This window comes from Azospirillum endophyticum, from assembly GCF_016595245.1.
Classification (GTDB): Bacteria; Pseudomonadota; Alphaproteobacteria; order Azospirillales; family Azospirillaceae; genus Azospirillum; species Azospirillum endophyticum.
In genome coordinates, this window is record NZ_JAENHM010000025.1 from 113,157 (window position 1) to 170,827 (window position 57,671).

Genomic DNA, 57,671 nt, shown 5'->3' on the forward strand with positions numbered 1-57,671 from the left:
CGGTGTCGGCCAGGAAGGCGGACAGCGCCACCGCCAGCGTCGTCTTGCCCTCGCCGGCGACGGAGGAGGTCAGCATCACCACCTCGCCGCCCTTGGCGGTGGCCGGCTCCGCCCCGTTGCGGACCAGATGCAGCCGGGCGCAGAGCCGCCAGACCGCCTCGGCAAAATCGCCGCCGCCGGTGTTGGAATAGCGGTCGTCGTCCGCTCCGGCGGAGCGCCGGCCTCGGCCCAGCATCGGCACGATGCCGACCGCCGGCAGGCCCAGGACCGCCTCCACCTGATGGGAGCTGTAGACGCCGCGTTGCCCGCTGGTCCGCACCAGCGCGATGCCGGTCGCGATGGCGCCGCAGAGGATCGCGGCCAATCCGGCCAGCACCGTCTTGCCCGGTCCCACCGGTCCGACCGGAACGGCGGCGGCCGACACGATGCGCACGTCGGGCGTCATCTCCAGCGCCTGGAGCACCTGGGTTTCCTTGAGGCGGGTGACGGCGCGGCGGTAATTGTCGTCGGATGCGTCGGCCTGCCGCTGCAACTCGCGCAGCCGCACGTCGGCCTGCAGGTTGTCGAAGGATTCCGTGCGCAGGGTCTCCAAGCGGCGGGAGAGGTTCTGGATCTTGGCGACCTGCTGCTCCACCTCGCCCCGCAGGCTGCGGACCACGCGATCCACCTCGGTGGCGAGGGCGGCGTTGAGTTCGCGCAGTTCCGCGGTGGGCCGGGCCAATGCCGGGTGACGATCCCCATATTGCGCGCGCAATTCCGCGAGCTGGGCGCTCAGCGCCGTCTGGCGCTGACGCAGGCCGGTGATCAGCGGATCGCCGCCGATGTCGGTGCCGGTCAGCGATTCGGGATTGCCCGGCTGCACCGACTGCAGCTGGCGCAGCCGGGCCTGTGCGTTGGCGTGGGCGGTCCGTGCTTCCGCCAGCTGGGCGTTCAGCGCCGACATCTCCTCGTTCACCAGCGGGGCGTCGCGGCCCTTCACCATGCCGCTTTCGGACCGCATCGCCTCCACCGCCGCCCGTCCGGTGGTGGTCATGTCCTGGCGCAGTTCGTCCAGCCGGCTCTGCAGCCACTCGCTGGCGTTCTGGGTCGCCTTGCGCTTCGCCTCCACCTGGAGAGCGAGGTAGGCGTCCGCGACTGCGTTGGCGGCACGGGCGGCCAGCTGCGGATCCTTGGCCTCGACCGTGATGCGGATCGCGCGCGACTGCACGCCCGGGATGATGCGCAGGTTTTTCTGGAAGGCGGAGATCAGGCGGGCCGTTTCCATCTCCTCCGTATTCCCGGTCGGGGCGGCCGGGCGTGGCGGCGGGGTCAGCATGGCGGACAGCGGCTCCGGTAGTGCGGCGGTCGCGTCCATCAGCAAGGCGCGGCCTTCCTCCAGCACCGGGGTCAGGAGGCCGGGCTTGTCGACGACGGCCGCATATTCCGGTTCCTGCCCGAGATTCAGCGTCTCGACGACGCGGCGGGAGAGGTCGCGGGACCGCAGGATTTCGACCTCGGTGTTGACGGTGTCGAGGAAGACACCCATCGGTTCCGACACGGAGGGGATGTTGATGACCCGGTTCGAATGCGGGTCGATCACCACGACCGTGAAGGCGCTGTAGAGCGGGGTCATCGCGTTGATCAGGAGCACCGCCGGCAGCCACAGCACCAGGGTGAGCCCCAGGATCAGCCATTTCTGACGCCACAGCGTCTGGGCCAGCCGGCCGATGTTGACCTTGTCGGCGCCCGTTCCGACCGGCGGCGCCACGAAGCCGGCGGGGAAACCGGCCGAGCCCGGCGGCAATCGGTGTTCCGGTGCGTCCATGGGCTGAACTCCTTCCTCTCGACGAACAGTGCAGGGCGAACGGTGCTCGGATTAGCAATGCGGCCCTTGCGGTCCCGGGATCGCCCCGGCGGGCCGTCTGATGGCTCAGCCGACCTCGGCCGGATCACGGGTGTGGCGGCGGGGCGCACAGGACGTGTCCGGCGCGGACGTCCCGCGGATTTCGGGCGGCAGGCCCGGCGGTAGACCCTGGGATGGCGTTGGCGACAGGCCGGAGGGCAGGGACGCGCCTCGTTCCGCCTTCGCCTCCTCCAGGATGCGGGCATAGCGGGCGACGGTGTTCGGCGTGACGTTGACCAGCGTTCCGGTTCCGCCGCCGCCGGCGACGAGTTGGGCGACCTGGAACAGCGCCCGTCCCTTCTCCAGCACTTCCCCTGGCAGCATCCACAGGATGGAATCGATGTTGGACGCCAGCCACCCCGGCCGGCCGCCGCGCGTCAGGCGGCGTTCGGCCGCCCGGACCTGCGCGGTGTTGCGGATGGTGTAGAAGGGCGACCAGCCGTCCCAATCGCCGGCGGTGAAGGGGAGCGCCACGAAACCCGTGTCGGTCACCACCGCCTCGGCGGCGCCGAATCCCGCTTTGGTCCACATATAGTCGAAGCCGGCGGAGTGGACGGCGGCGGCGACCTCGGGCCGCAACGGACCTGGGCGGGCACGGTCGTAAGGCCGCCATGCCTCGTAGAAGCGGTCGAGCCGGTAGCGGCGCAGCGCGTTGCCGATCAGGCGCCGGGCGTCCATCGCCGGGCCGCTTGCCTGCGGCGGCGCCTTGCGGACCGTGCCCTCCGGTGCCGCCTCGACGCTGGCTGTCGGAGACTCCGACGGGCGCGGCCGGGGCGAGATGCGCAGGACCGGCCGCCCCTCGTCCCAATGCAGGCGCGGCGTCCGGCCCGGCACGAGGGGGGAGTCGACCAGCGGCCACCAGCCGCGCGGCATCAGCCCGGGCGGCAGCATCGTCGCCATTTCCGCACGGGCGCCGGCCAGCAGGCGGTGGAGTTCGCCGTCCGGCATCTCGCCTTCGGCGCAGACGCCGCGGCCGGTGCTGCCCAGCAGGAGTTCCACCCGGCCCAGGACGCCGCCGCGTTCCTCCGGCACCGACAGCAGCGCGAGGTCGGCGGGGCTGGACTGGGTCAGGCTGTCGACGGTGACCACCAGCCCGCAGCGCAGGCCGGTGGCGGCAACCAGATCGAGGATGCGGGGGATGCAGTGCAGTTCGCGGATCATGCCGGACCACAGAACCAGCGTGGTCAGCACCCGTCCCTCCGCCGCCCAGCGGCGCAGGGTGGCGTCGTCGGGCTCGTAGCCGGTGAAGGGGCGCGGCGGATCCGGGATGCGCAGCGGGATCGCCGCCGTGCTGGCGAAGGGCGGATCCGGGTCGACGATCTGCAGCCCGCGACCCAGGCGGCCCAGGGCGAAGAAGTCGTGGTCGTCGAACTGCCGCCCATAGACCGGGTCGGCCCCGGCCCGGATCAGATCGGCGGCGCGCTCGATCACATCGGTCTGCGGCCGGCCGTAGAGCGGCAGCAGGCGCTTTGCCGACGCCAGCGGCAGCTGTGCGGCGATCAGATCGGGATCACCCAGCAGGGTGCCGCGGCCCCAGCCGGCATGGCGGCGGGCGAGGCCGACGCTGAAGCTGGCGTAGCTTTCCCCTGCCACCTTGCCATCGACGGCGTCGAGCCCGCCGGGAAAGCCGCGGGCGCGCACCGGGTCGACGCAGTGGCCGGTGAAGTGCACGCAGCCCAGCGCCTCCAGCCGTTGCCGCAGCCCGGCATCCGCGCCGACATCGATGCCGAGGCACGGCTCCGCCATCAGCTGCGGGTAGAGGAACGGGGCCGCGACGATGCCGAGCGGGGTCTGCGGCGCCATGTCGAGCACCGCGACCCGGTCGGGGATCGGCTGGCCCAGCAGGCGGAAGGCGGCCTCGAAGATGGCGGCCGGGTCGGCGCTGCGCAGGGCGCAGTCGCCGCCGGCCTCCACCACCGGCCACAGCGGTGAGGCCGGGTCGCCCAGCGCCACCACGCGGTAACGGGTGGTCAGCCACAGCGCATGGTCCAGGTGCCGGCCGCCGGCCATCAGGCTGCCGGTGCCGGTCGCCTCGGTGCGGTTGCCGTCCTCCCAGCCGCCGAAATGCCGGCCGCTGCGCCGCCCGTCATAGTAGAGGTCGAAGGTCCAGCCGGCGCGTTCGGCAGCGGCGGCAAGAACCGGAGCGATGGCGACGCGGTGCGGGTCGCCGCCATGGGCGAGGAAGAGGAGCAGGGGCGGCTTGGTCACGATGCGTGTCCCTCCGAGCCCTTGCCGCCGCGCCGACACCACCACAGATGCCATTTCGCCACCCCCGGCGGCCCGAAATGATCGGTTTTCTGCAGGGTCAGGCCGGTGGCGGCGATGGCCTTGCGCATTTCCGGCGCCCAGTGATGACGGACCAGCGCCTTCCATTCCGGCAGGACGCCATGGCAGCGCATGGTCGCCAGCAGCCGGTCGGGCCGCCAGCGGTAGTAGCCGGGATAGGCGACCACCCACAGCGGGTTGGCGTTGGTGGTGTCGCAGACGATCCGGCCGCCGGGCTTGACCACCCGCTGCAGCTCGCGCACCCCGGCCTCCAGATCCGGCAGGTGGCAGAGCAGGTCCATGGCGATGACGAGGTCGAAGCTGTCGTCCGGGAAGGGCAGCTTTCGGGCGTCGGCCTGCCGGACGGTGAGGGCCGGGAAACGCTCCTTCGCCTCGGCCAGCATCTCGTGAGAGATGTCGACCAGCGTCACATCGTGTTGGCCGGCGAAGGGGCCGGTGATGCGGCCATACCCGCCGCCGACGTCGAGGATGCGCATCCGCGGCAGCCGTTCCAGCTCCGCCGCCACGGCGCGACGCTTCTCGTCATAGATGCGGTAGAAGGGCGTGGTCGGGTGGTCGGGGCGGAAATGGCGGCGGTAGCCGTTGTTGTAGATGCCGGATCCGGCGGCCTGCGAGCGCTCCGCCCTGGCATTCTCCAGCAGGGTCGCGACCCGGGCGGCGACGAGGTCGACGTCGAAGGTCTTCGCATGCTCCAGCCCGGCCGCGGCGGCGGCCTTCAGCCCGTCGCGGTCGGCCAGCCGGGCGATCAGCATGTCGCGCAGCGGCTCGGCCTCTCCCGGCGGGACCAGCCAGCCGGTGCGGCCATGCTCGATGATCTCCGGAAAGCCGCCGCAGTCGCTGGCGACCACCGGAACGCCGAGCGCCATCGCCTCCACCACCACGAAGCCGAAGCTTTCCCACAGGGATGGCACGACCGCCATCTCCGCCCTTGCCACCACGGCCAGCGCATCGTTGCGCGGCAGGGCGCCGGTGAAATGGACGCGGTCGGCCACCGGTGCCACGTCGCGCCGGAACTGGTCGATGATGGCGGCGCTCGCGGGATCCTCGCCGCCGATCATCAACAGGTGCAGGTCGGGGTTGGCCGCCAGGACGCCGGGAATGGCGCGGCCCAGGGTGGCGATGCCCTTGCGTCCCTCCAGCCGGCCGAAGAAGGCGATGAAGCGCCCCGGCAGCCCGATCGGCGGTTCCGCCGTCCGGTTCGCCGCGACCGCGGCGAGGTCGATGCTGTTGGGGATGACCTGGATCATCTCCGGCGGGATGCGCCAGTAATCGGCCACCCGCCGGGCGATGGCGCGGGTCGAGGCGTAGATCGCCGCGCTTCGCCTGGTCTGGTCGCGCTCCAGCGCGTTCAGCAGATGGGTGTGCGGCACCCAGGGCTGCATGTTGGTGTCCATCACCAGCCCGGTCGGGGTCGCCAGCCGCGTCACCACGGGAATGCTGCCGAAGTGGGTCAGCCACCAGGCATCGGCGTCGAACTCGGCCGCATGCACCACGTCGGGATGGAAGGAGCGCGCGGCATCGGCCAGCCGGCGGTTGGTCCGGAACCGGTCCAGCACGGCGTGCAGGCGCGGACCCGGATCGACGCGCTGCACCGTTACCCCGTCCTCGATGGTGATTCCGGCCGGTCGGCCGCCGGCTTTCCACGGGGTGACCACCTGCACGGCATGTCCCAGCCGCACCAGGGCGCGGGCCATCGTGTGGGTGTGCGTGGCGATACCGCCGAGCTTTTCGCCGGGTGGGTATTCGGGCGTCAAGAGCGACAGTCGCATTGCGGATCCCTCGATTGCTGTGGGGCAATACCCGTGGGTTCAGTCATTTGCCTGCGGGGTTGGCCGGAGCGGCGGCCACCGGAGACGGCTTGGTGAGCAGGCGCCGCGGCAAGGCCGCGAGCAGCGCCGGATCGGGCAGGAAGACGCGCCAGGGCAGGCCGGTCGCGTGGCGGTAGAGCGTTGCGGCGGCGGCGAACACCAGTGTGTAGGCGACCGTCGAGACGATGGCCGCAGCCAGGATCCCGCCGCTGTTCAGGAAAAGGATCAGGCCGCCCAGCGTGACCGCCATGCCCAGCAGGTTGGCCAGGGTGGCGGTGAAGGGCCGGTTTTCGGCATACAGCCCGTTCAGCAGGATGGCCGCGGCGGCGTAGAGCACGGCCCCCGGCAGCAGAAGCCGCAGCGGAAGCGCGCTGTCGGCGAAGGACGGGCCATAGACCAGCGAGATGGCGATGTCTGCGAAGACGAACAGCCCGCCGCCGAGCAGGCCGCCGATGGCGAAGGTCGCCTGCAGGCTGTTCAGCACCAGCTCTCGTCCCGACCGGCCCCGGCGGGTGGCGGCGGGCATCACCACGGTGGCGAGCGCGCTGGACAGGCTGACGATCAGCCAGGACAGGCTGGTCGCCAGGGCATAGAGCCCGACCTGCTTGGCCGAGAGGACGGCCGGAATGATCAGCAGGTCCAGCCGCTGGGTGATGACGCCGCCCACCACGTCGCCGTGCGTGCGCAAGGCGTACCACAGGCTCTTCCGGCCGAGCGCCGGGTCGGGTCGGGCGAGGCCGTGGCGGCGGATCAGCAGAGCCGTCGCCGCCGCCAGCACCAGCGTGCTCATCGCCGCCTGCACGATGACGGCGGCCTCCACCGTGAAACGTCCGGCGGCCCACAGGGCCACATAGACCACGGCGACGCCGGCCGGCTGCAGGAAGTTCAGCGCGTTGAAGCTGCGGAAGTCCTGGTCGCCCAGGATCAGTCCCAGCATCAATTCCGACAGCAGGGCCATGGCGATCATCGGAAGGTAGAGCCGCGCCAGTTCCAGCGTCTCGGGCGGCTGCGCGGCCAGCAGCAGCGGCAGCAGCAGATAGCCGGTGCCGATCGCCAGTCCCGCCAGCGGCAGCAGGATCAGCGTCCAGGTGCTCAGCAGCCGCCCGCCCGCGGAATGATCCCGCGACAGCGTGTAGGTGACCGCCTTGCCGCAGCCCATGGCGAACAGCCAGCCCAGCATCTGCACGGTGGTCAGGACCGAGGTCAGCGCCCCGCGCCCTTCCGGGCCGATGCTGCGGGCGACGAGGATTCCCGTCAGCAGCCCCAACGCCATCGTGGCGGCAGTGACGAGCACAGTCGCCACGCCATGGCGTGCGAAGCTGTTCGGCTTTGCGGCCGCCGCCTTCAGTCCGGCCAGACCTTTCAGCATCGTGCCTTCATCCCCGTTGATGCCCATGAAGTGTGCGCACCGCGTATCCTCCGGATTCCGCTTCCCGGTCCGATTGCAGGCTTGGATGCAATCCAGGGCGAACGGTGTCGCCTTACATTCTTCTCTGAACAATTGTTGAATTCATCAACATTATTCTGTCTCGCCTAAATCTACCGGAAAAATGAACAATCATCGGCATTCGCCGTTATTGGCTGTGACGAGCATTTTTGTTGTGCATTGCAAACTGAACGGTAGTGGGGTGTTGGACGACGGTCAACGCCGCTTTCGGAACTGTTCTTCCCGCACACCAGGGGAGTATTTTTCTTTGAACGTCCGTTGGTGAGAACTGGAAGCCCTAGCGTATCTTTCGGGCGTCGATTATCGGCGACGACCATTTCCCGGCATCGGGGGTAGTCCCTTGCCGGTGCGCCTGCGCACGGGAGGGGAGGTGGGGGCGCCGTTGCGCCCCGCTCCTGGGTGCGGCGGTTGCCGTGCTGCCCATTCGATGATGACGGCAACGCCTGACCGTTCGGCGCGGTTCGGGAAAGGCTGCGGCCGACACGGTCTTGAGTGATGGCTGGCGAGCATGGCCGGGCGGCCCGCCGTCGCGCGCCCCGAACCCGGTCGGATCGTCAGCCGGCTCCTTCGACCGGCCTTTTCAGCCGGCCTCTGCCATCCGCGCTGCGGTCGAGCCGCGCACGATGCAGGTGCCGCCCAGGACGAGGCGGCGGCTGGGGCGGTCCGGCGCCTCCAGCCGTTCGAACAGCAGCGTCATCGCCGACTGGCCGATGTCCTGCACCGGCTGCTCGATCACCGTCAGCCCGGGGCCGACCAGTTCCGTCCAGGGCTCGTTGTCGAATCCGGCGACCGCCAGCCCGTCGGGGATCGGCAGTTTCAGCCGCCGGGCGGCCTTCACCACACCCATCAGGAACAGGCTGTTGCTGACGATGAAGGCTTCCGGCCGGTCGCTCCCGGCCATCCAATCCACCACCGCCTCTTCCGCCGCGTCGGCATGGGGGGCGAGGAAGCGGGCGGCCGGGACGAGGCCGCGGGCCGTCATCGCGGCGCGGTAGCCCTCATGCCGCTCCTGGCCGGTGGTGCTGGTATTGCCGAACAGGCCGGCGATGCGGCGATAGCCCTGGGCATGGAGGTGCTCCACCAGCATCGCCGCGGCGCGCGGGTTGTCCAGGACCACGGCGTCGTGGCGGGTGGCCGGGGCGTTGCGGTCGATCAGCACGACGGGAAAGTCGAGATCCAGCCCGTCCAGCCGGTCCAGCGTCGCCCGGGTGGGGGCGAAGATCAGCCCGGTGATCCGCTCCTCCTGCATCAGGCGCAGGTACAGCTCTTCGCGTTCCGGATTCTCGTCGCTGTTGCACAGGATGACGCGCATGCCGGCGCGGTAGGCCGCATCCTCCACCGCGCGGCTGACGGCGGTGAAGAAGGGGTTGCGGATGTCCGACACCACCAGCCCGATGGTCTGCGAGTGCTGCGAGCGCAGCCGTCGCGCCGACAGGTTGGGGCGATAGCCGGTGGCGCGCACCGCGTCCTCCACCCGCTTGCGCAGCGCTTCGCTGACCGGTCCGTTGCCCAGCACGCGCGACACGGTGGCGACCGACACGCCGGCAGCCAGGGCCACGTCCTTGATGCCGGCGGCTTTTCCCGAAAGGCTCATGTCCAGACCGATCGTGTGGAGGATGCCCCGACTGGGGGAGGCGACCTTAGCGGTGCCGAACCCGGATGGCTAGGGCAGGGCGATAACTGAAAACGTTTTCAACGACTTTTCCGAACCATCGCCCATTTCCGATCGTCTGACAAGCCATTCATCCAGAAAATCCATTGTGTTGCAACGCAACAAGCGTTGACAGCCGAACTGTAATCGTTTTCACTTGGCTCAAGAGCGTAGACAAGAACATGCGGAGGAGACGGTCGCCATGGTCACCGACACGCACCCCTTGAGCCTTCCCCCCGATCTGATCCGCCTGGGCGCCGCCCCGGCCGGGAAGGACGCGGCGATCCGCGAGGCGGCGCAGCTGCTGATCGCCGCGGGCTGCATCGATCCCGCCTATGCCGACAGCATGATCCGGCGCGAGTCCGTGGCGAACACCTTCCTCGGTCACGGCGTGGCCATCCCGCACGGCATGGTGGACGACCGCAACCTCGTCCGCCGCAACGGCATCGCCATCCTGCAGGTGCCGGACGGCGTGGTCTGGAATGAGGGGCAGACTGCCCGCCTGGTGGTCGCCATCGCCGCCCAGTCCGATGCCCACATCGCCATCCTGCGCCGGCTGACCCGCCTGATGCAGGACGAGGCGCGGCTGAACGCCCTGTTCACCACCGGCGATCCCGCCGATCTTGTTGCCGCCTTGTCGGACGAGGCCGCCGCGCCGGCCACGCCTGCGTCCGACGCCGGCGATCTCGCGGAAAGCTTCGAGTGGGTGGTCGATTATCCGACCGGCCTGCATGCCCGTCCCGCCGCCGCCTGGGTCGAGACCGCCCGTGCGGCATCCGGCCGGGTCCGTGTCCGCCATGGCGGCGAGGCCGCCGACGGCAAGACGCTGGTGGCGCTGCTGCAGCTCGGCCTGCGCCCCGGTGACCGCATCACCGTGTCCGCCGACGGTCCCGACGCGCGCGCGGTGCTGAACCGGCTGAGGGCGACCATCACCGGCCTGAGCGCGCGGGAGAAGGCGGACGCCGCCGCCGCGGCACGCAAGGCGAAGGCCGTGGTGCAGGGCTGGATCCCGCCGGCCGCCGGCGATGCGGACAGGGGCCGCGAAATGCCGGTGCTGGCCGGCATCGGCGCCAGCCCGGGCCTTGCCATCGGCCCGGTCCATGTGATGCCGAAGGCCGATTTGACGGTTCCCGACCGCCCGGTCCCGCTGCTGGAAGGCGGCAATCGCCTGCACGAGGCGCTGAACCTGACCCGCCAACAACTGAAGGCTCTGGCCGACGACACCGCCCGCCGCCTCGGGCCGGCCGAGGCGGGAATCTTCAACGCGCAGGCGGAGCTTCTGAACGACACCGACGTCATCACGCTGGCCTGCCAGCTGATGGTGGAGGGGCATGGGCCCGGCTGGTCGTGGAACGAGGCGGTGGAGCGCAGCGCCGCCAAGCTGGCCGCCAACCCCAATCCGGTGCTGGCCGGGCGCGCCGCCGATTTGCGCGACGTCGGCCGCCGGGTGCTGACCCGCATCGATCCGGACCTGCGCGGCGGCTCGATCCGCGACCTGCCGGACACGCCCTGCATCCTGGTCGCCGACGACCTGTCGCCATCCGACACCGCGGCGCTCGACATGGGGCGGGTGATCGGTCTGGCGACGGCGCAGGGTGGCCCGACTTCCCACACCGCGATCCTGGCGCGCACGCTGGGCCTGCCGGCGATGGTGGCGGGTGGCGGGGCGCTGACCGGGCTTGCCGACGGCACCACCGCCATCCTCGACGGCCAATCCGGCCGGCTATATCTGGAGCCCTCGGCCGCCGCCCTCGCCGCCGCCCATGGCTGGATCGAAGAGCAGCGCATCAAGAAGGCCCAGCAGGAGGAACGGCGCAGCCTGCCCGCCCGCACCCGCGACGGCCATACGGTGGAGATCGGCGCCAACGTCAACCGTCCCGATCAGGTGGCGATGGCCCTGTCGCAGGGTGGCGAGGGCGTCGGGCTGATGCGGACCGAGTTCCTGTTCCTGGAGCGCGGCGATGCGCCGAGCGAGGAGGAGCAGTACCAGACCTACCGCGCCATGCTGGAGGCGCTGGACGGCCGTCCGCTGATCGTCCGGGCGCTCGACATCGGCGGCGACAAGCAGGTGCCGCACCTGCAGCTGCCGCATGAGGAGAACCCGTTCCTCGGCGTGCGCGGCGCCCGGCTGCTGCTGCGTCATCCCGAACTGTTGGACCCGCAGCTGCGCGCCCTCTACCGCGCCGCCAAGGAAGCCAAGCCGGGCGCATTGCTGATCATGTTCCCGATGATCACCACGCTCCGCGAGATCGAGACGCTGCGCGCCGTCTGCGACCGCATCCGGGCGGAGTTGGACGCCCCGGCGGTGCCGCTCGGCATCATGGTCGAGGTGCCGGCCGCCGCCATCCAGGCCGACGTCCTGGCCCGCCACGTCGATTTCTTCTCCATCGGCACCAACGACCTGACGCAATACGCGCTGGCCATCGACCGCCAGCACCCCGAACTGGCGGCGGAGGCCGACAGCCTGCACCCGTCGGTGCTGCGCTTGATCCGCCTGACGGTGGAAGGGGCCGAAAAGCACGGCCGCTGGGTCGGCGTCTGCGGCGGCATCGCCGGCGACCCGTTCGGCGCCGCCCTGCTGGCGGGCCTTGGCGTACGCGAGCTGTCGATGACGCCGCGCGACATTCCCGGCGTCAAGGACCGTCTGCGCGACAGCGATCTCGTCGGGCTGCGGGCGCTCGCCCAGCGCGCGCTCGACTGCGACTCCTCCGACGAGGTGCGCGCCTTGGAGGGCGGTGCGTCATGAGCGACCAACTCGCGGCTTCCAAGCCCGTCATCACCGTCACGCTGAACCCCGCCATCGACCAGACCATCACGGTCGAGGCGCTGAAGCCGGGCAGCGTCCACCGTGCCAAGGCGGTGCGCCACAATGCCGGCGGCAAGGGGGTGAACGTCGCCAGCTGCCTTGCCGACTGGGGTACGCCGGTGGTCGCCACCGGCCTGCTCGGCGCCGGAAACGCGGCACCCTTCGAGGCGCTGTTCCAGGCCAAGGGCATTGCCGACGCCTTCCTGCGGCTGCCGGGCGAGACGCGCGTCAACATCAAGATCGCCGACCTCGCCGCCAACGACACCACGGACATCAACCTGCCGGGGCTCAACGCCGATGCCGGCGCGCTGAGCCGGGTGCAGGAGACGGTCCGGAGATTGATGGAACCGGGCACCTTGGTCCTGCTGGCCGGCAGCCTGCCCGAGGGGCTGCCGGCCGAGGCCTATGCCACCTTGACCGCCGACTTCACGCATGCCGGCGCCCGGGTCGTGCTGGACGGCAGCGGAGCGCCGCTGGCGGCGGCGCTGGCCTCCACCGGCGCGCTGCCCCACTGCATCAAGCCCAACCGGCACGAGCTGGAGGATTGGGCCGGCCGGCCGCTGCCGACCGATGCCGATCTTCTGGAGGCGGCACGCGGCCTGCACCGGCGCGGCGTGTCGGTGGTGGTCGTGTCGCTGGGCGCGGAGGGCGCGCTGTTCGTCGGCAGCGATTCGCAGGGCGCCCGTGCGCTGCATGGCCGGCTGCCGCCGGTCAACGCGCTGAGCACCGTCGGGGCGGGCGACGCAATGGTGGCGGGGCTGATCGCCGCCTTCCAGCAGGACGGCGGGCTGGAGGACGTCGCTCGGCTGTCGGTCGCCTTCGCCGCCGCCAAACTCGGCTGCTTCGGTCCCAACCTGCCCGATTCGGCGACGGTCCGGTCGCTCGCTGCACAGGTGGGGCTGACCGCGCTTGGCTGAGCGGTCGTGCGGCGTTCGACGAGATTCAACACAGTGACAGGCGCGGGGACGAACCCGCCAGGAGGAAACAATGGCGAACCTGTTGGCCGTGATCGCGGCGGGCGATCTCACCACCCAGGCCGTTCTGGCGGCGGAGGCCCTGCGCAAGGCGGCGGCTTCCGCCGGCCATCGCATCCAGGTGGAGATCCGCACCAGCCTCGGCATCCAATCCCCGTTCGACGCCGCGGCATTGCCGGCGGCGGACGGCGTGATCCTCGTCGGCAGCGGCGACCTGAACGACGGCCGCTTCGCCGGGCTGAAGCGCAGCTCCGCCACGCTGGACGAGGTTCTGGGCAATCCCGGCGCCGTGCTGGAGAAGGCGCGCGGCTCCGCGTCCGGCAATCCCGCCGCCGCCCCGGCCGTTGCCGCCGGCCCGCGCAGGATCGTCGCCATCACCTCCTGCCCGACGGGCATCGCCCACACCTTCATGGCGGCCGAGGGCATCCAGCAGGCGGCCACCGCGCTGGGCCACAAGGTCCGGGTGGAGACGCAAGGGTCCGTCGGTGCGCGCGACACGCTGACCGACGAGGAGATCCGCGAGGCCGACCTCGTCCTGATCGCCGCCGATACCCAGATCGACCTGTCCCGCTTCGCCGGCAAGCGCGTGTTCATGAGCGGCACCAAGCCCGCCATCAACGACGGCAAGGCCCTGGTCAACCGCGCCCTGTCCGAGGCGAAGCCGCATGGCGCTCCCAGCACCCCGCTGGCCGACGCCGTCGCCGCCGGCAAGGCCGAACGCTCGGCCCAGCGCACCGGCCCCTACAAGCACCTGATGACCGGCGTGTCCTTCATGCTGCCCTTCGTGGTGACGGGCGGCCTGCTGATCGCACTCGCCTTCGCCTTGGGCGGCATCTACGTCTACGAGGAGTCCAACGCCGGCACGCTGGGCTATGCCCTGTTCCAGATCGGTGCCAAGGGGGCTTTCGCCCTGATGGTGCCGGCGCTGGCCGGCTACATCGCCTATTCGATCGCCGACCGTCCCGGCATCGCCCCCGGCATGGTGGGCGGCATGCTGGCCGGCAGCATCGGCGCCGGGTTCCTGGGCGGCATCGTCGCCGGCTTCATCGCCGGATACGGCACCGCCTTCCTCAACCGGCATATCAAGCTGCACCGCAACCTGGAAGGGCTGAAGCCGGTGCTGATCCTGCCGCTGCTGGGCTCTCTGCTGACCGGCCTGCTGATGATCTATGTCGTCGGCACCCCGGTCGCCGAGGCGTTGGCCTGGATGAGCGCCTGGCTGAAGGGCATGCAGGGCAGCAGCGCCATCCTGCTCGGCCTGCTGATCGGGGCGATGATGGCCTTCGACATGGGCGGTCCGGTCAACAAGGCCGCCTATGCCTTCTCCACCGGCCTGATCGCCTCCCAGGTCTATACGCCGATGGCCGCCGCCATGGCCGCCGGCATGGTGCCGCCGCTGGGTCTGGCGCTCGCCACCAAGCTGTTCGCCGACCGCTTCACCCATGAGGAGCGCGAGGCCGGCAACGCCGCCGCGGTCCTGGGCATCGCTTTCATCACCGAAGGCGCCATTCCCTTCGCCGCCCGCGATCCCCTGCGCGTCATTCCGGCGCTGATGATCGGCGGCGCCCTGACCGGTGCGATGTCGATGGCGGTGGGTGCGGAGCTGAAGGTACCCCATGGCGGCGTCTTCGTCCTGCCGATCCCCAACGCGGTGACGCATCTGCTGGGCTATGTGGTGGCGCTGGTGGTCGGCACCGTGGTGACCGCCGTGGCCTTGCGCATCCTGAAGAAGCCGGTCACGGCGGCAGCGGAGACGGCTCCGAAGCCTGCCGCACAGGGGGCGGGCGCGCACGCCTGATACTTCCCCCTCTGCATTTCCTCTCGGGGCGTCCTCCCGACCTTGCCCCCTCTCCGCACCCGCGGAGAGGGGGCTTCTTTTTCGGGAATTCGGCGCCGGCTTCCCTCGCATGATCGCGATCGACCAGGAGCTCCGTTCCAGGGCTTCTCTCTACCACCAGCGGTGACGGGGATCAGGCGCCGACCAGGGCCAGGACGCCGACCGCGGCCAGGATGCACAAGGCGGCGAGCGCCAATTGCAGCCGCAGCCCGCAGGGGTTGGCCAAGGTCGGCGGCTGGTCGAAATCCTCGGTTGTCGACAGCCGTTCCAGCGCTTCACGCCGGAAAAGCCGCTCGGCGCTCTGCGGTTCACGTCCAAGCTGAGTCATCTGGGCCCTGGTTCCGAAGGATTTTGCGTAGGCGCCGAGGCTGCAATGCAAGAAATACTATTAAGAAGATGAAACAAATCCGTTTCCATCCTGACACGCCTTCTTGCTTGCACCTCGTTGTTTCGCGCGCATAATGGTTAGGGAGCATCTGGGTTGTCCAGCAGACTTCACTGGATGCCGGTGTCTTCGAGAGGGCGTTTTGTTGGAGTTGCGGACGTGAGGATACCGGTCGGGACGGACGAGGGCGATGTGGCGCGTCACCGGGGGCCGGCCGGCTGATGGCTGCTGCGGATCTCCTGTCGCCTGCCGATGTTTCCGTGATCGCCGGCCTTCGCATCTCGCCGCTTGCCGGCAGTGCGGTCGCCTTCGCCCCGCTCGGTTTTCCCCGTCTGGCTCCGGTTCTGGAACGGCTCTCGCCGCCATGGGTCGCCGTGGGCGCCACGATCGGCGGGTTGCCGGTCGGGCTGGCCCTGGGGCAGGCCGGCGATGGTGTGGCGAGGCTGCTGTCGCTGAAGGTCGCGCGCAGCCTGCGCAACCGTGGCATCGGCCGGTCGCTGGCCGCGGAATGGGAAAGGACCGCAGCCAAAGCCGGCGCGACCAGCCTGCGCGCCGGATTTTCGGACAAGCTGCCGCAGGGTGCAGCCCTGGCCGCGACCCTGTCGGCTGCCGGCTGGACACCGCCGCGCCTGACCCAGGTCTGGACCATGGGGGAGGCAGCGCGGATGGTCGAAGCGGTCGCCCGCTGGCCGTCGGTGGCCGGACGGCTGCGGGATCCCGAAGGATTCAGCTTCGAATCCTGGCGGTCGCCGGACGTCGACGACCGTGCCGCCATCGCCGCGCTGGCTGCCGAACCCGATCATCTGCCCTTGATGCACCCCGACTTGCGGGCGGAGCGGATCGAGCCCGCCTGCTCCATCGCGGTGCGGCGGCAGGGTGTGCTGGTCGGCTGGGTGCTGGCGGAGCGGACGGACCGCGTGCCGATCGACGGCTATCGCGACCGGCCGGCGATCGATTACCGCAGTGCCTATCTGGCGCGACACCTCTGGCACACGGGCGTGCTGGTCGGTGCCTATTGGCATGCCTACGCCCGGCAGGTCGCGGCTTTCGGACCGACGTCCATCGCCATGTTCGGCACGATATTCCCCCGGATGATGGCGCTGGTGCGCCGCCGCTTCGCGCCGATTTCGCTGCGGGTGGACGAGACCTTCGAGATGACCCGCGAGATTGCCCTCGGCTCCCCATGATCGCCGAACGGCATTCGCAACCGCGGCGGCCACCGGACTGTCTTCACCCCTTCCCCCTCTTTCATCCCACTGCCAACAGGAGCATTGTCCGAGATGAACGGCACCGAATTGGAACAACTGTACGGCCAGGACGCGATCGCTGCCTTTGCAGAGCGGCTGAAGACCGACGAGGTCTTCCGAGCAGAGGCTCAGGCCGACCTGAATGCGGCGATCAAGCGCCACTACGATGTCGATCTTCCGGTGCCGATGCGTCTGACCGAGGTGAATGGTGACCTGATTGCCATTCCGGCCGACGACAGCCATACCGAACTGAGCGACGAGGAGTTGGACTTGGTTGCCGGCGGCTTCATTCCCCCGCCCTCCTTGGACAAGCGCGATGCGGGCCGTGCGCATTTCGGCTGAGGAGAATCGGGCCGCCCGGCGGTAAGCCCCGTGGCTTCACCTTCCGGGACTAGGCAGGTTTTCCGAACTCCGCCCACACATGGGCGGGCTCGGAAAACCTGCTTAGACCGTCTTCCAGGAATGTTCAAAGCCATATCATCGAAGCCGGTCCGCCAGGGCCGGCGGCAGACGGCGACGCCGGAACTGCGCCAGGGCGAAACCGCGGAATGCGGTCTGGCGGCGCTCGGCATCATGCTGGCGCATCATGGCCGGCCGGTGCCGCTGGAGCGGTTGCGGGCTGAAGCGGGATCGACCAGGCTTGGCGTCAATGCGCGTACCCTGGTCCGCATCGCCCGCGACCACGGCATGGTCGCCCGCGCCTTTCGCAAGGAGCCGGACGGCTTGTCGACGCTCGGCTTCCCGCTGATCGCCCACAGCCGATTCATCCATTTCCTGGTGGTCGAGGCTGAAACCCACGACGGGCTCCTGGTCAACGATCCGGCCCGCGGGCCGCATGTCATGGATTGGGACGAGGTCGAGGAATCCTTCACCGGCATCGTCATCACCATCGAGCCGTCGAACCCCGCCAAGCGGGCCTCGACGGATGGCTGGCGTCCGCCGACGGTGGGTCTGGCTTTGGCCAAGCGGCTCGTGCCGTGCTGGGGAATCGTCGCCGCCGTCATGCTGTCGGCGATGTTCGCCCGCGCGGCGGGGGTCGGGGCGGCACTCGCCGCAGGGAACTGGGCCGACGGTCTTGCCGCTCCGATCCCGTTGGCCGTGGTCCTGACCGCCGCAATCGCGGGTGAATGGAGTTCGGGCAGGCTGGCCGCCTGCCTTGGCGAACGGCTGGCCGATGATGTTTCCACCGAGGCGTTCGAACGGCTGAGGCGGCTTTCTCCAACCTGGTTCGCCCGGCGGGCCCCGGCGCAGGTGCTGGGGGTGCCGTTGGCGGGCAGGACGCTTCAGCGGCACATCGGCGCCGTCATGGCTCTGGTGGAGCTTCCGTTGCTGGTCTTGCCCGTCACGGCGTCGCTGTGGATCGATCCCCAGGCCGGGGTGGTGCTGACGCTCACCATCGTGCCGGCGCTGGCGGCGCTTGGCCTGGCGCATCTTCGGCGCGGCGGCGTCATTGCGCGGCCGGGAGAGCCGATGCCGCTGGTGCCGGATGGCGGAACCCTCACGACCCTCGACAGCCGAAGGATGGGCGGGCGTGACGGCGAATTGCTGGCGCAACTCGCCGGACGTCATGCCGCGCAGACCGTCGCCGGACAAAGGGCCGTCGCCGTTCACGCGGGTCTGACAGCGACCCTCATCGGCCTCGGCGCCAGCGGTGTCGGATTGGCTCTGCTGGCGGGAATCGCTGCCGTTGCCGCGGGCCGGATCGGGGCTGGCGGGGTGGTGACGCTTGCGGCACTGGCGTTGGCGGCGCACCGGCCGATTTCACGGTTGAGGAGCGCCGGAGCCGCGATCAAGGATCTGAAAGCCGCCCTGTATCGGCTGGACGACGCGGAGGTGGTCGCGACCGAAGCCGAGCTTCCCTGTTCGATGCGGCGGCCGGCGGCGCGCCTGTGCTTCCAGGCGGCCGGGTTCCGACCGTCGCCGCTGGCGCCGCCGGTCCTTTCCGGTATCGATCTGCGGCTGAAACCGGGGCAAATGTTGGGGGTGGACGGTCTTTCCGGCTCCGGCAAGTCGGTACTGGCCAAGCTCGCCTGCGGTCTGCTGGACGCGTCGTCCGGCAGCATCCTGCTGGACGGCGTGCCGGTGGCGACGGTTGCGCGCCATTGTCCCGGCGCGGTTGTTCTGGTCGACCGTTCCAGCCCGGTCACCGTCGGGACCGTCGCGGAAAACCTGCAAGTCGGCGACCGAGGCTTGAGGGACGGATCGCTGGTGGCGGCATTGGAGCAGGTCGGGCTGTGGAGCGACCTGGAGCCGCGCGGCGGCCTTGCCCTGGCGCTGAGCGATGGCGGCCCGGAACTCAGCGGGGGGCAACGGCGCCGGCTGGCCCTGGCCCGGGCGCTGCTGCGCGATCCGATCCTGCTCGTGATCGATGAGGCTCTCGATGCGTTGGAACCGGCGTTGGCCTGTCGAATTCTCGACCGGCTGCCGCGGTCGGACCGTGTCGTCCTGGTGACCAGCCGGCGCCCGGCGACGCTGGAGGGCTGCGACCATCGGTTGCGGCTCGATCCGTCGAATGCCGGATCGGAGACGGTACGGTGATCCAGCGCGGCATGGAGCATGGGCTGCGCCGCCTGATCCGCAGCGGCGGCGGGGAAGCGGAACTGCGCGTGGCGGCGCCGGCTTTCGGACTGCGCCTGCGCCGGGTCAGGCTGCGGCCCGGCCGCCGGGGGACGGTGCCATGGTGGGAGCGTGACCATGGGCCGCTCGTGGGGTTCAGGAGTGCCGACGGCGAACCGGTCCTGCTGCGTCCCGACGGCCGTTGCGGCTATCGCGCGGAGGATGCCGCCGGCTTATCCCGTCCGGTGGACGCCGTTCTTGCCGCAACCCTCTCCGCCGATGCCTGTGCGCCGGTCCGAACCGGTGGGCCTGCGCCGTTGACGCCTGCGCGGTGGCAGGGGTTTGCGTTGGCCGACGGCCGCGGGGACCGGATTCTGGCCCTGATGGCGGCGCTGTGCGCCGGCGTCGCGGCCGTGCTGCCGGCTGCGGCGATGCTTCTCTTGGGCGGGACGGCGATGGCGGGCGGTGCGGCGGCGCTCGGTTCCCTTGCCGCGGTTCTCCTGCTTGCGGCTGTGGCCGCCGGATTGTGCGAGCGGGTCCGGCGGATCGCCTCGGCCCGTTCGGGCGCGGTGTCGGACCTTGCGCTGCATGCCGTGATTTGGGAGCGCCTTTTCGCAGTTCCGCCGGGATTGCAGCGCACTGTCCCGGGTAGCGTCCAGGAGGAACGGCTGCATGATGGGGTCACCGCCATGCAGTGGGCGGTCGCCCGTCGTCAGGCGATGACCGAGGCGTTGATCCGGCTGGCACCGGCGGTGGCTGCGATGGCCTGGGCCGCCCCATGGCCGGCGCTGGCGGGCGGATGCGTGGCCGCCGCGGGCGGGGCGATGCGTGCGTGGCTTCTGCGCCGATCCGACCGTTCGCAGCGAACGGAACGGGTGGCTGCGGCGTCCTCCTGGCACCGGCTGGAATTGGCCGCCGTCAGCCTGCCGCAGCTTCGCCTGCTGGGAGCCGGGGCCTGGGTGGTGGATCGGGCGGTGTCGACCTTGCGCGCCTTGTCCGCCCATGCCGGCCTTGCGGCGACGCGCAAGGCCGACGCCGATGCCGTCGCCTACGCCCTGATCCAGGTGGTGCCGCTTCTGGTCGGCGGACTGGCGATGCGGGAGGGGAGCGGAATGCCCGTCGCGGCGGCTGCCGCCTTGGCGGCGCTGCCGGCGCTCCAGGCGATGCTCCGGCTGGCGGACGCCTTCGGCCGGCTTCCCGACGACGAGTTGGTCGCTCCCTTGCGCCCGCTTCTGGAAGCGGCAGCCGACAGCCCGGTCGACGCAGCGGATGCCGGACCGGTGGAGCGGCTGGACCTCTGCGACGTCACCTTCACCCATCCGGGCATGTCGGCACCTTGTCTGCACCGCGTGTCGCTCAGCCTCGCCCGAGGGCGGGTGGTGGCGGTGACCGGCCCGTCCGGCAGCGGAAAATCGACGCTGATCGCCCTGGCGCTCGGCCTTCTGCGGCCCGATTCGGGAATGTTGCGGATCAATGGCCGCGATCTTTCCACCCTGGATGCCGCCGCCGTCCGGGCCCGCATCGGCACCGTGCTGCAGGACGAGGAGATCGGGGTGGCGACCATCCGGTCCGTCATCCTGGGCATGGCGCCGCTGCCGGCGGAGCGCGCGTGGGAAGCGGCGCGGCTGGCACGGCTCGACGCCGACATCGCGGCGCTGCCGATGGGCATCCAGACCTTGGTGGCCGAGGGTGCCTTCCCGGCCGGATTGATGCAGCGGCTGCTGATCGCCCGCGCGCTCGCCCGCAATCCCGACATCCTCGTGCTGGACGAGGCGACCACCGCACTGGACGAGGATATGCAGGCAGCGCTCTTCGCCGATATGCGCGCCCGCGGCGTCGCCGTACTGGTGGCGAGCCACCGTCCGTCCACCCTGGCACTTGCCGACCATGTGCTCGATCTGTCGGCTGCGGCGCCCGTGGCCCAGCCATCCGGGAGTGCCGCGCCGCTCTCCTGACCGATTCATCGCTTCGGGAGGCATGCCGACGACGGGGCACCGGTCCCGCTCACCGGTATTCCGCCCGCCGCGCCAGCCCTTCCTTCAGGTGCCGGATCGCCGCATGCACCTTGGCCGGCACATGGCGCTTCTGCGGATAGACCGCCCACACCGCGGTGTTGGGAGGGCGATGGCGCTCCAGCAGGGAAACCAGGCGCCCTTCGGCGACCGGCCCGCGCACGTAGTAATCCGGCAACTGGCACAGCCCGAAGCCGCGCAGGGCCGCGTCCAGCACCGAGAAGCCGCCGTTGCAGCGCCAGCGGCCGCGCGGGCGGAACAGCCAGTCCTGGCCGTTGTCGTCGAACAGCCAATGGTCGGAAGTGCCGATCAGGCATTGATGGCTGCCGAGGCCCGGTAGACCGTCCGGCGTGCCGTGGCGGTCGAGATAGGCCGGGGCTGCGCACAGATGCATCACGCGCGGGGCGAGACGCGTCGCCACGAGGCTCGATTCGCTGAGGCGGCCGAGCCGGATCGCCAGATCGTATCCCTCCTGCACCAGATCGAGCTGACGGTTGGTCAGTTCCACCTCGATGCTCAGCTGCGGGTGGCGTTCCATCAGGTCGTTGATCAGCGGCATGACGAACTGCTCGCCATAGGCGTTGGCGCAGGTCATGCGCAGCAGCCCCTTCACCTCGCTGTCCCTGCCGCCCTGCAGCGCGCCGACCGCCAGAAAGGCGTCGTCACGCTGTTCCGCCAGCCGTTGGCAGCGGTCGAAGAAGGCGCGGCCGCTTTCGGTCAGGCTGACCTTGCGGGTGGTCCGGTAGAACAGGCGCGCCTGCAGCCGATCCTCCAGCCGCGCCACGCTGCGGCTGACATGGGAGGAGGAGACGCGCAGCCGCTCCGCCGCGCGGGAGAAGCTGCCGGTCTCCGCCACCGCCACGAACTCGTCGATGCCGTCCCAGCCGCTCACGGTCTTTCTCCCAGGGCCATCCGGCCATTATCCCCGTATGGCAAAAATCTATTCCCGAAATCGCCGTTCTGGCAATGACCGGTCACGGTCTACACTGCGGGAATCAAATGCCAATCCGATTTGGCCAATCGGCTCTTGGGCCAACCAGTTCTTGGGCCAATTCTTGGGAAGGAAACCACATGGTTCTGTCGCGCGCCGCCGTCGCCTGGGAAGCCAATCGTCCGCTGGAGATCGAGGAGGTCGAGGTCGCGGCGCCCAAGGCCGGCGAGGTGATGGTTCGTATCGTCGCCACCGGTGTCTGCCACACCGACGCCTACACCTTGTCCGGCAAGGATTCGGAAGGCGTCTTCCCCTGCATCCTCGGACATGAAGGCGGCGGCGTGGTGGTGGAGGTCGGTCCCGGCGTCACCTCCGTGGCGGTCGGCGACCACGTCATCCCGCTCTACACCCCGGAATGCGGCAAGTGCAAATTCTGCCTGTCCGGCAAGACCAACCTGTGCCAGGCGATCCGCGCCACCCAGGGCAAGGGCCTGATGCCGGACGGCACCAGCCGCTTCTCGCTGAAGGGCAAGGAGATCGCCCACTACATGGGCACCTCGACCTTCTCCGAATACACGGTGCTGCCGGAGATCGCGCTCGCCAAGATCAACAAGGCGGCGCCGCTGGAGAAGGTCTGCCTGCTCGGCTGCGGCGTCACCACCGGCATGGGAGCGGTGATGAACACCGCGAAGGTGGAGCCGGGTTCGACCGTCGCCATCTTCGGCCTGGGCGGCATCGGCCTGTCGGCCATCATCGGCGCCACCATGGCGAAGGCCGGCCGGATCATCGGCGTCGACATCAACCCGTCGAAGTTCGAGATCGCCAAGCAGCTCGGCGCCACCGACGTCGTCAACCCGATGGACTACGACCGTCCGATCCAGGAAGTCCTGGTCGAGATGACCGACGGCGGCGTCGATTACAGCTTCGAGTGCATCGGCAACGTGAAGATCATGCGTGCCGCCCTGGAATGCTGCCACAAGGGCTGGGGCGAGTCGGTCATCATCGGCGTCGCCGGCGCCGGCGAGGAGATCTCCACCCGCCCGTTCCAGCTGGTCACCGGCCGTGTCTGGCGCGGGTCGGCCTTCGGCGGCGTCAAGGGCCGGTCGGAGCTGCCGGAGTATGTGGAGCGCTACCTGCGCGGCGAGTTCGAACTGGACACCTTCATTACCCACACCATGGGGCTGGAGGACATCAACCATGCCTTCGACCTGATGCATGAGGGCAAGAGCATCCGTTCGGTCATCCTGTACAACCAGTGAGGCGACGGGGTCTCCCTCTCCCGCTCCGGGGGAGGGAGACCTCCGGCCACCGATCTTGCGCCAGCGATCCTGCAAAGGCTTTTCCATGACCGACCCCCTCACCACCCTGTCGGAAACACGCGTCTTCGGCGGACGGCTGAAGCGGGTGCAGCACCAGTCCGCGGCGGTGGACTGCGCGATGACCTTCGCGATCTTCCTGCCGCCGCAGGTGGAGGCCGGCGCCAAGGTGCCGGTCTTCTACTGGCTGTCGGGCCTGACCTGCACCGACGAGAACTTCACCCAGAAGGCCGGCGCCTTCCGCGTTGCGGCCGAACTCGGCATCGCCGTCGTCGCGCCCGACACCAGCCCGCGCGGGGAGGGCGTGCCCGGCGATCCCGACGGCGCCTGGGATTTCGGGCTGGGTGCCGGCTTCTATGTCGATGCGACCGAGCAGCCCTGGGCGCGCAACTACCGCATGCACGATTATGTGACGCGGGAATTGCCGGCGCTGGTCGAGGCGAATTTCCCCGTCAGCGACCGTCGCTCCGTCGCCGGCCATTCGATGGGCGGACATGGCGCGCTGGTCTGCGCGCTGAAGCATCCGGGCTTCTACAAGGCGGTGTCCGCCTTCGCCCCCATCGTCAACCCGGCGGCGGTCCCCTGGGGCGAGAAGGCCTTCGGCCGCTATCTGGGGCCGGACCGCGACCGCTGGCTGGAGTGGGACGCCTGCGCGCTGATCCGTAACGCTCCCGAGCGGCTGCCGATCCTGATCGACCAGGGCGATCGCGACGGCTTCCTGGAGCCGCAGCTGAAGCCCGAGGCGCTGGCCGCCGCGGCGCAGGAGGTCGGGCATCCGGTGACGCTGCGCATGCAGCCGGGCTACGACCACAGCTATTTCTTCATCAGCACCTTCATCGAGGACCATCTGCGCCATCATGCGGCGGCCCTGGCGGGGTAGGGGCCGATTGGGCGGGGTGTCATTGCCCCCCCTTAACCCTCCCCCGCCCTCGGCCGGCCAAAGGCCGGTCCGATCGCGGGAGAGGGAACTCCGCTGCCCTTGCACTTAACTCCCTCTCCCGCAAAGCGGGGGAGGGTCGGGGAGGGGGCAGAACGCATCCCCCATTGATACTTGGCGTCAGGCGACCCGTCGCGTCAGGTGGTTGTCCCACCGGAAGGCCGGCGCCTTGCGTTCCGGTCCCGCCTCGGCGCTGGCCGACACCGGTTCGATCACGCCGAGACCGCTGGTCGCCAGATAGCCCTCGCCGTTCGGCGCCAGACCGCAGCCGTCGGCCAGCGCGGTGGAGCCGAGCCACGCGCCGCTCGCCGCGTCCCACAGCCCGATGACTCCACCCATCGGCGAACTGGCGGCCACCGTGCCGCCGTCCGAGGCGACGCTGCCGATATAGCCCTGCATGCGCGACAGCATGTCCTCCGGCGTGTCGAACAGGCGGACGGCACCGCTGCCGGGACGGTGGGCTCCGGTCAAGGGCTGCAGCATGCCGATCGGCCGTTCGTCCTGAACCCCGAAGGCGACCCCGCCGTCATCGAGCAGGGCGATATGGCGGATGCCGAGATTCGCATGCTCCTCCGGCAGGCGGACCTTGTCGAGCAGCTTGCCGGTCGCCGCCTCGACATAGGTCAGCGAACTGTCCATGCTGTCGAGGTTCAGCTTGGCCCGGCCGGTGTCGGGGTGGGTGATGACCCCGCCGTTGGCGACCGCCAGCGTCGTGCCGTCGCGCATCAGGATCAGTTCATGCGGCCCCAGCCCGTGGGTCGGGATGACGCCGATGCGGCGGTAACCGTCGGTGGCGTCGTAGACGCCGATGGCGCCCTCTTCGCGCGGGACGTCGTCCTCGGCGACATAGAGGAGTCGGCCGTCGGCCGAATAATCGCCATGGCCGGTGAAGCGGCGGTCGTCCGGCGCCCGCACCACCGGGCCGGGGGTGCCGTCGGCCAGCGACAGGGTCTGGAACCAGCGGCCGGGCCGGCGGGCGAAGACGGCGGCCTCCGCCACGCCGGGGCGCGGCATGATGCCATGGGCGCGGCCGGGGGTGGCGGTGGTGAACAGCAGCTTGCCGGCGGGGTCCAGCGCCGCGACGCCGAAGCTCGGCTCCGCCCCGGCGGTGGCATAGGCGTTGAGGTAGAGCGTGCCGGCGTCCGCCGCATGGGCCTTGCCGGTCAGCACGGCCAGTAGCCCGCCGGCGGCCAAGCGCCCGCCGAAGACCCGCCCGGCCAGCAGGCCCAGGATGTTCCTGCGGTCGACCGCCATCGTCAGTCTCCGTCCAGTTCGTTGAATCCCAGCGTGATGTCCAGCAACGGGGCCAGCGTGCCCAGCATCTCGACCCGTGCCGCCTTGACCAGCCGCAGCGCGCTTTCGGTCTTCTTGCGGGACGCCGGGTCGGCCACCGCCTTGTCCAGCGGGCCGGGGATCGCCTCCACCGCGCCGATGGCGGCGGCGAAGCTCTCGTCGATCGCCTGCTTGGCGGTGGCGCCGTCGTCGTTCGCGGGCAGCAGCGAAACGAAGCCCGGCCCGCCATGCTCGCCCATCAGCAGGGCGCGCAGCCCCTCCAGGTTCAGCACGATGTTGCGGAGCGACCGGCCGCTGCGCAAGGCCTCCACCACCATCGGCTTGGCGTCCTCGATGCTGCCGCCGAGCGGAGCCATCATCTTCTGGTCGATCACCACCTGCATGGCGGTGATGGCGGAGGAATAGAGCGTGTTGGCCGCTTCCGACGCGGTCGGGCCGAGGGGGGTCGGCTGTCCGGCGGCGAGCGGCGCCTCCAGTTCCTTCCAGCCGTCGCGCGATTCGGTGGCGATGACGGCGATGTTGCGGGCCGCGGCGACGGCCAGCTGGGCGCGGTAGCGCTTGGCATCGGTCCCGGCGAAGCCGTCGGCCGTGACGCCCTCGTCGAACAGCAGCCGTTCCAGCACGGTCAGGCCCTGCACCGCCGCGCTCTGGCGGGCGAGCGCGCCGGGCTGCAGCAGCTTCGGGTCGTGATCGCGTAGGATCTGGCCGATCTGGCGCTGGACCACGCCGGGACGCTCCGGCCAGAACGACATGCGATCGGCGCGCAGATTCATCGTCAACGGCCCCGGCCGCAGATGCTGCGCGGCGGCCCAGGCATCGGTGACCTTGCCGTGGGCGGCGCGCGCCTCTTCCAGTCCGGCGGCGGTCGGCGCGGCGGCGAAGCGGTCGAGCGTGTCGGCATAGGCGTCGGCGGCGACCACCAGCGCTTCGAAACGCGGCAAGGCATGGGTGCGGACCATGCCGCCGAGAAAGGCGGCGTCCTTGTCCGGCTGGCGGGCGGCGAAGGCCGGCGACCGCGGCAGCAAGGCCGCCACCGCGGCAGCGGCCGACATCAGTCCGAGCACTATGCGGCGTCGCATACGATCAAATCCCTTCTGCCTTCGGCGTGGATCGGAACCCCCGCCCTTCCTTTACAAACCCAGCACGTAACGCACCAGCCGTTTCCGCTCCTCGCCGGGCATCGCCATGAAGCGGTCCTTGGCCGCCTCCGCCTCGCCGCCATGCCAGAGGATCGCCTCGGTGACGCTGCGGGCGCGCCCGTCATGCAGGAGCGACAGTTGGCCGTCCTTGGCGGCCAGCCGGTTCAGGCCCCACAGCGGCGTGGTGCGCCAGTCCGACCCGTTCGCCTCGCCCATCGGTAGCCGGTCGCCCAGCGCCGGACCGAGGTTGTGGAGAAGCAGGTCGCTGTGCGGGAAAATGTCGCGGTTGGAGAGGGTCGGATGTTCGGCATCCTCCGCCGTGCGCCAGGACGGGCGGTGGCAGGCGGCGCAGCCGGTATCGGCGAACAGCGCCGCGCCGGCCTTGTCCTTCGGCGCTTCCAGGCTGCCGTCGGGCGGCAGGTCGCGCAGGTAGCCGTCGATCAGGCCGATGACGGTGCTGGGGATCTCCAGCCCTTCGAACTGCTTGGAATCGCCGTGCGGCGCGTTGCGGCAGGCGGTCTGCGCCGGGGTGCAGTCGCCCCAGGGCTCGGGAAAGGCCGGGGTCGACATGCCGATGTCGAGGCTGAAGGCTTCCGAATCCTGGTGATCCAGGGTGGGGTGCATCGCCTTCCAGCCGAAGCGGCCGACCTGACGCTTGCCGTCGACCGTCACATGGTTGACCCGTCCGGCGACCGGTCCGCCGGCTGCCGCCTGCTTGGCGGCCTCGGCCTCGATCGCATCGGCCGGGATGCGGTCGAGCAGCCCCATGCCATGGACGCGCGGCGGCACGCGGGCCGACATCACCGTCGCCTCGGCCAGCGGGCCGTAGCCCAGATCCTCGACCACCGGCGTCGGATGGCGCAGGCGGACGGTCTCGCCGTCGGGGAAGCGGACCGTCTCTTCGCGGTAGCCGACGCGGGGGCGGCCTTCGATCACCTGGCCGAGGATGGCGTTGGACTGGATCTGCCGACCATAGACCGGGTCGCCGTTCAGCTTGATCGCATAGCCGACGCCCTGGTCGCCCTCCACCGCCGGATCGGGCGGCCGCCCGCCGGCGCCGCGCGGATGGCAAGTGGCGCAGGAGCGTGCGTTGTAGAGCGGACCGAGACCGTCCGCCGCTTGCGTCGCGGTGGGGGCGGCCACCCACATGCGGCGGAACAGCGCCTCGCCGATGCGGTTGTCGAGGCTGTCGGCGGCCTGGGCGGTGACAGGAGCGACGAGGAGCAGCACGGCGGCCAGGGCGGCGCGGAGCGATCGACCCTCTCCCCCCCGGGGAGAGGGGGGGGACCCGCGCCGCAGGCGTGGGGAGGGTGAGGGGGCCGGCGCGCTGTCGCGCGCCGCCAAGGGGCATACTGCCCCTTGGCAATCCCCTGGCATGGGCTCGCGCCCATGCTGCCCCCTCACCCTGACCCTCTCCCCGGGGGGGAGAGGGGAATTTGGTTGTGGACCCGGACGGAAGGCAAACTGGAAAGGCGCGGATTTAAGCAACGCGGATGTATCCCATCATGCCGGTGTCCTGGTGTTCGATGATGTGGCAGTGGAACATCCAGTCGCCGGGATTGTCGGCCTTGATGGCGACGCGCAGCCGCTCCTTCGGCTCCAGCAGCACCGTGTCGGCATGGTGGGGCACCACCTTGCGGCTGTCGGAGGACAGCACCTTGAAGGTGTAGCCGTGGATGTGGATCGGGTGCAGGTGCGGCGTCAGGTTGGCCAGTTCGAAGATGTAGCTGCGGCCCTTCTCCAGCGTGACCAGCGGCGGCGGCAGGCGTTCGTGCCCGCCCTCCGGCCAGCTCTGCTGGTTGATCGCCCAGAAGGTCTTCGCCGACAGGCACAGGGCGTCGGCATAGGGCAGGCCGGGCAGCGCCGCCGCGTCGAAGCTCTGCGCCACCGCGGTGGCCGAGAAGGCCATCGGGATGATCGGCGCGTCCTTCAGGTCCGGCTCGGGAATGGCGGAGGCGGGCAGGGCGCGCGGCTTGAAGCGCTTGTTGGGCAGGCCCGGGCCGACGGCGCGGAAGGTGGCGAGCGGTTTGGGCTCCGCCGAATAGACGTTGGTCAGCCGCAGGGTCTGGCCGGCCTTGGCCGGCGCGCGGAACAGCACGTCGATGCGCATCGCCGGCCCCATCGGCCATCCGTCGAGCGGGCGGGGCGGCAACGGGTTGCCGTCGACCGCGATGATCCAGGCCTCCGCTCCCTCCACCCGCAGATCGACCACGCGGGTGCTGTCGATGTTGTAGAGGCGGGCGCGGATATCGCCGTTGGCGGGGACCTCGATCACCGGATCGATGGCGCCGTTGACGGTGGACAGGCTGCCGAAGGTGCCGGCGCGCGCGGCGCCGCGGTCGGTGATGAAGGCGCCGAACTTGCCGGTCTTGTCCAGCTGCCAGTCCTTGACCAGGCAGACGACGTCGGCGTCGAATTTCGGCGCGTCCGGTTCCTCCACGATCAGGATGCCGGCCAGGCCGCGGCCCAGCAGTTCGACCGTGTTGCAATGGGGATGGAAGAAGAAGGACCCGGCGTCGGGCGGGGTGAACTCGTAGACATGGCGCTCGCCCGGCTTGGTCGGCGGCTGGGTCAGGTAGGGAACGCCGTCTTCCAGGTTCGGCAGGCGGATGCCGTGCCAGTGGATCGAGGTGTGCTCGTCCAGCCCGTTCACCAGGGTGGCGCGCAGCCGCTGCCCCTTGCGCATCCGGATGATCGGGCCGGGGAAGCGGTCGGCATAGGTGATCAGCGGCGACGGATCGGCCGGTTCCGGCAGGATGCGCTGCATCCGCTGCTTCGCGATCAGCTCGACCTCGACCAGTTCGCCGGCGGCGGCGACGGGCGCCGGCCCGGCGAGGCCGGTCTTCAATGCCCCGGCATCGGGGGCCGCAAGCCCCGTCCCGCCGAGCGCCGTCGCCGCGACGGCGGCGCCCCCGGCACGCAGGAGGGCGCGACGGGACAGGGGAACGGCGAAACGGTGCGGCATGACGGCGGTCCGGTACTGTACAGGCGGGAAAAGAACCGGCTCCGGCCCCGCTTCCATCCCCGGCCTGATCGGTCCGGAAGGGAAGCTCGGGAGAACGGTCCGGCGCGGGACGGCGCGGGACCGGAGCCGGGTAGGCAGGGTTACTTGCCGACCTTCGACGGGTCGTCGAGGCTGTCGGAGCCCTTGACCTCGACCGAGACGCCGAGCGCGGCGACGGCGCCTTCCAGCGCCTTCTTCTGCGCGACGAGACCGTCGATGCCGTTGGAGACCAGCTTGTTGCCCTCGTCGTTGTCGGCGGCGATCATCTGGTCGTAGGCCATCTTGCCGCTGTCGGCGGTGTCCTTGATCGCCTGCATCGCCTTCATGGTGTTGGCCATCGCGGTCTTCACCGCGGCGTCGGCGTCGGCCGACTTGGCGGCGACCAACTGCGACAGCGAAGCCCCCGACACGGTCTTGCCGTCGGTGCGCTTGTAGCTGCCGTTATAGACGTTCACCATGCCGACTTCGTCGTAATAATGCGAGTTGTGGGTGTTGTCGGAGAAGCAGTCATGCTCCTCTTCCGGATCGTGCAGCATCAGGCCGAGCTTCATCCGCTCGCCCGCCAGTTCGCCGTAGCTCAGCGAGCCCAGGCCGGTCAGCATGCGGGCCACGCCCTCGCCTTCCGGCGCCTTGGCGATGGAGACGCGGGCCTTGCCCTTCGCCGCCCAATCCGCGGTCATCTCGGCCAGATCGTCCACCAGCATCTGGGTGGCGACCTTCAGGTACTGGGCGCGGCGGTCGCAATGGGCGTTGGTGCAGTCCTTGCCCTTGGCGTAGTCGGTCGCCTTGCGCTCGCCGGCACCCGGACCGGTGCCGTGCAGATCCTGGCCCCACAGCAGGAACTCGACGGCGTGGTAGCCGGTGGCGACGTTCGCCTCCACCTTGCCGGCCTCGTGCAGCTTGTCGGCCAGCAGCGCCTTGGTGATCTTGGTCGCGTCGATGGTCTTGCCGCCGGCCGTGATCTTCGGGTTGGCGATGACGTTCGCCTTGGCGTAGGGGTTGCTCTCGCCGCCGGCATAGCCTTCGTCGACATAGTCGATCAAGCCTTCGTCCAGCGGCCAGGCGTTCACCTTGCCTTCCCACTCGTCGACGATCGGGTTGCCGAAGCGGAAGGCCTCCGTCTGCATGTAGGGAACGCGGGCGGCCTTCCAGACCGTGCGCGCCTTCGCCAGGTTTTCCTCGGTCGGGTTGGCGACCAGGGCGTCCACCGCCTTCTTCAGCGCCTTGGCGCCGTTGGTGGCGTCCTCATAGGCGGCGTGGGCGATGTCGGCGTAGTTCTTCGCCACGTCCTTGTAGGCCGGAGCCGCCGCCTGGGCGGCGAACGGCAGCAGGGCAACGACGGCTACGGCGGCAAAGCCGGCAGCGCGCTTCGACATGGAGGTCTCCTCGAACGTCGGTGGTCGGTATTGGCAGCAAGTGCGACTGATTCTCAGCGAATAACGTCGCGAATCATTCTCACTGTCAAGCCCTATCCGCGTTGGGGGTACTCGGAAGAATGCGCCTTGCCGGTGCTGCGTCGATATGTCCCGGTGCTGGACCCGCTAAAACCGTGCCGTCAGTCCCGACCGAGTGCTTGGCCGAGCGCCTGGCCGAGCGCCTGATCGAGATCCTCGTAGAGGTCGTCGGGCGACTCCAGGCCGACCGAAAGGCGCAGCAGGTCGCCCGGAACGGGAGACGCCGGCCCTTCGATGCTGGCGCGGTGTTCGATCAGGCTTTCCACGCCGCCGAGCGAGGTGGCGCGGCGCCAGATGCCGACGCGGGCCGCGGTGTCGATGGCGGCCTGGGTACCGCCCTTCACGCGGATGGACATCATGCCGCCGAAGCCGCCGCTCATCTGCCGCGACGCGATGCCGTGGCCGGGGAAGCCGGGCAAGCCGGGATAGAGCACCTCCGACACCCGCGGATGGGCCGAAAGCCGCTCCGCCAGGGTCATGGCGGCCGCGCTCTGCCAACGGACCCGGGCGAACAGGGTGCGCAGGCCGCGTTGCAGCAGCCATGCCTCGAAACTGCCGAGAATCCCGCCCTGCTGGGTCTGCACCGTCTTGATGCGGCCCCAGAACTCGTCCTTGCGGGCGGCGGTCAGGGTGCCGGCGACCACGTCGGAATGGCCGTTCAGATATTTGGTCGCCGAGTGCATGACGATGTCGGCTCCCAGCTCCAGCGGGCGGGTCAGCACCGGTGTCGCCACCGTGCTGTCCACGGCCAGCCACGCCCCCGCCTCATGCGCCAGTTCGGCCACCGCGGCGATGTCGGTGACGGTCCACAGCGGATTGGCCGGCGTCTCCACCCAGACGAGCCGTGTCTCGCCGGGGCGGAGCGCCGCCCGCACCGCGTCGGTGTCGCTGGTGTCGACCCCTTCGACCCGCAGGCCCCAGCGGGTCGCCGGCCCATGCACCCAGTTGCGGAAGGCCCAGTACATCACGTCGGGCACCAGCACATGGTCGCCCGGATCCAGCGCCTGGAACACCGCGGTCGCCGCCGCCATTCCGGAGGCGAACAGCAGCGTGTCCACCCCCTTTTCCAGCTCGGTGATGGTCCGCGACGGCGTGTCGAAGGTCGGGTTGTCGGCACGGGCATAGACCCGGCCGCGGCCATAGCCGTTGTCGGGATCCCGCACATAGGTGGTGGACGGGTGGATCGGCGGGATGACCGCGCCGCTGGCCGCATCCTCGAAGCCCAGGGCGCCGGCGGCGATGGTTTCGGGACGGTGGGGGCGGTCGGTCATTGCCAGGGCACTCCAAGATCGGGCATGGGAGGGCGTCAAGGATACGTCCGCCGGACGCCGGGGCGCAACGACCGTGCGGACGCTTGCCTTGGCAGAGAGGAGGCTTGCTCGTCAGCGCCGAGGCGTCGGAAAATCGTCCAGTAGCACGAGGGCAGGCTGCCCCACGGCAAGCCTCAGGCGTAACGGGCGATCAGGCGGGCGAGCGGCGGTCCCGATAGGACCACGACGAACAGCCGCAAGGTCTGCAGCGCCAGCACGAGCGGCAGATCCACCCCGCTGCCCAGCGCGATCACCACCACGGAATCGAGACCGCCCGGGCTGGTGGCGAGGAAGGCGGTCAGCGGATCGGTCGGCAGCAGCGTGACCAGCACCCAGGCGGACAGGCTGCACAGCGCGATCATCAGCCCGGTTGACAGCAGCATCTGCGGCACGGCGCGGAGCGCATGGCGCAGCACCTCGCGGGTGAAGCGCAAGCCGATGCTCCAGCCGATGACGGTGTAGGTGACGGTCAGCAGCGCGTTCGGCAGCTGCAGGGTCACCCCGGCGCCCGACTGGACCAGGGCACCCAGGACCATCGGCACCAGAAGCGCACCCGACGGGATGCGGAAGCGATGGCCGATCCAGCCGCCGATCCCGGCGACCAGCAGCGTCGCCGCCAATCCCCGCAGGTCCAACGCCTCGACCGGCGCCACCGGAACGTCGGCGCCCTGTGGGCCTGCGGCCAGAGCATGCGTCACCAGCGATGCGCTGAGCACCACCAGCACCACGCGCAGATACTGCATCACCGCGACCAGCCGTGCGTCGGCGCCATGCTCCCCGGCCATGGCGACCATCGCCGCCGCCGCCCCCGGCGACACGCCCCAGGCCGCGGTGGTGCCGGGCAGGCTGCCGTAGCGGACGAACAGCCAGCCGACGATGCCGCTGACCAGCACCGTCAGCCCGACGGTGCCCAGCATCAGCGGCCAGTTCCGCGCGATGGAGAGCAGGATCGACGAGGTGACGGCATGGGCGACGAGACAGCCGATGATCGCCTGCGCCATGGTGAAGCCCGAAGGCGGCACGCGGATGGAGGCACCGCCGACACCCAGCGCGATCGCCGCGATCATCGGGCCGATCAGCCAGGCGGCCGGCAAGCCGGTTTGCCCCAATCCCAACGTCACGGCCGCCGACAGGGCGAGCAGGCCCGCCCATTGCCCGAACTTCCGCATGCGCGCCTTCCGGCCGCTCGCCTCCACCCCGTCCCTTGCAGCGGCCACGAACTCATACCTACACGAATGATTTGAACCGCCTGCATGCTGCCTGTCAGCGGTCCCGCCCGTCCAGCAGGCGAACGGGCACAGCAGCCATGCGCTGCAATCCCGGAACGGTGAAACCGAGACGGGGGATCGGCTCAGCGGGCAGTGCGGATCCGGGTCAGGAATTCGCCGACGCCCCGGTTCAACTCGTCCGCTTGGCGGTGCAGCAGGCCGGAGGCGGCCAGCACCTCCTGCGCGATGCCGCCGGTTTCCGCCGAGGATTGCGTCACCTGCCCGATGGACTCGGTGACCCGGCGGGAGCCGACCGCGACCTCCTGCACGTTGCGGGTGATTTCCTGGGTCGCGGCGGTCTGCTGTTCCACCGTGGCGGCGACGGTGGTGACGATCTCGTTGATGTGGGTGATGGTGCGGCCGACCGCGTGAATCGCTTCGGCGGCATTGCCGGCGGCGCTCTGCATGCCGGCGATCTGGCTGGAGATGTCCTCCGTCGCCTTGGCGGTCTGGTTGGCGAGGTGTTTCACCTCGTTGGCGACGACGGCGAAGCCCTTGCCCGCTTCGCCGGCCCGCGCCGCCTCGATCGTCGCGTTCAGCGCCAGCAGGTTGGTCTGGCTGGCGATGTTGTTGATCAGCTTGACCACGTCGCCGATGCGCTGGGCCGCCTCGACGAGGCCGCTGACGGTTCCCTTGGTCCGTTCCGCCTCATCGACCGCGGAGGAGGAAATCCGCGAAGATTCGGTGACGTTGCGGCTGATGTCGGCGATGGAACCGGCCAGCTGTTCTGTCGCCGAGGCCACCGTCTGCATGCTGGCGGACGCCACCTCCGTTTCCGACGTCACGTCGGAGGACCGGCGGCTGGTGATGGCGGCGATCTCGGACATGCGCCGGGCATGGGCCTGCATCTGGTTGGAGGCGGCGACGGTGCCTTCCACGATGCCCTTCACACTGTCTTCGAAGCTGTTGGCGAGCCGGTCGAGCGTGGCACGCTTGCTTTCCTCTTCCGCCGTCCGATAGGTCTCCAGGAGCAGTTCCAGGTCGAACCACGCGACCTTGCTCAGCGTCTCCAATTGCGCAGCGCGGCGGCGGCGGGCGGCGGCTCCAAACAGATTGGCCGCCAGACCGTCATCGCCATCGGCCAGGCCCAATTCGCGGGCGACGTTGGAGCTGACGACATAGTGGCAGATCGACACCGCGTAAGCGGGAACGCCGTTCTTGTAGAACAGGGTCGCGAGGCGCGTCGCGGATTCGGCAAAGCCGGCATCGATCCGGCCCGACACCGCCCGCGCCCAATGATCCAGACGGGCGGCATGCACGTCGGGACGCTTCAGCGCCGTCTGGATTTCCGGCCAAGCATCGAAATGCCGGTGCCACTCGTCCAAAAGCGCCGGGAGCCGGCGCTCCGCAAACTCACGGTTGCTCCGAAGCCGGGCGAGGTCGTCATCGGTGATGGAGAAGGTGGCAAGTCGCTTCGCCTGCGCATCTGTCGGCTCGACGGTCATGTTTCGGACGATCCTCGGTTCCGGTGCCTCACATGGATCGTTCTACGCTACGGACGGTCTTCTGGATCGTGCGCCAAAGGCAGCGGAGGTACTCATTTTCATCATACCCTGATATTCGTACGAAACAGAGCATTGGGGAGAAAGGCAATAACAACCACAAGCCTTTCAGAATAACGTCCATATCCGGCAAGCCGCTTCTTTCTTGCGCATAGACCGATGGTGGGTGATTTTCGCGCCATCCGGTCGATCGGCCATCCAGCACTTGGAAGAAGGATGCGACGGCCGGCGAGATCAACCCTCGGACCGGCGTATTTCCGTAACACCTTCAAGTCGGATCGACGCGCGGGCGCAGGCCGTTCAGCAGGAGGGCGATGGATTGGCGGGATATCTCCGCCGGGTCCAGTTCGCCGTCCGGACGGTACCAGCGGGCGACCCAGCTGAGCGCTCCCGACAGGGTGAAGGCGGCGATCTTCGGATCGCAGGGCGCGATGCTGCCCTCTGCGATGCCGCGCTCGATCAATCCGCGGAATTTCAGATCGATGCGGCGCTTCAGGCCACGCAGGGTACGGCGACTGTCTTCGGTCAACGGCTCCTCGCCGACGCGGATCACGCACATGCCGAAATCCATGGTGACGATCCCGACATAGGTGGTCATCACCGCCACCAGTTCGTCGTAGGCGCTGCCGCCATGGCCGATCACCTCGGAAGAGGCGCCGTCCAGCATCTCCAGCCCGATCCGCACGCACTCGAACAGGATGTCCTCCTTGTTCTTCACGTAATAGTAAATGGTCGGCTTGGTCACGTTCAGCCGCCGGGCAATGTCGTCCAGCGAGGTGGCGTGATAGCCAAGCTCGTTGAACGCCTGTGCCGCGGTCCGCAGCACGGCGATCCGTTTCTCCTCCCGATCGCGGCGGCGGTCGGCGGTGGTCTTCCATGGCGAGCCCGTCATGCGGTCTTGGCTCCCTGCGATATGCCCCGAATCATCCCCGAAGGGCTCTGCTCATCGCTTTCCCATTGGGCCGTCCCCATGTCCGGCGATGCCAAACGATCAGTTTGGTCAGCAAACTTGTTTCCCATCCTACTTTCAAGTAACTTCAGTTCCACACAGTAAATAAAAAACTCGGCACCACCCGGGCAACGGTGTGCGCTGCCGGCCCAAGAATCCTGCAGAACCGGGAGAGCACGCATGCCTATGGACGTTGCGAACAGTGCGGTCGCCGCGGCGCGCGGCATCAGCATCGGCGGGGCTCTGGCACGGGCGGCTCGGCGCCACGGCGACCGCATCGCCCTGCGTTTCGACGGGCGTGATTGGAGCTTCGCCGACCTGCACCGGGCAGCGAAGCAAGTGGCCCGGCGGTTCCAGGACCTCGGACTGCGGCGGGGCGACCGGGTGGCGGCCTTCGGGCGCAACTCAGACGCCTATGTCGTGGCTTGGCTGGGCTGCGCGATCGGCGGCTTCATCCATGTGCCGGTCAATTACGCCCTGACGGGCGAGGAGCTGTCCTACATCCTGAACCAGTCCGGTGCGCGGATGGTGCTGCACGACGCCGATCTCGCCGGCACCCTGGCGGCGGCCGGCGAGGCGGCGCAGGTGGAGTGGACCGGAACGTTGGCCGGGGGCGACGGCGACCTGGATATCCTGACCGTCGCGCAGGATCCCGCCGCCCCGGCGGACGTCGAGGTCGTGGTGGATGCCGATACGGTGGTGCAGCTCCTCTACACCTCCGGCACCACCGCGGCACCGAAGGGTGCGATGATGACCCATGGCAGCCTGCTGGCGGAATATGAAAGCGCCATCCATGACTGCCGCTTCGCCGAAAGCGACCGCGCACTGGCGGCGCTGCCGCTCTATCACTCGGCGCAGATGCACGTCTTCCTGATGCCGCAGTTGATGGTCGGTGCCACCACGCTGCTGATCCAGGCTCCCGCACTGAAGCAGTGCCTGGAACTGATCGAGGCGCACCGCATCACCTCCTTCTTCGCGCCGCCCACCGTCTGGGTCGGGCTGCTGCGCCACCCGGACTTTGATGCCCATGACCTCGGTTCGCTGGAGAAGCTCTATTACGGCGCGTCGATCATGCCGGTTCCGGTCCTCCAGGAGCTGCGCCGGCGCCTGCCCGGCGCCAAGCCCTTCAACTGCTACGGCCAGAGCGAGATCGGGCCGCTCGCCACCGTGCTGGCGCCGGAGGAGCATGAGGAGCGTCCCGCCTCCGCCGGACGGCCGGTCCTGAATGTCGAGACGCGGGTGGTCGATCTGGAGATGAACGACGTGCCGCCCGGGGCCCATGGCGAGATCGTCCACCGCTCTCCCCAACTGATGGTCGGCTATTGGGACAAGGAGCGCGAGACCGAGGATGCCTTCCAGGGCGCCTGGTTCCATTCCGGCGATGTCGGTTCTCTGGACGAGGCCGGCTATCTGTACATCGTCGATCGCATCAAGGACGTCATCAATACCGGCGGCGTGGTGGTCGCCAGCCGCGAGGTGGAGGAGGCGCTCTACACCCATCCCGCCGTCGCCGAGGTCGCGGTGGTGGCTCTGCCCGATCCGAAATGGATCGAGGCGGTGACCGCCTTCGTCGTGTTGCGCAGCGGGCAGAGCGTCGATGCCGAGGGGTTGATCGCCCATTGCCGCGGCCACCTGGCGCCCTTCAAGCTGCCTAAGCAGGTCCATTTCCTCGACGGCCTGCCGCGCAACACCGCCGGCAAGCTGCTGAAACGCGAGCTTCGCCGTGCCCATGGCGAGAGGTCGACGTGAGTTTTCCGGCATGAGCCTCTATGAACCGCCGCTGCGGTCCGTCCGCTTCCTCGTCAACGAGGTGCTGAAGGCTCCCGAGGCCCTTGCCGCCGCCGGATGGGAGGATGCGACGGCCGACCTGTTCGACGCGGTGCTGGGCGATGCCGGGCGGCTGGCCGCCGACGTGCTGCTGCCGCTCGACCGCTCCGGCGACGAGGAAGGCGCCCGGGTGGAGGGCGACGGCGTCCGCATGCCGGCCGGTTGCCGCGACGCCTGGGCCCTGTGGCGCGACGGCGGCTGGAACGGGCTGGCCGGCGATCCGGCCTATGGCGGGCAGGGGTTGCCGGGGCTGCTCGACATGCTGGTGACGGAGATGGTCTGCGCGGCGAACCTCGCCTTCAGCATCACACCCGGCCTGACCCAGGGCGCCATCCGCGCGCTCGCCGCCCATGGCGACGCCGCGGTGAAGGAGCGTTGCCTGCCGCCGATGCTGGCCGGCGACTGGACCGGCGCCATGGCACTGACCGAACCGCAGGCCGGCACCGACCTGGGGTTGCTGCGCATGCGGGCGGAGCCGGTGGGCGACGGAACCTACCGGCTGGCCGGGCAGAAGATGTTCATCTCCTCCGCCGATCACGACCTGACCGACAATCTCGTGCATCTGGTGCTGGCCCGCCTGCCCGGCGCGCCGCCGGGCACCCGCGGCATCAGCCTGTTCGTCGTGCCGAAGCGTCTGTCCGGTGGAGCCCGCAATGGCTGGTCGGTGCTGTCGGTGGAACGCAAGATGGGGTTGCATGCCTCGCCGACCTGCGTGGTGTCCTATGACGGCGCCGTCGGTTGGTTGGTCGGGGCGCCGAACCGCGGCCTTGCCGCCATGTTCACCATGATGAACCACGAACGGCTGTTCGTCGGCATCCAGGGCATCGGCGTGGGGGAGCGCGCGGCGCAGGCGGCTCTGGCCTACGCCCGGGAGCGCGTGCAGGGCAGGGCCGCCGGTGGAGGCGAAGGAGCCGCGGACCCGATCCTGCATCACCCCGACGTCCGGCGGATGGTGCTGACCGCCCGCGCGCTGACCGATGCCGGGCGGGCGCTCGCCGGATGGGTGGCCCTCCGGCTCGACCGCGCGGCGAAGGATCCGTCGTTGGCCGAAGAGGCGGAGGATTGGGCGGCTCTGCTGACGCCGGTGGTGAAAGCCGCCGGCACCGATTTCGGTTTCGAGGCGGCGGTGCTGGCCCAGCAGGTGATGGGCGGTCACGGCTATATCCGCGACAATGGCGTCGAGCAGCTGGTCCGCGACGTGCGGGCGACGCAGATCTACGAGGGGACCAACGGCGTCCAGGCTCTCGATTTCGTGCAGCGCAAGCTGGGCCTGCATGGCGGCCGGCCGCTGGCGCGGATGCTGGAGGCCGTCGAGGATGCGGCGGCGAGGCTTGCCGGCAGTCCCATGACCGCAGGACTGGCCGAGCCACTGCGAGACGGTGCGGACCGGTTGCGTGGTCTGGCCGACTGGCTGCGGCAGGAGGAACGCGATCCGCGCGACGGTGCGGCGGGGGCGACCGACCTGCTGCGGCTGACGGCGCTGGTCGCCTATGGCTGGATGTGGGCGCTGACGGCCTCGGCCGCCGCCCGGCGGCCGGCAGGCTACGACCCTGGGTTCCTCGACGCCCGCCTCGGACTTGCCCGTTTCTTCATGACCCGGCTGCTGCCCGAAACGGCGATGCTGGAGGCGCGAATCCGCAGCGGCTATGCCGGGCTGGATGCGGGCCTCGCCGATGGGCTGGCGGGCCTCGATGGATAGTTGGCCTTCAGGCGGCAGCGACGATCAGCACCGCTGCGACCAGCGCCACCGCATCCTCCAGCAGGGCGGCGGGACGGTCGCGGCCGAAGGCGGCCGCCATGCGCATGCGCAGGGCATAGCCGGCGAGCGTTCCCACGGCGGCGCCCATTCCGCCGGCGACCAGTCCGCCGATCCAGAATCCGGCATCGGCCCCGATGGCAGCCCCGGCGATGGCGCCGCCGGCGATGCGGCTGGCGAAGGGGACGGGCAGCTTGCGGCTCGGCGTGGCCGGCAGCTTGTCGACGATCAACTCAGCCAGCGCCATGGCGGTGAAGACCCAGGGCGACACCGGGTGCCCCAGGAAGAACAGCCAGCTTCCCGACACATCCAGCCAGCCGCCATAGGCGGCCCAGCTGACGGCGGCCGGGGCGATCAAGGTCCGCGAACCGGCGACGGCGCCGATCAGGAAGGCAAGGATCAGGGCAAGCATCCGGTCATCCATGGTTCAGTCACGGGAGCGCCGGCGCAGAGCCGACGCCAGTTGCCGAAGCGCCCCGGCGCGGGTGCCGGGGCCGCCGTGGAACAGGCGCAGCGCCGCCAGCATCAGCGCGTCGTCGCCAGCGCGCGGCGGGTCGAAGTGCGGTCGTATCCGCCCGCTGCGGACCGAGACGGTCTTCACCTGCGTCATTTCCAGCAGCCCTTCGGCGCCGCGCGTGACGCCCCAGCCACTGGCATGACGACCGCCGAAGGGCAGGCGCGGGTCGGCGGTCGGCACGATCAGGTCGTTGATCGTCACCGTTCCGGCATCGATCCGCCCGGCGAGTTCTCGCGCCTCCGCCACCGGCCCGAACACCGACGCTCCCAGCGCATAGGGGCTGCCGGACGCGGCATCCAGTGCCTCCTCCATGTCCCGCACAGGCACCAGCGACAGGACGGGCGCGAAGATTTCCTCACGCAACAGCGCCATCCCCGGCCGGGCATCGGCGACGACCAGGGGCGTCATCCCCCCGCCATCCTCCTGCGGCAGCTCTCCCAGAGGACGGGCACCCGCCGTGACGGCGTCCCGCGCCAGCGCGGCGAGCCGGCGCTTCACGGGCAAGGACACCGGGACCGAAGGGATCGCGCTCACGTGGCGGATGATCGCGGCTTCCAGATCCGCCGCCGTCTCCCGCCGGACGAAGACCCGCCGCGGCGCGATGCAGGTGGCCGAGCCGTTGAGCCGCAAGCCGAAAGCCAGCGCGCGGGCGACCTGCTCCACGTCGGCGCCCGGCAGAACGAAGACTGCGTCGTTGCCCGACAGCTCCATGGTCGAGGGCACCAGATGCCCGGCGAGCCGTTGCGCCACCGCCCGTCCGGTGCCAGCCGATCCGGTCAGCACCAGCTTGTCGATGCCGCCCTCGATGACGTCGGCGACGGTATCGGCGGCTTCGTCCAGCACTTGGAACGATCCCGGCGGCAGGCCCGATTCCTCCAGCCATTGCTTCAGCAGGAGCATCGGCGCGCTGAATCCCGGCGCCGGCTTGACCAGGACCCGGTTGCCAGCGGCCAGCGCCTGGACCGCCTGCACGCCCGGCAGCAGAAGCGGGTAGTTGGACGGCCCGACGATCAGGACCGCGCCGAACGGCTCCCGCCGCACTTCCGCCTCCACTCCGAACAGCCAGACCGGGCGCCCGCGCCGCCCCAGCTTCCGCGGAGCCAGCAGGGCAGCCGCTTCGCGTTCCAGGAACCGGCAAGCCTCCGCCAAAGGCAGGATTTCGGCGCTCGCGCTTTCCGCGGCGCTGCGGCCGGGACGCGTTTCCAGTGATCCGATGAATTCTTCCGCGCCTGCTGCGATCCGGTGGCGGAGTCCGCGAATAACGGAGAGCCGTCCGGCAATATCCTGTTCGGCCCATGTCCCGAAGCGGGTCTGCTTCCGACCAATATCTTTCCTAGACCAATGGGTTACGACATCAGGAGAGGGGCTGTTGTTGCGATCCATTTTTGATCCGGCTTCGTAACCATCACGACAGAGTTCGGCAGCGCAGGAGCGTTTGGCAAGCGGATGGAACGACAAGTCGTGATCATCGGCGCGGGACCGGGCGGATTGGCATCCGCGATGCTCCTGGCGCTTACGGGTGCGAAGGTGACGGTCTTGGAGCGGCAGGACCGCGTCGGCGGCCGGTCGGCGGGGTTTTCGCTCGACGGCTACCGCTTCGACAGCGGCCCGACCTTCTTCCTTTATCCCCGCATCCTGGAGGAAATCTTCGAGGCCTGTGGGCGGCGCCTGTCGGACGAGGTCGACCTGATCCGTCTCGACCCGCTCTACCGGCTGGTGTTCGAAGGCGGCGGGGAGTTGCGCGTCCATGCGCAGATGAAGGCTCTGATGTCCGAGATCGCGAGGCTGAGCCCGCGGGATGCGGCAGGCCTGCCGCGTTTCCTGGCGGACAACCGCGCGAAGATGGAGCGCTTCCGCCCGATCCTGGAATCCGATTTCTCCAGCCCTTGGGCATTGGCCTCGCTGCCGATGCTGAAGGCGCTGGGCCGGCTGTCGCCGCATCGGTCGGTGGACCGCGACCTGTCCCGCTATTTCGAGGATCCGCGCATCCGCCTCGCCTTCTCGTTCCAGAGCAAATATCTGGGCATGTCGCCGTTCCGCTGCCCGAGCCTGTTCACCATCCTGTCCTTCCTGGAGCACGAACACGGCATCTTCCATCCCCGCGGCGGGACGGAATCGGTGATGGAGGCGATGCGGCGCACGGCGGAAAGCCTGGGCGTCACCGTCCGGCTGAACGAGACGGTGCGCCATATCAAGTTCCAGGGCCGACGCGCCGTCGGCGTGCGGACGGAGATGGGCGACTATCCAGCCGACGCGCTGGTCATCAACGCCGACTTCGCCCGGGCGATGACGACGCTGGTGCCTGACGACCTGCGCCGGCGCTGGAGCGACGCCCGCCTCGCCGCCAAGAAATTCTCCTGCTCCACCTTCATGCTCTATCTCGGCATCGAGGGCAGGGTGGATGGGCTGGACCATCACACCGTCTATCTGGCGGAAGACTACGCCCGCAACCTCGCGGAGATCGAGGAATGCCGGGAACTGCCGCGCCGCCCGTCGATCTATGTGCAGAACGCCTGCGTCAGCGACCCGGCCATGGCGCCGCCCGGCGGCAGCACGCTCTACATCCTGGTCCCGGTCGGCCACCAGCGCGGCCATGTCGACTGGCAGGCGGAGGCGCCGCGGTACCGCCGTCTCGTGCTCGACCGGCTGGCCGGCTTCGGGCTGGCGGATCTGGAGCGCCGCATCCGGGTGGAGCGGGTGGTGACCCCGGCCGACTGGGACCGCCAGTTCGCCGTCCATCGCGGCGCCACCTTCAATCTGGCGCACAGCCTGGACCAGATGCTGCACCGCCGTCCGCGCAACCGGTTCGAGGATCTGGACGGCGTCTATCTGGTGGGCGGCGGCACCCATCCCGGCAGCGGTCTGCCGGTCATCTTCGAAGGCGCACGCATCACGGCACGGCTGCTGGCCCAGGAACTGGGCCTGCCGACGCCCTGGCGCACAAAGACCATAGGCGTGTCCGGCATGCTGCGGCAGGCCATTGCAGGGGGTATCGCATGACGGATCGGATCGCGGTGATCGGTGGGGGCCTGGGCGGGCTGGCGGCGGCGGTGGTACTGGCGGCGCGCGGGCACAAGGTGACCCTGCTGGAGAAGAACGCCTGGGTCGGCGGCAAGGCCGCCGTGCTCGAAGAGGGCGGCTTCCGCTTCGACATGGGCCCCACCATCCTGACGGTGCCGCGCGTCCTGCGCCGCATCCTGGAAGAGGCCGGCTGCGACCTCGACCGTGAACTGGAGATGGTCCGGCTGGAGCCGCAATGGCGCTGCTTCTTCGACGACGGCACCGTGCTGGACCTGTCGGAGAATATCGGCACCATGGCGGCCGAACTGGACCGGCTGGCGCCCGGGCAGCAAGCGGGCGAGGGCTATCGGCGTTTCCAGGCGATGTCTGAACGGCTGCACGGCATTTCCGAACGGTTCTTCTTCTGGAAATCGGTGGAAGACCTGGGCGACACGCTGAACTTCCGCAACAGCCTGAACACCAGCACCCTGTCGGACGTGCTGGCCCTGCGCATGGGCAGCACGGTGGCGGGCACCATTCGCGGCCATGTGCCCGATGCGCGGGCGGCGCAGATGCTGGATCACTTCACCCAGTATGTCGGCTCCTCGCCCTACGGCTCGCCGGCCGTGCTGTGCGCGATCGCCCACATGCAGACCAACGACGGCGTCTGGTACCCGACGGGCGGCACCCGCGCCGTGCCGGCGGCGCTGGAGCGGGTGGCGCGACGGCTGGGGGTGGAGATCCGCACCGGCACCGGCGTCCGCCGCCTGCAGGTGGAGGGTGGGCGCGTGGTGGCGGTGGAGACCGATGGCGGCGAGCGCATCCCGGTCTCGGCGGCGGTCTCGAACATGGACTCCGTCCGCACCTATCGGGAGCTGGTGGGCGGCAAGCCGGCCAAGCGCTTCGGCAGGCGCCGCAGCTACGAGCCCGCCTGCTCCGGCGTGGTGTTCTATCTGGGGCTCGACCGCGGATACGACCATCTGCTGCACCACGACTTCGTGTTCTCCCGCGATCCGGAAGAGGAGTTCGACTGGATCTACAAGCAGGGGGAGCCGGCGCCCGACCCGACCTGCTACATCGCCGCCCCGGCCCGCACCGAGCCGGGCGTCGCCCCACAGGGCGGCGAGGCGCTGTATGTGCTGGTCCACACCCCTTATCTGCGGCCGCGCCACGACTGGAACCGGATGCTGCCGGGCTATCGGCGGCTGGTGTTCGACAAGCTCAAGCGCACTGCCGGCCTGACCGACCTGGAGGACCGCATCCGGGTGGAGCATGTGCTGACCCCGCAGGACATCCACGACCGCTACAATGTGCTGAACGGCGCCATCTACGGCTTGGCCAGCCATGGGCGTTTCATGGGCGCCTTCAAGCCGGGCAACCGATCCCGCGACGTGGAAGGGCTGTATCTGGCCGGCGGGGCCGCCCATCCGGGGCCGGGGATGCCGATGGTGCTGATGTCGGGCTGGATCGCCGCCGACAGCCTGGACCAGGACATGCGCGGGCGTGGGCAGGACGGCGCCCTGCGTGCCGTGGCCTGATGGAAAGCGGCGCACGGGCATGAGACGAGCGGCATGACGGATGATCCGGTCGCGTTACGGTCGAGGCTGCTCTGCTGGTTCTTCGGCGGCGTCATGGCGCGGCGGCTGCGGCGCGGCTTCCATGCGGTGCGGCTGGCACAGCCGGGCTGGCCGGCGCTGCCGGCCGGCCGGCCGGTCATCGCCTATCTGAACCATCCGTCCTGGTGGGATCCGGCCCTGCTGATCGTGATGGGGACCACCCGCTATCGCGGCCGGCCGGGCTATGGACCGATCGACGGGGAAATGCTGCGCCGGTACCGCTTCATGCGCCGCATCGGGCTGTTCGGGTTGGAGCCCGGCCGTGCCGGGGCGGTGGCTTTCCTGCGCAATGCCGAACATGTCCTGGCCGACCCGCGCGCCATGCTGTGGATCACCGCGGAGGGTGAATTCACCGACCCGCGCCGTCGCCCGGTCACCCTGCGGCCGGGGATCGCCCATCTGGTCCGTCGCATGCCCAGCGCCGTGGTGGTGCCGCTGGCGGTGGAATACCCGTTCTGGGACGAGCGCACGCCGGAAGCCCTGGTCCGCTTCGGGGAACCGATGGAGGCTTTCGCCCTTGCCGACCTCCCGGTGCCGGACATCGCCGCGGAACTGGAAGGGCGGTTGGAAGCGGTGATGAACCAGTTGGCGCTCGACGCGCAAAGCCGCGATCCGGCCCGATTCCTCACCCTGATCGAGGGAACGGTGGGAATCGGCGGCGTCTATGACCTGTGGCGGAGGGCACGCGCCTGGGCCGGCGGGCGGGCCTTTTCCGCAGCCCATGGCGCCGGGGCGGGGGCGGGGCCGGGGCCTGGCCGGATCGAGCGACCGGAGGCGAAGCGCCCATGACCGTCCCCGTCGTCCTTGCCGCGCTGTCGCTGGTCCTGGCGCTGCTGCCGCTGGGGCAGGGGATCGCGAACCTTGTCCTCTATCGCCGCCCGACCGCCGCCCCGCCGCTGGACACCGCCGTGAGCATCCTGATCCCCGCCCGCAACGAGGAATCGGGCATCGCCGCCGCCGTAGAGGCGGCGCTGCTCAGCCGCGGAGTCGAGGTGGAGGTGGTGGTGCTCGACGACCACTCCACGGACCGCACGGCCGGGATCGTCCGCTCCATCGCCGCCCGCGACCCGCGCGTCCGGCTGGAAAGCGCCCCGCCGCTGCCGCCGGGCTGGTCGGGCAAGCAGCATGCCTGCCAGGTGCTCGCCGGTCTGGCCCGGCATTCCGTGCTGCTGTTCCAGGATGCCGATGTCCGGCTGTCGCCCGCCGCCGCCCGCCTGACCAGCGGCGCCCTCCTGTCGGGCCGGAGCGGCATGGTCAGCGGCTTCCCGCGCGAGGAGACCGGGACGCTGGCCGAGGCATTGGTGATCCCGCTGATCCATCTTCTGCTCCTGGGCTATCTGCCGATGGCGGCGATGCGGCGTTCGACCGACCCGCGCTTCGGCGCCGCCTGCGGCCAGCTGATCGCCGTCCGGCGGGAGGCTTATGACGAGGCCGGCGGCCATGCCGCCATCGCCACGTCGCTGCATGACGGGGTGACGCTGCCGCGCGCCTTCCGCCGGGCAGGGCAGGGCACCGACCTGTTCGACGCCACCGGCCTCGCCCGTTGCCGCATGTATCGGGGCTGGCGGGAAGTGTGGTCCGGCTTCTCCAAGAACGCGACCGAGGGGATGGCGACTCCCGCCGCCCTCCCGGTCTGGACCCTGCTGCTGTTCGGCGGCCATGTGCTGCCCTGGCTGCTGCTGGGATGGGCGGCCCTGGATCCGCTGCCGTTGGCGGCGGTCGTTCTCGCCTGCCTGGCCGCGGCGGCCGGGTTGATCTTCCGCCTGCTGCTGGCCGTCCGTTTCCGCCAGAGCATCGTCGGCGCCCTGCTTCACCCGGTCGGCGTCCTCATCATGCTGGCGATCCAGTGGTCGGCGCTTCTGCGGGCGCGCCGCGGCAAGCCGTCGGAATGGCGCGGCCGGACCTATCAGGCCGGGCCGGGGCCGGGCGCGCCATGACGCCCTGGCTGCGCCGGCACGCCCACCGCATCTTTCACCCGCTGGCCGGGGCCGATGCCGCCACGCTGGCAAGCGTGCTGCTCAACGGCGGCGGCGTGGGACCACTGCACCTGCACCGGATCGCGACCGCGATCGGTGCCGCCGCCATCCGCGCGCCCTTCGACCTTCTGGAGCGGTACCGGGTGACGCGGTTGTCCGGGCAGGGCAGGGCGGCCGGTCCGCCGCCGCTGTTCATCCTCGGCCACTGGCGCAGCGGCACCACCCATCTGCTGAACCTGCTGGCCCAGGACGAGCGGTTCGCCGCACCGGATCCTCTGGCGGTCGGCTTGCCCTGGGGGTTCCTGGGGGTGAGTCCCTTCTGGCGATCACGGTTCGAAGAATGGCTGCCGCCGGATCGCATCATCGACGCCATGCCGGTCGATCCGACCTCTCCGCAGGAAGACGAGCTGGCCCTGGCCTTGATGCAGCCGCTGTCCTACTACCACGGCATCTTCTTCCCCAGGCACCTGCAGCGCAGCTTCCGCCAGGGTGTCCTGCTCGAGGACTGCCGGCCGGAAGACATCGATCTGTGGCGCCGCCGGATGGACCATTACCTGACCAAGATGCAGCTGTACGGCGGCGGCCGGCGCCTGCTGATCAAGAACCCGGCCCACACGGCGAAGCTGGCGGAGTTGCTGGCCCTGCGGCCGGATGCCGTCTTCGTCCACATCCACCGCGATCCCTACGACGTGTTCAGCTCCACCCGCCGCATGCTGCTGACCCTGCTGCGGGAGTTCTCGCTGCAGTCCTATGATCCCGGAACCGTGGATGGGCTGGTGCTGGACCTCTATCCGGCGATCATGGCGCGGTTCGACCGCGACCGGGCGCTGCTGCCGCCCGGCCGGCTGGTGGAAATCCGCTACGACCGCTTCGTCGCCGATCCCTTGGGGACACTGGACGAAATCTACGGCGGGTTGGGGCTCGGCTCCTTCGAGCCGGTCCGGTCGAAGGTCGAGCGCCATTTGAGCAGCGTGCGCGATTACCGCCGTGCCAACCACGACCTGGAGGATCCGGCCCGCCTTGCGGTCCGCCGCCGGTGGGCCTTCGCCTTCGACCGCTGGGATTATTGAGGCCTTACGCCTCGCCGCGCTCTTCCCGCTTGGCCTGCTGCCAGAAGGCCTCCATCTCGTCCAGCGTGGCGTCCTGGGGTTTGCGGCCCTGGGCATCCAGCAGCGCCTCGATCCGGTGGAAGCGGCGCTCGAACTTGGCGTTGGTGCCGCGCAGGGCGGTCTCCGGTTCCACCTTCAAGCGGCGGGCGAGGTTGACCAGCGCGAACAGCAGGTCGCCCATCTCGTCCGCCACCCGGTCCTGCGCCGATCCGGCGTCCATCTCCGCCCGCAATTCCCGCACCTCCTCCTCGATCTTGTCGAGAATGTCGCGGGCATCGGTCCAGTCGAAGCCGACGCGGGCGGCGCGGTTCTGCAGCTTCAGCGCGCGGGTCAGCGCCGGCAGCCCGGCGATCACGCCCTCCAGGGCCGACGGCGCCCGGCCCTCCTCGGCGGCCTTCGCCGCCCGTTCGGCCGCCTTGTGGTCCTCCCAGCGCGAGGTCTGCTGGTCGGAGGAGTTCACCTCTTCCGGGCCGAAGACATGGGGATGGCGGCGGATCATCTTGTCGGTGATGACGCCGGCCACCTCGTCGAAATCGAACAGCCCCTCCTCGCGCGCCATCTGGCTGTAGTAGACGACCTGGAACAGCAGATCGCCCAACTCCTCCCGCAGGGCGGCCTTGTCGTCCTTCTCGATGGCGTCGGCGACCTCGTACGCTTCCTCGATCGTGTGCGGCGCGATGCTGCGGTAGGTCTGCTCCAGATCCCACGGGCAGCCGCCGTCGGGATTGCGCAGCCGTGCCATCACGTCGAGCAGCCGGTCGATGTTGCGGGTCATGTCGTACCGTCTCCGGATCCGGGGAAGGGGTGGGCGAGGGATCGCGACGATAGCGGACCGGCCCGGACGGGGGAAGCGCCGAAGACGGCGTCCCGGACTGACGGGAGGAGGCCGGTTGACGGCTATCCGTCTTTCAGATCGGCTGGAGCATCGGTACCGGCACGGGTCTGAACGCCACCGGAGACCACCGCGATATGCGGCTCGATCCTGCCGCGTCCGTTCTGCTTGGCCAGATAGAGGGCTTGGTCGGCATAGCGCAGCGCCGTGTCGAAATCCGCATCGTAGACCGGCCAGAGCGCCATCCCGATGCTGCATCCGATCCGGATCTCCCCCCATCCAGCCTCATCGGCACCGATAGGGAGTCGATGATCCGTGACGCGATTTCCATCGGCATCGCCCGATCCACCAAGGCAAGCGAGAGGCATACGAGGAATTCGTCGCCGCCAAGCCGGATGACGTCGTCTTTTCCCCGCACGCATTGGAGCAGCCGGCGAGCAACCTCCACCAGCACGGCGTCGCCGACATGATGCCCATGCCGGTCGTTCACCGGCTTGAAGCCGTCGAGGTCGATGCAGAGCAGCGCCAGTGTACCCGGCCCGCCGAGGGGGGAATTGTGCAGATCCCTGACCTTGCTTTCCAGATGCCTGCGGTTTGCGAGCCCCGTGAGCTGGTCCTTGTTGGCCATGTTCTGCAGGGCGGCGCCCATGTCATGAACGGCCTGGGCGGTGTTGCCGATCTCGCGAGCCCGCAACCCTGGCACCGCTCCCTTGCCGGCGGAATCGATTCTCCCCTCCGACAGCGCCGACGCGGACTGCTGGAGATCCCGCAATCCCCTCAGCACCAGAAGGTCGAGCAGGAACCAGATGCCGACGACGATGGTGCCGACGACGCCGGCCAGGATCGCTATCCCCCACAAAGTCCTGCGGTTCACCTCGTCAAGCACGAGATCGCGGGAAGCGCTGATGGCGATCCGGCCGCCGGTCTCGTCCAGGGCTGCGAAGCCGATGATTGTCGGCTGCCCGTCCAGACCCTCGTCCTCCAGGACACCCCGGTCTTTTTGGAAAACGGCATTGGCGATCGGATGATCCATCAGACGCTTGCCGATCAGGCCGCTCGGATCCGGTTCCCTGATCAGAATGGTTCCCTCGGCGTCGAACACCGTCACGGTCGTTCCGGGTGCTTCGGCCGCTTCCCTGATCAGTTCGCCGACCCATTTCAGGTCCAACCCGGCCAGCAGCACCATCTGCACCGTGCCGTCCTCGTCGAGAAGCGGTTGCGCAGCTGCCAGAACGGCTTTGCCCGAACTGCGCCCGATCCGGAAATCGCTTGTGCTGAAGGCTTTCGAGGCGAGCGCCTGCCGGAAATAGCCCTGGTCCGCGACCGTCCGCGCATGGCTCGCATTCATTCCCGACCGGCACCAGATATGGCCGTCGGGGGTGGCCAGGGCGAATCCGGTACTCCACGGCTGGAACGGCATGATCCTGCGCAGGGTAATTCCGCAGTCTTCGGATTGGTATCGGCGGATCTCGGGGATCATGGCCAGCGTCTGCAGCGTTCCGCGCACGCGCGTCATGATCTCCGCCTGCTGGGATGCACCTTGTGCGGCAAGCGTCAGAACGCGTTGGCGGGCATGCTCGATATCTGCGTCGCGCTGCTGCAGGAACAGCGATACGACTAAGGCAACCAACGGCAAAAAAGCAGCGATTATAAAGACTTCGAGGCGCGCGCGCAGCCCCATGCCTCGCCAGATTTCTTCAATTATCGTTCCAGTGAATCGGACGGGCATCTCAATCGCAATATGCCGAGGGAATGTGCAGGGTTCGTCTTTCGGACAGGCACGGAGCGGGCCTTGCCGGTCTTCATCGATCGGTCCGCTCAGCCATCGGTCCCTCAACCGCCATATCTGTTAAAGCCAATCGACAACGACCGTATGCCTGTTGCGCTTTGAAAAGCCGAGAACCGTTTTGTTAAAACTCACCTCCTACGACGCAACCCGGCTATGCCAAAGCCCGATATCGGTATCGCCAGTAATGAGTTCGTTTAGGTAAATCATTGAAATTGGTTAGATATTGTATTTCAAGAATAGACATGCTCTCCATGTCTCGAAAGCTGGTATAGCATCTTTTACGGACATCCGGACGCCCCGCAGCTTCGGCGATCGCTCAGCACCTCGCCGAGAACCTCGACACGTTGCAAGTCCCGTTCATTCATCGTGATCCAGCCCATCGCCAGCCTCCCAGCCGTCGCAAACCGGATGGAAGACTGACAGTTCTATGTTGCGCTGGACTGACATTCTAGCTTTGCGCGTGGAATCAAGCTGAAAACACATAATCTTCATTATGGAAATTATGCAGATGCCCCCAGCGATCTGTTGCGGGCTGCACCCGGCGGTTGACCCGTCACCCGTTTGAAGGCGCGGCTGAAGGCGGCCTGAGAGCCGTACCCCAGGCGGTATGCCGCGGTCTCGATCGGCATGTTCTCGCGCCCGATCCATTGCGCGGCGAGCCGCATCCGCAGTTCGGTGACATACTGAAGCGGCGTCATGCCGGTAACCGTCAAAAAGCGTTCGGCAAAGACCGATCGGGAGCTCCCCATTTCCGCAGCCAGCTGGGCCACCGTCCAATCGCGCCCGGGATCGCGGTGCAGCGCGGCGATGACCCGCCCCAGCCTGGGATCGCGCAGCGCCTCCACCCAGCCGCCGGCATCCCCGCAGCCGCATTCCACCCAGCCGCGCACGATGAAGGCCGAGACGACGTCGGCCAGCCGCGCCAGGATCCCGGCGAAGCCGGCGCGTTCGGTTCGCGCCTCCCGTTCCATCACCTCCAGCATCGGCAGGATTTCCGGATTGCGGTCGAGCAGGGTGCCGACCAGCATCACCTCCGGCATCAGACCGATCAGCGGGTGCATGGCGCCCAAATCGAGTTCCATGCAGCCGCTGAAGATCACCGTGTCATTGCTGCGGCAGGTACCCGCCGGGCAGGATTTGATGCTGCCGACCGTTTCACACAACGCCGCTTCGTCGAAGCCGCCAAGCTCCAGCCCCGGCCCGTCGGCGTCGGAAGCCAGATCGTGGGCGCCGCCCCGCGGCAGCAGGACCGCGTCGCCGGCGCGCAGTTCATGCAACGTCCCCGTCCTGCCGCGCAGAAAGGCGGTTCCGCAGGCCACGAAGTGGAACTGCGCCCTCCCCTCGTCCTGGCCGAAACCGATGCCGAAAGGCGGCGCGAACTGCAGCCGCCGGTACTTGACGCCGTAGAGCCGCATGCCGAGCAGCAACTCGCTGACGGGATCACGCGGCGTGGGCACGGGGGATGATCTGGCGACGGAAGCGTGCATGTCCAGACGTCCGATCAAAAACTTCGGACGGTATGGCATGGATCGTCCGCCGCTTCAAGCATAGCCTGCAATGCAGCAAAACCACCTTGGAACGAGGGGAGAGAGACATGAGCCATTTGGAGAAGCCGGCCTGGGGCGCGGTTTTCTCGATGTCCATGGGTGTCTTCGGGCTGGTCGGAGCGGAATTCCTGCCTGCCAGCCTGTTGACGCCGATGGCGGCCGATCTTGGAGTTTCCGAAGGACTGGCGGGTCAGGCGGTGACGGCAACCGCGGCCGTGGCGTTGGTGACCAGCCTGCTGATCGCCACGGCGACCCGGCGGATCGATCGGCGGACCGTGCTGCTGGCATTTTCGGTGTTGCTGATCGCCTCCAATCTCGCCGTCGCCTTCGCACCGAATCTGCCGGTCCTTCTGCTGGGACGTGTGTTGCTGGGCGTGGCGCTCGGTGGTTTCTGGACCATGGCCGCGGCGACGGCCATGCGTCTGGTGCCGCCCCATCTGGTTCCGCGCGCGCTGTCGATCATGTTCAGCGGCGTTTCGGCGGCCACCGTGTTCGCGGCTCCGCTCGGCAGCTATGTCGGCGGGTTGATCGGCTGGCGGCCCGTCTTCCTGCTGGGCGCCGTCCTGGGGCTTCTTGCCCTGGCGGTACAGGCGGCGACGCTTCCGCGTATGGCGCCGAGCGGACATGCACGGCTGCGCACGCTGCTCGATGTGCTGACCCGGCCCGGCGTCGGCATCGGCATGCTGGCGGTGGTCCTGGTCTTCACCGGGCATTTCGCCTTCTTCACCTACATCAGGCCGTTCCTCGAAACGGTGACCAGCGTCGGGCTCGACGGCGTTTCCGGTATTCTCCTGGGCTTCGGAATCGCCAATTTCGTCGGAACCGCGCTGGGCGGCATGCTGCTGGAGCGCAACATGCGCCTGACGCTGATCGCCATGCCGCTGCTGATGGCGCTGCTCGGCCTGGCGCTGGCAAGCGCGGGTGGTTCGCCGACCATCGATTCCGTTCTGGTGACGCTGTGGGGCCTCGCCTTCGGAGCGGTTCCGGTGGCCTGGTCGACATGGATCACCCGTGCCGTGCCCGACGAGGCGGAGAGCGCCGGCGGCCTGATCGTCGCCGCGGTGCAACTCGCCATCGCCACGGGAGCTGCGGCGGGGGGAGCCATTTTCGGAGTCAGCGGCGTGACCGGGGTCTTCACCATGGCCGGAGCGGTGCTGCTGATCGCCGTCCTGACGATCCTGCTCGGCGTCCGTCCCCGGACGGCCGACACCGCCTGCTGACATCTCTCCCCCACCCGACACCCTCGGAGGGAACGACATCTCCCGGACCGTCGGTCGCCCCCGTGGCGACCGACGGTCCGTCACGGTTTTTTTGCACCGCATCAATCCAGCCATGCGACGAGCGGGGGCTCCACCTCATCGCTCCCCCTTGCCGGATTTAGATAGCAAACCTATTAAATAGGAATGCTACAAGATAAGGCTCTGCGCCTTCCTCCCAATTTCGGCCTGCACCTGTTCCGCGCCTCCCATCTCTGGCGGCGCGCGGCGAACAAGGTGCTGGCGGACAGCGGCTTCTCCAGCTCAGCCATCACGCCGCTGATGCTTCTGGCCGAACTCGGCGACGGGTTGCGTCAGCGCGAGCTGGCTGAGGAGATGGCGGTCGAAGGCCCGTCCCTCGTGCGGCTGCTCGACGGGCTGGAGACGGCCGGCCTGCTGGAACGGCGCGAGGATCCCGGTGACCGCCGGGCGAAGACCCTGCACATGACCGACGCCGGCCGTCATCTGTTGCTGCAGGTGAACGAGGCGTTGAACGACGTCCGCCAGCGGCTGATGGCAGAGGCGACGGAGGCCGATGTGGAGGCCTGCTATCGCGTGCTGTCCATCATCGAGACCAACGCCAAGCGCGAACAGACCTGACCGCTGCGTTTTTCCCGAAGCGCGACGCAGCCGGTTCCGGCCGCGCTGCGTTTCCGGTTGCATCGCTGCGGTGATCGAGGAACCAAGACCGTGACACTCCTTCCTTCCTTCCGGGCGGTGGCCCGAATCGCCGTGACCCTGCTGCTGACCGTGGCGGCGGTCGGCGGCGGTTTGTGGCTGTGGGACTATTACATGAACGAGCCCTGGACCCGGGACGGCCGCGTCCGTGCCGACATCGTCCAGGTCTCCCCGGACGTCGCCGGTCTGGTGACCGATGTGCGCGTGACCGACAACCAGCTGGTCCACAAGGGCGATGTGCTGTTCGTCGTCGATCCCGGCCGCTATAGGCTGGCGGTGGAGCAGGCGCAGGCCAATTTGGACAGCGCCAAGGCCGAACTGGCCTATCGCACCGCCGAAGCGCATCGCTACCAGCAGCTCGGCAACAACGTCGTCTCCACCGCACAGCGGCAGGAGGTGACGTCGGCGATGGCCAAGGCCGCCGCCGCCGCCAAGCAGACCGAAGCGGCGCTCGACCTCGCCCGCTTCAACCTGGACCGGACGGAGGTCAAGGCGACCGTCGACGGCTATGTGACCAACCTGCAGATGATGACCGGCAACTACGTCGCCGCCGGCCAGGCGGTGGTGGCGCTGATCGACAGCCATTCCTTCTATGTCATGGGCTATTTCGAGGAAACGAAGCTGCCGCGCATCCATGTCGGCGCCCCCGTCTCCGTCCGGATCATGGGCTCGGGCGCGGAATTGCGCGGCCGGATCGACAGCATCACCCGCGCCATCGTCGACCGCGACCGGGCGGAGGGCACCGGTCTGGTCGCCAACGTCAACCCGACCTTCAACTGGGTGCGGTTGGCCCAGCGCATTCCCGTACGCATCGCGTTGGACGACATGCCGGACTCGCTGCAACTGGTCGCCGGACGGACCGCGACCGTGTCGGTGGTGGGGACGCCGGACGGATCGCCGAAGGTCGCCCAACTGCCAGCCGGGCAGTGAGCGCGCGCCGATGCCCAAACTCCCTTCCTTCGACGAACTGGTCTTTTCGCTGAAATCCTTCGCGGCCTCCATGCTGGCGCTCTACATCGCCTTCGGCATGGGGCTGCCGCGCCCGTTCTGGGCGATGCTGACCGCCTATGTGGTCTCGAGCCCGCTGTCGGGCACCGTGCGGTCGAAGGCGGTGTACCGCGTCGCCGGCACGGTGGCGGGCAGCATCGCCGCCCTCGTCCTGACGGTCGAGCTGGTCAACGCGCCGGAACTGCTGTCGCTGGCGGTCGGGCTTTGGGTCGGCGGCTGCCTGTTCGTCTCGCTGCTGGACCGCACGCCGCGCAGCTACGCCTTCATGCTGGCCGGCTATACCGTCGGCCTGATCGTCTTCCCCGGCGTCGCCAGTCCGGAAGCGATCTTCGACACCGGGCTGGCCCGGGTGGAGGAGATCATCCTCGGCATCGTCTGCGCCACCGTGGTTCACAGCGTGATCCTGCCGCGCGGCATGGGGCCGGTGCTGCTCGGCAAGCTCGACGCGGCGTTGCGCGATGCGGAACGCTGGACGCTCGATGCGCTGGAACAGGTCGGGACCGACGCCCGCCTGCGCGACCGCCACAAGATGGCTGCCGACCTGACCGAGTTGCGGGTCATGACCACCCACCTGCCCTACGACACCTCCGAACTGCGCTGGATGACCCGGCCGATGCGGGCGTTGCAGGACCGGATGGTCTATCTGCTGCCGGTGCTGACCGCCGTGCATGACAGGCTGGCCGCGTTGCGGCGGCCGGACGGCGCGCCGCCGCCGGACGTGGCCCCGGTCGTGGCCGCGGTGCGGGACTGGATCGCCGCCGGTGCCGCCGCCGATCCGGCGGAAGCGGGCCGGCTGATCGGCCGGCTCGATCGGCTGGAGGCCGCGGAGACGGGGGAATCGACCGGCGGGTGGGAGGCCGCGACACGCTTCAGCTTCATCCGGCGCCTGCGGTCCCTGGTCGAAATCCACCGGGACTGCCGCGACCTGCGGGCGCGCATCGCGTCCGGCGACCACGCCCTGCCCGACCATCTCGACCCGCTGGCCCGCAAACGGTCGCGCGGCGTCTTCCACCTGGACCATGGCATGGCGGCGTGGTCGGCGGCGGCGGCCCTGCTCGGTATCACCACCGTCTGCGCCTTCTGGATCCTGACCGGCTGGTCGTCCGGTTCGGCGGCGGCGATGATGGTGGCGGTCTTCACCTGCTTCTTCGCCTCCTTCGACGATCCGGTGCCCGGCATCCGGCTGTTCCTGGTCTACACGCTGGCCTCGCTGCCGCTGTCGGCCTTCTATCTGCTGGTGGTGCTGCCGTCCTTCGACAGCTTCCCGATGCTGGTGCTGTGCCTGGCGCCGACGCTGGTGCCGCTGGGGATCTTCGTCGCCCGGCCGGCGACGATGGGCAAGGCGATGGCGTTGATCTTCGGTGTCGGCGGCTCGCTCAGCCTGCTCGACACCGGCAATGGCGACTTCGCCTCCTTCCTGAACAGCAGCATCGGACAGATCGCCGGCATCGTCACCGCCATGCTGGTCACCCGCATGTGCCGGTCGGTCGGAGCCGCCTGGAGCGCGCGCCGCCTGCTGCATGTCGGCTGGCGCGAGATCGCCGATCTGGCGCGGATGCGCGGCGTGCCGGCGAATGACGGATTCGAGAGCCGCATGCTGGACCGCGTCGGGCTGTTGTCCGCCCGGCTGGCCCAGGCCGGCGGGTCGGTGGATGTCGATGCCATCGACGCGGTGCGCGACCTGCGCGTCGGACTGAACATCGTGGAGCTTCAGCGGGCGCGGCCGGTGCTGGGCCGTGCGGGTGGGCCGGCGCTGGAGCGGCTGCTGCGCGGCGTCGCCGCCCATTTCCGCGCCCTGTCCGCCAAGCGCCCGGACCCGGCGCCGGCCGAACTGCTGGACAGCATGGACAATCTGCTGTCGGCGATCGGCGCGGTCCCGCCCTGCCCCGAGCGCAACGGCGCCGTGGTGGCGCTTGCCTCGCTGCGCCGCAGCCTGTTCCCGGACGCCGCCCTGGTGGCGCTGCCGCCGTTCCAAGAAACCATGCATCAGGAAAGGGCACGGGCATGACCGGTGAAATCGACCTCTACGGCCTGTTCCTGCCGCCGCTGCTGATCCTGGCCGTGGTGGCCTGGGCGGTCTCGGCCCTGTTGCGCCGCGGCCTGCGCTCCGTCGGCGCCTATGGCTGGGTCTGGCATGCGCCGTTGTTCGACTTCGCGCTCTACGTGCTGGTCCTGAGCGGGCTGGCCGGCTTGTGGTCGGTCTGGTCGACCTGAAATCGTCCACGCCGCACGCGCTTCGGCATGCTAGGCTGCGAGCCATGAGCGCCCCCCTGTCGCAGCCTTTTTCCATTCCCGGCATGACGCCCGATGCCGACGCCGAGAGCGCCTGGATCGAGGTGATCCGGAAGATGGACGAGACCTATGCGAATCTCGTGACGCAACAGGTGGAGCTGGAGCGGAAGAACGCCGAGCTGGAAGAGGCGCAGGCCTTCATCGCCAGCGTGCTGGGCTCGATGACCGACGTCCTGATCGCCTGCGACCGCGACGGCCGGATCGAGCAGACCAACCGGGCGGCCGAACGGGCGCTCGGCTGCGCCGGACGCGAGCTGACCGGGCGGCCGCTGCGCGAGTTCCTCGACCCCGCCTTCCATCCCGCCTTCGCGCGGCTGTGCAGTGCCGCGCTCCAGCGCGAGGAGGCCAGCGATGTGGAGCTTTCGCTGCGCGGACCGGCCGGTCCCTTCCCGGTCGCCGTCAACAGTACGGTGCGCTACGACCAGCGCGGCCACGCCATCGGGCTGGTCCTGGTCGGACGGCCGGTGGGAGAAC

The 57,671-nt window shown here is 69.3% G+C and carries 43 protein-coding genes (2 of these 43 cut by a window edge); 22 read left to right on the plus strand and 21 right to left on the minus strand.

The window, feature by feature from the left end:
* The 5 genes from JHL17_RS07650 to JHL17_RS07670 all read right to left on the minus strand — a co-directional run.
* A protein-coding gene (locus tag JHL17_RS07650) for a GumC family protein (protein WP_200191695.1) crosses the window boundary here: on the minus strand, positions 1 to 1,804 show its 5' portion. It extends 515 nt beyond the left edge of the window; the window shows 1,804 of its 2,319 coding nt (coding positions 1-1,804); it begins with the start codon at positions 1,802 to 1,804; its stop codon lies beyond the left edge, outside the window.
* Positions 1,805 to 1,909: 105 nt separating this feature from the next.
* Positions 1,910 to 4,090 carry a hypothetical protein gene (locus JHL17_RS07655; RefSeq protein WP_200191697.1) on the minus strand — a complete coding sequence of 727 codons (2,181 nt, stop codon included), beginning with the start codon at positions 4,088 to 4,090 and terminating at the stop codon, positions 1,910 to 1,912.
* A complete protein-coding gene (locus JHL17_RS07660; protein ID WP_200191699.1) occupies positions 4,087 to 5,937 on the minus strand; it encodes a glycosyltransferase in 1,851 nt (616 codons plus the stop codon). The genes JHL17_RS07655 and JHL17_RS07660 overlap by 4 nt, the downstream gene beginning before the upstream one ends.
* A gap of 43 nt (positions 5,938 to 5,980) precedes the next feature.
* Entirely contained in the window at positions 5,981 to 7,345 is a 1,365-nt protein-coding gene (locus tag JHL17_RS07665; RefSeq protein ID WP_200191701.1) for a lipopolysaccharide biosynthesis protein, read from the minus strand.
* A 658-nt stretch (positions 7,346 to 8,003) separates the two neighbouring features.
* Positions 8,004 to 9,017: a LacI family DNA-binding transcriptional regulator gene (locus JHL17_RS07670; RefSeq protein WP_200191702.1), complete on the minus strand. Its 1,014-nt coding sequence runs from the start codon at positions 9,015 to 9,017 to the stop codon at positions 8,004 to 8,006.
* A 259-nt stretch (positions 9,018 to 9,276) separates the two neighbouring features.
* Between JHL17_RS07670 and ptsP the strand changes: the two genes are divergently transcribed.
* The 3 genes from ptsP (at position 9,277) to JHL17_RS07685 (ending at position 14,652) form a co-directional block, all read left to right on the plus strand.
* Entirely contained in the window at positions 9,277 to 11,820 is a 2,544-nt protein-coding gene (gene ptsP, locus JHL17_RS07675; protein ID WP_200191703.1) for a phosphoenolpyruvate--protein phosphotransferase, read from the plus strand.
* Positions 11,817 to 12,797 carry a 1-phosphofructokinase gene (gene pfkB / locus JHL17_RS07680; RefSeq protein WP_200191705.1) on the plus strand — a complete coding sequence of 327 codons (981 nt, stop codon included), beginning with the start codon at positions 11,817 to 11,819 and terminating at the stop codon, positions 12,795 to 12,797. The genes ptsP and pfkB overlap by 4 nt, the downstream gene beginning before the upstream one ends.
* Before the next feature lie 70 nt (positions 12,798 to 12,867).
* Positions 12,868 to 14,652 (plus strand): fructose-specific PTS transporter subunit EIIC, encoded by a 1,785-nt coding sequence (locus tag JHL17_RS07685; RefSeq protein ID WP_200191707.1) that lies wholly within the window; start codon positions 12,868 to 12,870, stop codon positions 14,650 to 14,652.
* Between the two features lie 172 nt (positions 14,653 to 14,824).
* On the opposite strand, the gene JHL17_RS07690 is transcribed toward JHL17_RS07685, so the two are convergent.
* On the minus strand, positions 14,825 to 15,019 hold the full coding sequence (locus tag JHL17_RS07690) for a hypothetical protein (protein WP_200191709.1): 195 nt from the start codon (positions 15,017 to 15,019) through the stop codon (positions 14,825 to 14,827).
* Between the two features lie 278 nt (positions 15,020 to 15,297).
* Between JHL17_RS07690 and JHL17_RS07695 the strand changes: the two genes are divergently transcribed.
* The 4 genes from JHL17_RS07695 to JHL17_RS37860 all read left to right on the plus strand — a co-directional run bounded on the left by JHL17_RS07695 (position 15,298) and on the right by JHL17_RS37860 (position 20,834).
* Positions 15,298 to 16,263: a GNAT family N-acetyltransferase gene (locus JHL17_RS07695; RefSeq protein WP_200191711.1), complete on the plus strand. Its 966-nt coding sequence runs from the start codon at positions 15,298 to 15,300 to the stop codon at positions 16,261 to 16,263.
* 93 nt (positions 16,264 to 16,356) lie between these two features.
* Entirely contained in the window at positions 16,357 to 16,665 is a 309-nt protein-coding gene (locus tag JHL17_RS07700; RefSeq protein ID WP_200191712.1) for a hypothetical protein, read from the plus strand.
* Positions 16,666 to 16,785: 120 nt separating this feature from the next.
* Entirely contained in the window at positions 16,786 to 18,861 is a 2,076-nt protein-coding gene (locus JHL17_RS37590) for a cysteine peptidase family C39 domain-containing protein (RefSeq protein WP_200191714.1), read from the plus strand.
* Positions 18,858 to 20,834, plus strand: a complete 1,977-nt coding sequence (locus JHL17_RS37860) for an ATP-binding cassette domain-containing protein (protein WP_200191716.1) — start codon at positions 18,858 to 18,860, stop codon at positions 20,832 to 20,834. The genes JHL17_RS37590 and JHL17_RS37860 overlap by 4 nt, the downstream gene beginning before the upstream one ends.
* Positions 20,835 to 20,883: 49 nt before the next feature.
* Here JHL17_RS37860 and JHL17_RS07715 read toward each other — a convergent pair whose 3' ends face one another.
* Positions 20,884 to 21,783, minus strand: a complete 900-nt coding sequence (locus JHL17_RS07715; protein WP_200191718.1) for a LysR substrate-binding domain-containing protein — start codon at positions 21,781 to 21,783, stop codon at positions 20,884 to 20,886.
* Between the two features lie 179 nt (positions 21,784 to 21,962).
* On the opposite strand from JHL17_RS07715, the gene JHL17_RS07720 reads away from it, so the two are divergent.
* The gene (locus tag JHL17_RS07720) at positions 21,963 to 23,081 is read left to right on the plus strand and encodes an S-(hydroxymethyl)glutathione dehydrogenase/class III alcohol dehydrogenase (RefSeq protein WP_200191720.1); all 1,119 of its coding nucleotides are present in this window, start codon (positions 21,963 to 21,965) and stop codon (positions 23,079 to 23,081) included.
* A gap of 85 nt (positions 23,082 to 23,166) precedes the next feature.
* On the plus strand, positions 23,167 to 24,018 hold the full coding sequence (gene fghA / locus JHL17_RS07725) for an S-formylglutathione hydrolase (protein WP_200191721.1): 852 nt from the start codon (positions 23,167 to 23,169) through the stop codon (positions 24,016 to 24,018).
* Between the two features lie 177 nt (positions 24,019 to 24,195).
* Here fghA and JHL17_RS07730 read toward each other — a convergent pair whose 3' ends face one another.
* The 9 genes from JHL17_RS07730 to JHL17_RS07770 all read right to left on the minus strand — a co-directional run bounded on the left by JHL17_RS07730 (position 24,196) and on the right by JHL17_RS07770 (position 35,937).
* The gene (locus JHL17_RS07730; protein WP_200191722.1) at positions 24,196 to 25,329 is read right to left on the minus strand and encodes a DUF1513 domain-containing protein; all 1,134 of its coding nucleotides are present in this window, start codon (positions 25,327 to 25,329) and stop codon (positions 24,196 to 24,198) included.
* A 2-nt stretch (positions 25,330 to 25,331) separates the two neighbouring features.
* Complete coding sequence (locus JHL17_RS07735) at positions 25,332 to 26,447, minus strand: imelysin family protein (RefSeq protein ID WP_200191723.1); 1,116 nt, start codon at positions 26,445 to 26,447, stop codon at positions 25,332 to 25,334.
* Positions 26,448 to 26,498: 51 nt separating this feature from the next.
* Positions 26,499 to 27,737 carry a di-heme oxidoredictase family protein gene (locus tag JHL17_RS07740; protein WP_345773768.1) on the minus strand — a complete coding sequence of 413 codons (1,239 nt, stop codon included), beginning with the start codon at positions 27,735 to 27,737 and terminating at the stop codon, positions 26,499 to 26,501.
* A 250-nt stretch (positions 27,738 to 27,987) separates the two neighbouring features.
* Positions 27,988 to 29,472: a multicopper oxidase family protein gene (locus JHL17_RS07745; RefSeq protein WP_200191724.1), complete on the minus strand. Its 1,485-nt coding sequence runs from the start codon at positions 29,470 to 29,472 to the stop codon at positions 27,988 to 27,990.
* A 140-nt stretch (positions 29,473 to 29,612) separates the two neighbouring features.
* The gene (locus JHL17_RS07750; protein ID WP_200191726.1) at positions 29,613 to 30,887 is read right to left on the minus strand and encodes an imelysin family protein; all 1,275 of its coding nucleotides are present in this window, start codon (positions 30,885 to 30,887) and stop codon (positions 29,613 to 29,615) included.
* A gap of 179 nt (positions 30,888 to 31,066) precedes the next feature.
* Complete coding sequence (locus JHL17_RS07755) at positions 31,067 to 32,236, minus strand: trans-sulfuration enzyme family protein (RefSeq protein WP_200191728.1); 1,170 nt, start codon at positions 32,234 to 32,236, stop codon at positions 31,067 to 31,069.
* Between the two features lie 173 nt (positions 32,237 to 32,409).
* Entirely contained in the window at positions 32,410 to 33,444 is a 1,035-nt protein-coding gene (locus JHL17_RS07760) for an AbrB family transcriptional regulator (RefSeq protein WP_200191730.1), read from the minus strand.
* Between the two features lie 182 nt (positions 33,445 to 33,626).
* Positions 33,627 to 34,988, minus strand: a complete 1,362-nt coding sequence (locus JHL17_RS07765) for a globin-coupled sensor protein (protein WP_200191732.1) — start codon at positions 34,986 to 34,988, stop codon at positions 33,627 to 33,629.
* Positions 34,989 to 35,313: 325 nt separating this feature from the next.
* Positions 35,314 to 35,937: a TetR/AcrR family transcriptional regulator gene (locus JHL17_RS07770; RefSeq protein WP_200191734.1), complete on the minus strand. Its 624-nt coding sequence runs from the start codon at positions 35,935 to 35,937 to the stop codon at positions 35,314 to 35,316.
* Between the two features lie 237 nt (positions 35,938 to 36,174).
* Here JHL17_RS07770 and JHL17_RS07775 point away from each other — a divergent pair, with 237 nt between their 5' ends.
* Together JHL17_RS07775 and JHL17_RS07780 are read left to right on the plus strand one after the other, a co-directional pair.
* Positions 36,175 to 37,743: a fatty acyl-CoA synthetase gene (locus tag JHL17_RS07775; RefSeq protein ID WP_247893382.1), complete on the plus strand. Its 1,569-nt coding sequence runs from the start codon at positions 36,175 to 36,177 to the stop codon at positions 37,741 to 37,743.
* Positions 37,744 to 37,753: 10 nt separating this feature from the next.
* The gene (locus JHL17_RS07780) at positions 37,754 to 39,520 is read left to right on the plus strand and encodes an acyl-CoA dehydrogenase family protein (protein WP_200191736.1); all 1,767 of its coding nucleotides are present in this window, start codon (positions 37,754 to 37,756) and stop codon (positions 39,518 to 39,520) included.
* A gap of 7 nt (positions 39,521 to 39,527) precedes the next feature.
* On the opposite strand, the gene JHL17_RS07785 is transcribed toward JHL17_RS07780, so the two are convergent.
* Entirely contained in the window at positions 39,528 to 39,989 is a 462-nt protein-coding gene (locus JHL17_RS07785; RefSeq protein WP_200191738.1) for a DUF4126 family protein, read from the minus strand.
* A gap of 15 nt (positions 39,990 to 40,004) precedes the next feature.
* The gene (locus JHL17_RS07790) at positions 40,005 to 41,477 is read right to left on the minus strand and encodes an aldehyde dehydrogenase family protein (RefSeq protein ID WP_200191740.1); all 1,473 of its coding nucleotides are present in this window, start codon (positions 41,475 to 41,477) and stop codon (positions 40,005 to 40,007) included.
* 63 nt (positions 41,478 to 41,540) lie between these two features.
* Between JHL17_RS07790 and crtI the strand changes: the two genes are divergently transcribed.
* From crtI to JHL17_RS07815, 5 genes are read left to right on the plus strand one after another with little or no spacing between them, the layout of a single operon-like run.
* Positions 41,541 to 43,094 carry a phytoene desaturase family protein gene (gene crtI, locus JHL17_RS07795; RefSeq protein ID WP_200191742.1) on the plus strand — a complete coding sequence of 518 codons (1,554 nt, stop codon included), beginning with the start codon at positions 41,541 to 41,543 and terminating at the stop codon, positions 43,092 to 43,094.
* A complete protein-coding gene (locus tag JHL17_RS07800) occupies positions 43,091 to 44,632 on the plus strand; it encodes a phytoene desaturase family protein (protein WP_200191744.1) in 1,542 nt (513 codons plus the stop codon). Before crtI ends, JHL17_RS07800 begins: the two co-directional genes overlap by 4 nt.
* A gap of 33 nt (positions 44,633 to 44,665) precedes the next feature.
* Positions 44,666 to 45,499: a lysophospholipid acyltransferase family protein gene (locus tag JHL17_RS07805; protein ID WP_200191746.1), complete on the plus strand. Its 834-nt coding sequence runs from the start codon at positions 44,666 to 44,668 to the stop codon at positions 45,497 to 45,499.
* Positions 45,496 to 46,647, plus strand: a complete 1,152-nt coding sequence (locus JHL17_RS07810; RefSeq protein WP_200191748.1) for a glycosyltransferase family 2 protein — start codon at positions 45,496 to 45,498, stop codon at positions 46,645 to 46,647. Before JHL17_RS07805 ends, JHL17_RS07810 begins: the two co-directional genes overlap by 4 nt.
* Positions 46,644 to 47,756, plus strand: coding sequence for a sulfotransferase family protein (locus JHL17_RS07815; protein ID WP_200191750.1), 1,113 nt, complete (start codon positions 46,644 to 46,646; stop codon positions 47,754 to 47,756). The genes JHL17_RS07810 and JHL17_RS07815 overlap by 4 nt, the downstream gene beginning before the upstream one ends.
* Before the next feature lie 4 nt (positions 47,757 to 47,760).
* On the opposite strand, the gene mazG is transcribed toward JHL17_RS07815, so the two are convergent.
* The 3 genes from mazG to JHL17_RS07830 all read right to left on the minus strand — a co-directional run bounded on the left by mazG (position 47,761) and on the right by JHL17_RS07830 (position 51,873).
* Positions 47,761 to 48,570, minus strand: a complete 810-nt coding sequence (gene mazG, locus JHL17_RS07820) for a nucleoside triphosphate pyrophosphohydrolase (RefSeq protein WP_200191752.1) — start codon at positions 48,568 to 48,570, stop codon at positions 47,761 to 47,763.
* A gap of 133 nt (positions 48,571 to 48,703) precedes the next feature.
* The gene (locus tag JHL17_RS07825; protein WP_200191754.1) at positions 48,704 to 50,308 is read right to left on the minus strand and encodes a sensor domain-containing diguanylate cyclase; all 1,605 of its coding nucleotides are present in this window, start codon (positions 50,306 to 50,308) and stop codon (positions 48,704 to 48,706) included.
* 608 nt (positions 50,309 to 50,916) lie between these two features.
* Entirely contained in the window at positions 50,917 to 51,873 is a 957-nt protein-coding gene (locus tag JHL17_RS07830; RefSeq protein ID WP_345773769.1) for an AraC family transcriptional regulator, read from the minus strand.
* A gap of 137 nt (positions 51,874 to 52,010) precedes the next feature.
* Here JHL17_RS07830 and JHL17_RS07835 point away from each other — a divergent pair, with 137 nt between their 5' ends.
* The 6 genes from JHL17_RS07835 to JHL17_RS07860 form a co-directional block, all read left to right on the plus strand.
* A complete protein-coding gene (locus JHL17_RS07835; RefSeq protein ID WP_200191758.1) occupies positions 52,011 to 53,183 on the plus strand; it encodes an MFS transporter in 1,173 nt (390 codons plus the stop codon).
* A 183-nt stretch (positions 53,184 to 53,366) separates the two neighbouring features.
* Entirely contained in the window at positions 53,367 to 53,819 is a 453-nt protein-coding gene (locus JHL17_RS07840; protein WP_200191760.1) for a MarR family winged helix-turn-helix transcriptional regulator, read from the plus strand.
* Between the two features lie 90 nt (positions 53,820 to 53,909).
* Positions 53,910 to 54,827 (plus strand): efflux RND transporter periplasmic adaptor subunit, encoded by a 918-nt coding sequence (locus JHL17_RS07845; protein WP_200191763.1) that lies wholly within the window; start codon positions 53,910 to 53,912, stop codon positions 54,825 to 54,827.
* Between the two features lie 10 nt (positions 54,828 to 54,837).
* Positions 54,838 to 56,913 carry an FUSC family protein gene (locus JHL17_RS07850; protein WP_200191765.1) on the plus strand — a complete coding sequence of 692 codons (2,076 nt, stop codon included), beginning with the start codon at positions 54,838 to 54,840 and terminating at the stop codon, positions 56,911 to 56,913.
* Positions 56,910 to 57,119, plus strand: a complete 210-nt coding sequence (locus tag JHL17_RS07855; RefSeq protein ID WP_200191767.1) for a DUF1656 domain-containing protein — start codon at positions 56,910 to 56,912, stop codon at positions 57,117 to 57,119. The genes JHL17_RS07850 and JHL17_RS07855 overlap by 4 nt, the downstream gene beginning before the upstream one ends.
* Positions 57,120 to 57,163: 44 nt before the next feature.
* Positions 57,164 to 57,671: the 5' portion of a sensor histidine kinase gene (locus tag JHL17_RS07860; protein WP_200191769.1), read on the plus strand. The gene runs 848 nt beyond the window's last position; the window shows 508 of its 1,356 coding nt (coding positions 1-508); its start codon is at positions 57,164 to 57,166; its stop codon lies off the right edge, out of view.

Coding starts and splice junctions, on each gene's coding strand:
- JHL17_RS07660 (WP_200191699.1), bottom strand. CDS start 5,937: ATGCGACTGTCGCTCTTGACGCCCGAATACCCACCCGGCGAAAAGCTC.
- JHL17_RS07665 (WP_200191701.1), bottom strand. CDS start 7,345: ATGCTGAAAGGTCTGGCCGGACTGAAGGCGGCGGCCGCAAAGCCGAAC.
- JHL17_RS07670 (WP_200191702.1), bottom strand. CDS start 9,017: ATGAGCCTTTCGGGAAAAGCCGCCGGCATCAAGGACGTGGCCCTGGCT.
- ptsP (WP_200191703.1), top strand. CDS start 9,277: ATGGTCACCGACACGCACCCCTTGAGCCTTCCCCCCGATCTGATCCGC.
- pfkB (WP_200191705.1), top strand. CDS start 11,817: ATGAGCGACCAACTCGCGGCTTCCAAGCCCGTCATCACCGTCACGCTG.
- JHL17_RS07685 (WP_200191707.1), top strand. CDS start 12,868: ATGGCGAACCTGTTGGCCGTGATCGCGGCGGGCGATCTCACCACCCAG.
- JHL17_RS07690 (WP_200191709.1), bottom strand. CDS start 15,019: ATGACTCAGCTTGGACGTGAACCGCAGAGCGCCGAGCGGCTTTTCCGG.
- JHL17_RS07695 (WP_200191711.1), top strand. CDS start 15,298: ATGGCTGCTGCGGATCTCCTGTCGCCTGCCGATGTTTCCGTGATCGCC.
- JHL17_RS07700 (WP_200191712.1), top strand. CDS start 16,357: ATGAACGGCACCGAATTGGAACAACTGTACGGCCAGGACGCGATCGCT.
- JHL17_RS37590 (WP_200191714.1), top strand. CDS start 16,786: ATGTTCAAAGCCATATCATCGAAGCCGGTCCGCCAGGGCCGGCGGCAG.
- JHL17_RS07720 (WP_200191720.1), top strand. CDS start 21,963: ATGGTTCTGTCGCGCGCCGCCGTCGCCTGGGAAGCCAATCGTCCGCTG.
- fghA (WP_200191721.1), top strand. CDS start 23,167: ATGACCGACCCCCTCACCACCCTGTCGGAAACACGCGTCTTCGGCGGA.
- JHL17_RS07730 (WP_200191722.1), bottom strand. CDS start 25,329: ATGGCGGTCGACCGCAGGAACATCCTGGGCCTGCTGGCCGGGCGGGTC.
- JHL17_RS07735 (WP_200191723.1), bottom strand. CDS start 26,447: ATGCGACGCCGCATAGTGCTCGGACTGATGTCGGCCGCTGCCGCGGTG.
- JHL17_RS07745 (WP_200191724.1), bottom strand. CDS start 29,472: ATGCCGCACCGTTTCGCCGTTCCCCTGTCCCGTCGCGCCCTCCTGCGT.
- JHL17_RS07750 (WP_200191726.1), bottom strand. CDS start 30,887: ATGTCGAAGCGCGCTGCCGGCTTTGCCGCCGTAGCCGTCGTTGCCCTG.
- JHL17_RS07755 (WP_200191728.1), bottom strand. CDS start 32,236: ATGACCGACCGCCCCCACCGTCCCGAAACCATCGCCGCCGGCGCCCTG.
- JHL17_RS07760 (WP_200191730.1), bottom strand. CDS start 33,444: ATGCGGAAGTTCGGGCAATGGGCGGGCCTGCTCGCCCTGTCGGCGGCC.
- JHL17_RS07765 (WP_200191732.1), bottom strand. CDS start 34,988: ATGACCGTCGAGCCGACAGATGCGCAGGCGAAGCGACTTGCCACCTTC.
- JHL17_RS07770 (WP_200191734.1), bottom strand. CDS start 35,937: ATGACGGGCTCGCCATGGAAGACCACCGCCGACCGCCGCCGCGATCGG.
- JHL17_RS07775 (WP_247893382.1), top strand. CDS start 36,175: ATGCCTATGGACGTTGCGAACAGTGCGGTCGCCGCGGCGCGCGGCATC.
- JHL17_RS07780 (WP_200191736.1), top strand. CDS start 37,754: ATGAGCCTCTATGAACCGCCGCTGCGGTCCGTCCGCTTCCTCGTCAAC.
- JHL17_RS07785 (WP_200191738.1), bottom strand. CDS start 39,989: ATGCTTGCCCTGATCCTTGCCTTCCTGATCGGCGCCGTCGCCGGTTCG.
- JHL17_RS07790 (WP_200191740.1), bottom strand. CDS start 41,477: ATGGATCGCAACAACAGCCCCTCTCCTGATGTCGTAACCCATTGGTCT.
- crtI (WP_200191742.1), top strand. CDS start 41,541: ATGGAACGACAAGTCGTGATCATCGGCGCGGGACCGGGCGGATTGGCA.
- JHL17_RS07800 (WP_200191744.1), top strand. CDS start 43,091: ATGACGGATCGGATCGCGGTGATCGGTGGGGGCCTGGGCGGGCTGGCG.
- JHL17_RS07805 (WP_200191746.1), top strand. CDS start 44,666: ATGACGGATGATCCGGTCGCGTTACGGTCGAGGCTGCTCTGCTGGTTC.
- JHL17_RS07810 (WP_200191748.1), top strand. CDS start 45,496: ATGACCGTCCCCGTCGTCCTTGCCGCGCTGTCGCTGGTCCTGGCGCTG.
- JHL17_RS07815 (WP_200191750.1), top strand. CDS start 46,644: ATGACGCCCTGGCTGCGCCGGCACGCCCACCGCATCTTTCACCCGCTG.
- mazG (WP_200191752.1), bottom strand. CDS start 48,570: ATGACCCGCAACATCGACCGGCTGCTCGACGTGATGGCACGGCTGCGC.
- JHL17_RS07825 (WP_200191754.1), bottom strand. CDS start 50,308: ATGGGGCTGCGCGCGCGCCTCGAAGTCTTTATAATCGCTGCTTTTTTG.
- JHL17_RS07835 (WP_200191758.1), top strand. CDS start 52,011: ATGAGCCATTTGGAGAAGCCGGCCTGGGGCGCGGTTTTCTCGATGTCC.
- JHL17_RS07840 (WP_200191760.1), top strand. CDS start 53,367: ATGCTACAAGATAAGGCTCTGCGCCTTCCTCCCAATTTCGGCCTGCAC.
- JHL17_RS07850 (WP_200191765.1), top strand. CDS start 54,838: ATGCCCAAACTCCCTTCCTTCGACGAACTGGTCTTTTCGCTGAAATCC.
- JHL17_RS07855 (WP_200191767.1), top strand. CDS start 56,910: ATGACCGGTGAAATCGACCTCTACGGCCTGTTCCTGCCGCCGCTGCTG.